This window comes from uncultured Roseobacter sp., from assembly GCF_947495275.1.
GTDB lineage: Bacteria > Pseudomonadota > Alphaproteobacteria > Rhodobacterales > Rhodobacteraceae > Roseobacter.
Genome location: NZ_CANLYL010000008.1, coordinates 56,991 through 113,538 on the forward strand (window position 1 = coordinate 56,991; position 56,548 = coordinate 113,538).

Sequence of the window (56,548 nt, forward strand, 5' to 3'; positions counted from 1 at the left end):
ACCGCGACCTGCCGCTGACCATCGACCCCTCGGGCGTGCACATGCGCACGGATGGGCGCTATTATCTTGCGGGCGGCCCTCCCGATGACGACCCGGCCGTGGCGCATGATGATTTCAACGCTGATCATTCGCTATGGGAAAACAAGTTCTGGCCGATCATCGCCACCCGCATCCCGCAGTTCGAAGAGATCAAACTCATCAACATGTGGGTGGGTCACTACGACTTTAACACGCTCGATCAGAACGCTATTGTCGGCCCGCATCCGGAGGTCGAAAACTTCATGTTCATCAACGGGTTCTCGGGTCACGGGCTGCAACAGGCCCCGGCACTGGGGCGCGGGCTGGCCGAACGCATCGCTTACGGCGCATACCGCACGCTGGACCTCACACCCTTTTACGTCGACAGAGTTCTGCGCGGTGAAAAATTCTTGGAAAAGGCCGTCATTTGACGGTCAGGAAGGACAACTATGAAACTGGTTTTGACAGGGGCCGCCGGCCGTTTGGGATCCTACTTGCGGGAACCGCTTGCGGCGATGTGCGATACGCTGGTCAGCACGGATATCGCCGATGACATCGGCAATCTCTACGCGGGCGAAACCTATGTGCAGGCCGATCTGGCTGATATGGCGCAGATTGCCCCTGTGCTGGAAGGCGCAGATATGGTGATCCACTTTGGCGCGATTGTGGATGAGAAACCCTTCGAGGAACTGCTCGGACCCAACTTCGTGGGGTCTTACAACATCTGGGAAGCGGGCTATCAGGCTGGTGTGAAACGCATCGTCTATGCCTCGTCGATCCACGCCGTGGGTATGCATCTGAAATCCGATTTCATAGGCATTGACGCCGAACACCGACCCGACACATTTTACGGTCTGGCCAAGTGTTTCACCGAAGATCTGGGGCGGATGTACTGGGACAAACGCGGGCTGGAATCGGTGCATCTGCGTATTCTTTCCTGCGCGCAGGTCACCAATTCGCGCGCCCTGGGGTCATGGCTCAGCTATGATGATCTCATCCAACTGGTGACCCGTGCAATCGACACACCGTCCGTGGGTTTCGGCATCGTTTATGGCGTTTCCAACAATGACCGGGCACCGGTTGATAATGCCAAGGCATCCTTCCTCGGCTACCGTCCAAAGGATAATGCCGAGCAATACGCAAACGAAATCCTGGCCGAAGACGGACCTGTCGATCTGACTGATCCCGGCCAGATGTGCCATGGCGGGCCGTTTGCTTCCGTCGATCTGGGGCAAAGCGGGCTTGCGCAGATGAACATCGTCAATGACAAGAAAGAGACCTGACCGATTCCGGGCCGCCCGACAAGCGCTTTCCGATATTGAGGTATTACTTTAAGTCTTAGACGTAAGCATCTGCAATAACGGGCCTTCTGAGGTGAGCCAGATCTTTGGCTTCTGCCTTGCGCCCCTGACGCATCAGGCAGGCCAGCAGGCTGTGTTCGACCAGGTCGCGTTGCGCCCGGCTGCCCCCGATCCGCGCGGTATCGGCCATGGCGCCTTTGAGATGCGTCGCCGCCCCGGCCCAGTCGGAGCGTGCCATCCTCTCGAAGCCACGGGCAATGCTTGGGGTCAGATCGGCCGCCGGACCCGCAGGCTGCGAAATGATCCGCGCGAGAGCTTCGGTCTCGCCTGCCATCGCGTGCGAAATGGCGGCATGCATGTCAACAAAGGCATTGCCGGTTTTGGGGAAAGCTTCTGCCGCGAAGGCGCTGATTGCCGCCCAGCGCTCTGCCGGAACCGTCACGCCTGCAAGCTCCGCCCGGTGCAGCAGGGAGGCGGTATCAACAAGCACGCTGAGGGGCGCGCCACCGGTTGCGGCTTCCGGCGTCACAGCGTCATCGCAAAGCGCCCACATGCCATCAATGTCGCCTGATTGCAGCGTCCAAAGCGCCTGATGCCAGCTCAAATGCCCATGCAGGATGCCTGCCTTGGAGTAGCCCGACAACCAGTTCTTGAGAAAGGCGATGCCCTGATCAACCTCACCCTCCTCATAAGACACGTGGCTGCGCACATGGGCGGCATGGGCATTGGCGGGATTGGCGGTAAGCGCGCGGTCGATCCATTCACCGGCCTGTTTGAGTTGACCGGTCTCGCAGAACATGAAGGCGTATTGACTGGCAAACCACCAGTCGTCGCCATAATGCGGGGCCAGACGCGACAGGAAGGCAAGGGTCTGGGCCTCCCTGCCCGGTTGGCCTGAAAACCCGATCAACCCGTAGATGGAGGAGCTGGTCTGTGCCACCACGGCATCCCGTGGGAACTGATCCATATGGGCATAGACCGCCTCCAACGCTTCAGCGCCTTTGCCCTCCATCATCAGCGACAACATGTTGATCTGCGATTGTTCACGTGCCGTGACGCTCCCCGCCAGATCGCGCGCCGATGCCATGGCCTCTCGGGCGCCTCTGGTATCCCCCACGGTCTGGCGCGTGCGGGCAAGCCCTGCGTAGGCGGCGGCAAAACCGGGGTCTGCCTCGATCGCCTCCACAAAAGGCACATCCATATGGGCCTCGCCCGCCAGCAGGCGATCAAGCCCGGTGTGATAAAGCGCTGCGGCGCGCTCCGACGTGGTACTCAGCGTGTTGTCGTAACGATCTTTGTGCATGCATCCCTCGATACCCACTTCAGCCGTCAGGCTAAGCCAGCACCAAGGCTAAAACAACGCACAAAACCGATGCCGCCGGTCAGGCGTGTTCGGCTTTGAGGTTGCGCAGTGCCACCCCCCAGAAGCGGACCGACAGCAGCAGACCCGCCAGCCCAAGACCCACCACAAGCCCGAGCCAGACGCCGATGCCTTCATACCCCAGCACAAAGCCGAAGAGATACGAGCAGGGAATGCCCACCACCCAATAGCTCAGAGCGGCACAGATCATCGGCACCTTGGTATCCTGCACGCCGCGCAGCAAGCCCAGAGCAATCACCTGCGCACCATCCACCAGCTGGAAAAGGGCGGCCATCGCCAGAAGCCCTGTGCCGATCAGCAGAATTTCGACGCGGAACGGCTCGTCATCCTGCATGAAGAGCGAAATCAACGGCTCCGGCATCGACACGAACACCACGATCGTCAGGGCCGCCATGCCCAGCGACATCCACGTCACAACCCAGGCGCCCTTTTCCATATGCGCCGGATCATGGCGCCCAAAAGCATTGCCCGCCCGGATGGTGGCCACATTGCTCAGCCCCATATGCACCATGAAGGTGATCGAGGCGAGCTGGACGGCGATCCCATGCGCGGCCAGCGGCACCGTGCCCAGCCAGCCCATCATCATGGCAGAGGCAGCAAAGAGGCCAACTTCACTCAGGCCGGTCAGACCAATGGGCAATCCCAGACGAAACACGCGGGTCAGCATTTGCCAGTCTGCCCGCCAGAGCCTCTGGAACAAGGCATGTTCCGGCAGGGCGGATCGGGCATAAAGTGTGACACCGATCATGGAGACCGTTTGTGTCATGACGGACGCAATCGCGGCCCCGGTGATGCCCAACTCGGGCGCGCCCCAATTGCCAAAGATCAGGGCGTAATTGATGACCGCGTTCAGCACCGCGCCGACAATGGTCATCCAGAGCACAAACTGCGTGCGCTCAAGGGCTGCGAGGTAGGATTTCAGCACCATCAACAGCAGCGCGGGCAAAATGCCCAGCCCTGCAACACGCAGATACATACTCGCATCTGCAGCCAGAGCTTCGCTTTGTCCCAGCGCCCGCAGGATCGGGTTCGACCAGATCATCACGATCAGCGAAATCAGCGCGAAGGCAAAGCTCAGCCAAAGCCCCATGCGGGTGGCGCGACGCAATCCGATCTCGTCACCTTCCGCCTCGAAAGAGGCGACCATTGGCATCACCGCCCAGGCAAAACCCGACCCGAAAATGAACAGGACAAAGAAGAACGTCGACCCCAGCGTCACCGCCGCCAGCGCCTCAACCCCGTACCAGCCCAACATCACCGTGTCGGTCACACCAATGGCCATTTGGGCAAGATGTCCGCCAATCAACGGCAGGCCCAATGTCAGAATCGCTCTGCCATGTTCTGGATATGTCATCGTTTTGCGCATGTCCGAGCCTTACGCTCAGGCGGCACCCGGTGGAAGAGGTCTCCGTGCTCAATTGCTGAAAAAAGATGCAACAGGTGTCACCGGGCCGCAGCCCTGTCGCTCGCGGAAGATGAGCGCGCGGCGGCTTCCCCCTCATCAAAGCCAGACCGCCCTCTTCTGTTAAAATCCGGCGTCTTCGGTTCGGTTTTCGAAATTTCCGAGGAAAACATCGATTTTGGCGTAAACAAAGCCGTTAATCGTCTCAGGACTGTTGACAGAAATTATGCCTCATAAGTACTTGAATGACAGGGAAAACCTGCCATTCTACCATTGCGGGAATTACATTGCCCCGCGCGGAGCCTACTGATGACTACCAAACCCGCCGTTGCGGCACTGACCGCGTTGCTGGCCGTTCCTGCCCTGGCCAATCCCATAGACAGGGTGCGCCCCGATGCGCCGGAGCTGGCAAACTTCGGGACATTGCCCATCGGTGTGCAAACGCTTGAGCTGGTCAATCCCGGGCAGATCGACATCGTCAATATCAACGGGGAGGACCAGCCTCTCTATGACCGACCGCTGACGGTGGAAATCTGGTATCCGGCCGCAGAAGGCACCCAACCGGGTGGCAGCTACCTTGCGACGTTGCGCGATGGTGCCACCAAGGTCACCCTGACCGGGCGTGCTGCACGCGATGCAGCGCCCACATCGGGGGAAACTTTCCCGTTGATTCTGATCAGCCACGGCTACCCGGGCAATCGTTTCCTGATGTCCCATCTGGGCGAAAACCTGGCCTCCAAGGGTTTCGTGACCGTCTCGATTGACCATACCGACAGCACCTATTCCGATCAGGAAGTCTTTGGCTCAACCCTTTTCAACCGCCCTCTCGATTTGCGATTTGTAATTGATGAGATGGGCGCGCTGGAAGGTGATCTGGGTGCCATCATCGACACGGATACCGTGGGCATCATCGGTTATTCCATGGGCGGCTACGGGGCCTTGATCTACGGCGGTGCCGGGGTGACACAGGCCGCTACGGAATACAGTTGGGGCACGCCGAACGGCCTGTTGGCCCGGCACCTTGCTGGATCGGAAAGCCATGAAGCGCAGATGGACCCCCGGGTTCGGGCGTTGATCACCATTGGCCCCTGGGGGCGAAACGCCGGATTCTGGGACACCAACGGCATGGCTGGATTACGGGTGCCAACGCTGTTCATGGCGGGCGGCTCCGATGACGTCGCTGTCTATGAGGCGATCCGCTCGCTCTTCACCGATGCCATCAGCACGGACCGCCACCTGCTGACTTTTGAGTGGGCCAATCACAACGCCGCGGCACCGATACCGGCCCCGATAGAAGCCTGGAAACCCGCAGAGGGGCTCGATTTCATCCCATTTGAGCATTACGCCGATCCGGTTTGGGACACCACGCGGATGAATAACATCGCGCAGCATTTTGCCACTGCTTTCATGGATCTCTATTTGAAAGGGGATGTCAGCAGGCGGCCCTATCTGGACCTGATCGAGAATGCGGATATGGGCATCCTGGCACTTGATGAAGAAGCCAATCCAACCGATGACCACACTTACTGGACAGGTTTTCCGCCACGGACCGCCAAGGGTCTTCGATTTGAGACACTTCTGGCTGGCGAATAGAACCTTCGCCGGCCAAGCAACGATGTTCCTGGCACCCAACAACAAAAAAGGCCCGCCGCAATCGACGGGCCGTTCTTAGATTTGGGCTGCGACTGGCGTCAGCTCAAGATTGTTTCTTCTTGCGCGACCGCAGCGCACCCATGCCGCCAAGACCGGCAAGCAGCATCCAGCCAGCCGCTGGCAGTGGCACCGGCGTCAGGTTGATGTTGATATCGCCATGACGCGCACGTGTCAGAGCTGAATCGATCGCTGTGGGTCCATCATAGTTGTTGCCAACTGTTGCCACCCAGGTGAACCAGCCCGCACCGCCAAGTCCGGCGTTCTTGTCATTTGCGCCGTCACCCAGCTGGAACGGAATATCTTCAACCAGCGGATCCGGGAAAGCCGTCAGCGTCAGCAGCAGACCTTCGAGATCACCGACACCTGTCAGTGTCGCGGAGCTGATATCAAAGAACGACCAAGTCAGATCGTCATTATTCCCACCGCCGGTTTTGATCCGGTCGCCCTGCTCGTTTGGCGTACGCAAGCTGTAGGAGACATCGAGATCAAATTGGTAGTTCGATGTCACATTGTTCTGGATCGTTCCGGACAGATTGGCGGTCGCATTGTTCGCGCCAACCACAAACTCGCCGGGGCCGGGCACAAACTGCCAGTAGGCATTCACACCGCTGAACAGGCCGGGCAGCCAGACCGTGTGGTCATTGCCATTGGTCGTTACGCTGGTCGCCTCATAGGTGCCTTCGTACATGGTTGCCGCTTCGACATCGGCTGCAAACAATGTGGCTGCTGACACTGCCACCGCAACGGCACCACCTTTAAAAACATTAAAACTCATTCTTAACTTCCCTCATCCCTTTAAATGAATGGCGGGGCGCCTGATCTTTTCAGATCGCCACAGACCATCGGTTACTACGTTAACGGTTTCTCGCGCGCCCAATTTATTCACATTTGCGTCAAACACCATATAATTTCCGCAATAACCTTTAAAAATCAGCCTGTTCTCCCGCTATACGAGAACAATCGCCCTCTTCGTCCGAATTCTGCGATGCCTCTACCTGCTTCAACACCCGAACTCCCGGTGCGCGGGAATTCGCCGCAATCGAGAAACAGGCTTGACGCGGGGTGATTCGCGCACGGTATGCCTGCGTGGCCGAGACTGACTGTACGGCTCCGCATGCCTTCGGAAAGACCCTGACCATCGGCCCAGCGGAGCACGGGCGCTACCACATTTCGAGTGGGTCAGAACGTCCGCTGGCCCTTCCCCCGCCCCGACCCCTCTGCCATACTTGGTGCCAATCAATAATCAGAGGTTCGAGCCCATGCCCAACGATCTGCTCAGCAAAACGGATACCCCCGACTATGACGCCTCCTCGATCGAGGTGCTTGAAGGGTTGGAGCCTGTACGCAAACGCCCCGGCATGTACATCGGCGGCACCGATGAACGCGCGCTGCACCATCTGGTGGCCGAAGTGCTCGACAACTCCATGGACGAGGCCGTCGCCGGGCACGCCACGCGCATCGAGGTCGAATTACACGACGACTACGCCGTCACCATCCGCGACAACGGGCGCGGCATCCCCATCGACCCGCACCCCAAATTCCCCGACAAATCCGCGCTGGAAGTGATCCTCTGCACCCTGCACGCAGGCGGCAAATTCTCCGGCAAGGCGTACGAGACCTCCGGCGGTCTGCACGGTGTTGGGGCCTCAGTGGTCAACGCGCTGTCGGACAGCATGGTCGTGCAAGTGGCCCGCAACCGCGAACTTTATGAACAGCGCTTTTCACGCGGCCTGCCCCTCGGCCCGGTCGAAAAGGTGGGCCAGGCCCCCAACCGCCGCGGCACCACCGTCACTTTCCACGCCGACGCGGACATCTTCGGGCACCACCGCTTCAAACCCGCGCGGCTTTTCAAATCCATCCGCTCCAAGGCCTACCTCTTCTCCGGCGTCGAAATTCGCTGGAAATCCGCCATCGACGACGGTGAAACGCCGACCGAGGCCACATTCCACTTCCCCGGCGGCCTTTCCGATTACCTTGGCGAAACGCTGGGTGCCTCCACCACCTATGCCGACAAACCCTTCGCCGGCACCGTCGATTTCAAGGAAAAATTCGGCCAGGCGGGCAAGGTCGAATGGGCCATCAATTGGACCCCCTCGCGCGATGGCTTCATCCAGTCCTACTGCAATACCGTCCCCACCCCGGAAGGCGGCACCCATGTGGCGGGCTTCTGGGCCGCCATCCTCAAGGGCATCAAGGCCTATGGCGAGCTGGCGGGCAACCGCAAAGCCGCCCAGATCACCCGCGAGGACCTGCTCTCGGGGGGCTGCGCGCTGGTCTCCTGCTTCATTGCCGAACCCGCTTTTGTCGGCCAGACCAAGGACCGCCTCTCCACCGAAGCCGCCCAGAAAATGACCGAAGGGGCCGTGCGTGATCATTTCGACAACTGGCTGGCCGCCGACACCAAATCTGCAGGCGCCATCCTCGATTTCCTCGTTCTGCGCGCCGAAGAACGCCTGCGCCGCCGTCAGGAAAAGGAAACCGCCCGCAAATCGGCCACCAAGAAACTGCGCCTGCCCGGCAAACTGACCGATTGCACCTCCAAGGACCGCAGCGGCACGGAATTGTTCATCGTCGAGGGCGATTCCGCCGGCGGCTCCGGCAAGGGCGCGCGCAACCGCGAAACCCAGGCCCTGCTGCCGCTCAAGGGCAAGATCCTCAACGTGCTGGGCGCGGCCTCGTCGAAACTGGGCAGCAACGCTGAAATCAACGATCTCTGCGAGGCGCTTGGCTGTGGCATGGGCACGCGGTTCAACCTCGACGATTTGCGCTATGACAAGATCATCATCATGACCGACGCCGATGTGGACGGCGCGCATATCGCGGCCCTGCTGATGACGTTTTTCTTCACCCAGATGCGCCCGCTAATTGACGCAGGCCACCTCTATCTCGCCTGCCCACCCCTCTTCCGCCTGACGCAAGGGCCGCGCCGTGTCTACTGTCTGGACGAGGCCGAAAAGGACCTCTGGCTGGAAAAAGGTCTGGGCGGCAAAGGCAAAATCGACGTCTCCCGCTTCAAGGGCCTGGGCGAGATGGACGCCAAGGATCTGAAAGAAACCACCATGGACCCCAAGACCCGCAAACTGATCCGCGTGTCAATTGACGAGGACATGCCGGGAGAGACGGGCGATCTGGTGGAACGTCTGATGGGGAAAAAGCCGGAACTGCGCTATCAGTACATTCAGGAGAACGCGAAATTCGTGGAGGAGTTGGATGTTTGAGTGAACCAATTAGTGCAGCTCAAAACTTAGCCGAATTCTTCAGCATGCAATGGGTCGACGTTCTTTCTGCGCTTCTCACGCCATTTATTGCCATATTGGGTTCCCTGATTGCATATCGACAATGGCGGCTTGCAAAACTCAACCTCAAAGAAAAGTTGTTTGAGCGCCGGTACCGCATAGTCGATGCAGCTAAAGAATATACGATTCAGTCGCGCTTCGGCCCTGAAGAAGACGCGCGTATCGCCCACGACGGGCTAATCCGTGTGATGGGTGAAGCTAAGTATCTTTTCTCGGAAGAAGTCCATATCACGCTGCTGGAGTTGCAGGATGCCATCAGGAAGAAGCGCCTAAACGAGATTGTCATGAACGCTCGCGGAGCAAGAATGACCGAAGAGGATTGGAATAAAGTAATTGATCAAACCAGCATTTTGGGTGGTTCCATTCAAAAGACCTTTGAGAGAATTGAGACCATAACCGCGCCTTTCATGACACTTTCCGATGACAAGTGACTGAGTTCTTGATAACTGCCCGAGGCCCCGCCTCGGGCCGCGCCCGACCTCCCCCCAGGGAGGGCGCATTTCATGCTCTCTCGATGCCATCGCATCCCTACGGGCTGAAAAGGTCCACTGGACCTTTTACAAGACGCCCTCCGGCCCGAGGTCGGACGCGGCCCTTTCCATCTGCTGCGCATAATCCCGCTTCGTCCGGTGCTCCGCCCGCTCCCGGCTGAAACGCTCCCCCGGGGGCGTTTCCGAGACGCCGCTCACCCCACACACAAAGTTCACAAAACGGTGCACAGCCTGTGCACGCATGTCATACACATATCATACCCGCATATTACCAACCCAAGGCACCTTCAGCACAGTGCTGACCCGGGGCCCCGGCGCGCTTGCCGCAACAGATCACAATTCGACCATCGGGTGAAAAAACCGGTTGATCCCGGCAGTGCTTTCGGGCCCACTCACCCCATGCGTTGCGTGGTCATTGGTCTTGTCGTTTCTCTGGGGTTTCTCGCGTCCTGCGGGCGTCCCTTGACGGAAGGTGAAGTGGCTTTTGCCCGCACAATCCATGGCGACACCCTTGATGTCGAGCGGGTCCGCATCGTGAATGGCGCGCCCACCCGCGCCGTCACCTTCCGGCGCAAACCGCGCCCGCGCACCACCTGTCGGGAACGTATTCTGCCGCCGATCACGGATGAATTTGTCACCTCCAAACCCGCCGCCGTTGCCGTCTACAACCATATCCTGTTTGACCGTGACTGGTATCTTGACGACTACCTTCCCGACTACCCCGATCAGATTAATCTTGTTGCAGCAATGCTTTACGCCCATGAAATTCTGCACGCATGGCAATGGCAAAACCGCAAAAAGACAGGCTACACGCCGCTGCGCGCGGCCTTTGAGCACGACGGGGCCAGCGATCCTTATCTTTTCGATCTGAAGGCCGAGCCGAAATTTGATGACTTCGGATATGAGCAACAAGGCGCCATCGTCGAAGAGTTCGTGTGTTGCCGCGCCCTCGATCCGGCGGCCCCGCGCACCCACCGGTTGCATGCGCTGATTTCGCAGGCCATGCCCGTGGCCCCGCTGCCGCAATCGCGCGCCTATGACGTCGCCGTGCCCTGGGACGGGGTGGAGATCGACGGGATTTGCAGCTGATCTATTGCGTTTTCGAAATAGCTTGAAACACACCTTATCACCCAACGCGTTGAAATCTGTGATTTCAGGCAGCGTTAGATGATTCAGGTTTTCCGAAAACGGCTTTAAGGCGTTTGAATCGCTTCCAGATATTTCAGGAGGTCACCTACGGGCCGCGCGGTTCGGACCCTTCCCGAAGCCAGCCGCACCCGCTTTCTGCGATCGCTTTGCAACGCGTCAAACGGGGTCATCTGACGCCCCCTCAAGCCACCTGCCGCGTAGCCTTCCAAGGCCTCAAGAACGTCATCGACAGGAAACTCTCCGCCGTTGCGGGCTGTCAGCGAGGTCAAATCTGGCGGCGTCTTACTCAACCCGGCAACACCTGCGCCCCCACCGCCACGGGCGTCCAGACCATGACAAATGGCGCAGTTGCTCAAATACAGATCGGCGCCGTCCAAATCGCGGTTCTTTGATGGAGACCCGCAGGCGGCAACGCTGCCCAGCACAAGGCAAGCGAATAATGAAATACGGATCACGCGACCTATCCCTCACGATTACTGGACCGTGTCGTGATGGATGCACGATCCGCCTTGCTCAATCAGGCCAGCGACGCCATGGTCACCATACCTTCTCGACAGCATACAGGAGACTTATGAATGGCCCATTACGCAGTGATCATGTTGCTTGCGGGAATAGGAATTCCGGTGCTTGCGGCGCTGAATGCAGCCCTTGGGGTAAAGATCGGATCTCCAGCGGTTGCCGCTACGGTTTTGTTTTCCATTGCGTTTTTCAGCTGTGTGATCGTGATGATCGTCACCGGCCCTCAAGCCCTTGCAAAAGTCACCGATGCCCCGCGTCACCTGTTTTTGGCCGGTGTGCTGATTGCATTCTACGTTTTGACAGTCACTTACATCGCGCCTCACTTCGGTGTCGGCAACGCAGTCTTCTTTGTGCTCATGGGCCAGCTGATCAGTACGGCGTTGATTGATCACTTTGGGCTTTTTGGCGCGCGCATCACGCCGATGGGAGGCACACGCGCGCTGGGGATCGCCCTGATGGCGCTAGGCGTTTTTGTCACTCAGAAGACCTAGGTCCTTCGGCCAGTTCATGCAGCCGCCTCCAAACGGATTCAACGACCTCCACTGATTCCATGGTTTGTCGATTTTGGCCCGGCATACGCGCCCCGTCATCCATGCTCGCGGTCTGCGCCAGAGCGGCAACCCGGGCCTCAAACTCTGGCGACGTGTCCGGGTCAATCACAATATAATACTGACCTAAATCATGCGGTGGGCCGTCCCGGGCTTTGAGCGGTTTCACATTGCGTGACAGAACCGACCCGGTCATCCCTGCGGCCAGAATCTCGGCCATCAGGCCAAACCCCCATCCCTTGTACCCGCCCATGGACACCAGTGACCCTTGCAAGGCAACCTCGGGATCAGTCGTGGGGTCACCGTGTTCGTCCAACGCCCAACCCAGAGGAATATCCTGCCCCATGGCTTTGGCCATGGTGATCTTGCCCAAAGCCACCGCAGTTGTCGATTGATCGAACTGCATGGCAATCCCGCCCGCGCCATCGGGCACCGAAAACGCGATCGGATTGGTGCCAATCACACGTGTCTTGCCACCCGGTGCGGCAACGATAGGCGACGCGTTGGTAAATCCAATGCCGATACATCCGGCAGACGCAATCTGTTCGGTGAAATAGCCCAAGGACGTACAGGTGTGCGCATGACCGATTGCCAGGGTCGCAGTGCCATACTGCCGCGCCGCATCCAAAGCTGGCGCGAGACCATGCGCAAAAGCCGGTTGAGCAAAGCCAAAACCGGCGTCGACATGGACAGCAGCAGGGCGCGGAGTGCTCACAACGGGCGTGACATCGCCACGGACCCGTCCTGATTCCAGCTGCAGACAATAGCTCTCAACGTAGTAGAGCCCGCAAATCTTGTTACCCAGGCTTTCTGCCACACGCACGGCCCGCGCGACTTCCGACGCGGGAAACGGAGACGCGCCATAAGCAAGGAGCGCTTTTTTGGTCAACAATTCAATTTCGTCCAGCGAACGATGGGCCATAAGACGCCTTTCCTGAGCCAAGTTTCGCCAACGTTGCTCAAAAGAAAGCGGTAGCGTCAAGCGCGGTCGTATCAGATTGATGCCAGCTGACCCGCATCAAGACGGATTTGACGGTCCATACGCGCAGCAAGATCCAGATTGTGCGTCGCGATGAGCGCGGAGAGCCCGGTAGCCCGTACCAGGGTTATAAGAGTGGCAAAGACCTGATCCGAGGTGGCCGGATCAAGATTGCCTGTCGGCTCATCAGCAAGCAGCAGTTTCGGTTCATTTGCCAGGGCCCGACAAAATGCGACGCGTTGCTGTTCGCCGCCCGACAGGGCCGCAGGCCGATGAGCGGCACGCTCAGCGACCCCGACACTGGCCAGCAGTTCCTGCGCACGGCGCTGTGCGACAGATTGTGAGGCACCATTGGCAAGCTGCGGCAGCACAATGTTTTCCTGAGCTGAAAACTCGGGCAGCAAATGATGGAACTGGTAGATAAAACCAACATCCGTGCGCCGCGCTGCGGTGCGTCTGTTGTCGGACAAAACGGTCATGTCGGCACCGGCAATTTCCACGCGGCCCTTGTCCGCGGTGTCCAATAACCCGGCGATGTGCAGCAACGTGGATTTCCCCGCACCTGAAGGGGCGACAAGGGCCACGACTTCCCCTCGCTCCACGGTCAGGTCAATCCCGCGCAAGACACGGACCTCATTTGGCAAACCAAGATTGTAGGACTTCTCAATCCCACTAAGCGTCAGCACGGGGTCACTCATAACGCAAAGCTTCTACAGGGTTCAGCCGCGCGGCCCGTCGGGCGGGAAAGATCGTGACAATGAATGACAAACCCAAAGACAGGGCGATTGCAGACAACACATCGTCAAGGTGTAACTCTGCGGGTAGCGCGTAGATACCGCGAATAGACGGATCCCATACGCCGCCACCCATCAGGACATTCACAAATGAAAATATCGGGTCGATATAGAGCGCGAAGAGTGAGCCCAGAATGACCCCGAACACGGTGCCGATAATGCCGGTGAAGGCGCCGCAAATGAAGAACACGCGCAAGATCGACCCTTGCGACAGTCCCATGGTGCGCAGGATGCCGATATCGCCTCCCTTGTTTTTGACCAGCATGATCAAACCAGAAACGATGTTCATCGCCGCGATCAATACGAGGATCGACAAGATGATGAACATCACGTTGTCCTCAACCTCAAGAGCGCGCAGAAAACTACCCGACGCATCGCGCCACGTCCAGATTTGCCCGCGTTCGCCAGCGGCCTGCAACAGGGCTGGCGCCAGTTTTTCGACCGAGTCAGGTTCCTCAACCATAACTTCAAGTTCGTCGGCTAAGCCTTCTCGGTTAAAGAATGATTGAGCGTCTGATATTGGCAGATACGCCCGTGTCCGATCAATATCGTAACGTCCGGCCGTAAAGATGTAGGTCACCTCATAGGCATTTACACGCGGCGACGTTCCGAACGCGGTTTTCACGCCGTTGGGTGAGATGATCTTGACCTTATCGCCAAGCCCCACGCCCAATTCCCGCGCTATGCCGGACCCGAGCGCGATCCCTTCTTCAAATCTGCTGAGGTCCCCGATGGAGGCGTCCGGGTTCACGATGCGTGGCAACGTCATCAGATCGGCGGGCGCGATCCCGTAGATTTCAGCACCCGCGTTGCTGCCCTGAAAGGCGGCCATCACCTGACCGCGCACCAGCGGGGCCGCGCGTGTCACACCCGGCACAGCGGCGACACGGGCGGCGATCTCTTCGTAATTCTTGATAGTGCGGTCAACGCGGCCCCGGGGGGTCACCTCGCCCAGCGAGTAAACCGTGACATGCGCATTTGCGCCCAGAATGGTGTCCACGAACTCGGCCCGGAAACCCGACCTCACAGCAAGCGTTGCGATCAGGGCAAATACTGCCAGCGTTATCCCGATCAGACTGATCCAGGTCATCACGCTGACGCCGCCCTCTGCGCGGCGCGCCCGCAGGTAACGCCAGGCAATCATCCATTCAAAATAGGCGAAAGGCGGTGGTGAACTGGCCATATGTCGTCCTGCGTAGATTTGGCTGCAACCTGAGGCTTTGACGACAGAGCGTCAAGCAAGCTTTAGCTTGCGGCGCACCGGCCATCGCAGAACCGCCAGAAGTGCGCCAAATCCAAGCGCCGATGTGATAAACCCGGCCAACGCAAAGAGCAATGTGGCCAATGTCATGGGAAAAGCCGGTTGGAAAGCCGCCCAGGTGCCCCGCGCAATCTCCGCATCTGACAGGTGGCCCACATGATATGCCCGCATGAACGGGCCTTTCCCCGTCAGCGCTGAAAAATCTGCTTGCAGAATCTCATACCGCCTGATTGCGCGCGTCATGTCTGCGCGACGCCGTTCGACGAAGGCCGTACCGCGCATTTGCGTCAAGGCCTCTTGTCGGGTCAGACCCACGGCAGCAGCGGATGCATCAAATTCAGCGACCACCTGCTCCAGAGCGTCGACAGCTCCTCCAAGACGTTGCAAATATTGTTGCGAATATGCGGGGAATTGCGCTGCCCCAAAGGCACCGGCAATTCCGGCGGCCAATGCCAAACTGCGAAGGATCATATCTGCGCTCCTGCTCACCCCCCGGCAGCACGACGCAAATCATAGCAGAGAGCGCAGAACCAGCAAAGCCTCAGATGTAGGTATGAAAGGACCTGTTGCCCATCATCGGCACATGTTCGCTGGCTGTGTGGCCGTTATAAACATCGGCGATCTTCTTGATTGCCTGCTCAGGCGGCAGTTCCTCGCTCTCGCCTGTCCGGCGACTGGTGACTTCGACGACGCCGTTCTTCAGACCACGCGGCCCGACGGTGATGCGCCAGGGCAGGCCAATCAGGTCCATTGTCGCGAATTTACCGCCCGCGCGTTCGTTGCGATCATCGTAAAGCGGCTCCAGCCCCAGCGCCTGCAGGCTGGCATAGAGGCTTTCGCAGGCGGCATCCGCTTCGGCGTCACCTTGCTTCAAGTTGACGATGCCACAGTGATAGGGTGTCACGCCTTCGGGCCAGATGATCCCTTTGTCATCATGGCTGGCCTCGATGATCGCCCCAACCAGCCGGCTTACACCGATGCCGTGGCTGCCCATATGGACCGGCGTGGCTTTGCCGTCCGGTCCCTGAACCGTTGCCCCCATCGCATCAGAATATTTGGTGCCAAAATAGAAAATCTGCCCCACTTCGATGCCACGTGCGGTGCGGCGCCGCTCTTCGGGGATGGCATTGAACAACACCTCATCATGGGTTTCATCCGTACGCGCGTATTTCGACGTGAATTCCTCAAGCACACCGGCGCATTGCTCGACACTGTCATAGTCGATGTCGCGGTCTCCGAAACTCAAATCGGTCACGGCGCTGTCGTAGAAAACTTCTGATTCTCCGGTATCGGCCAGCACAAGGAATTCATGGGTGTCATCCCCGCCAATGGGTCCGCTATCCGCGCGCATCGGAATGGCCTGAAGCCCCATGCGCTCATAGGTACGCAGGTAGCTGACCAAATGGCGATTGTAGGCGTGCAGCGCGTCTTCCTTGGTCAGATCAAAGTTGTATCCGTCTTTCATGAAAAATTCGCGCCCCCGCATCACGCCGAAACGCGGGCGCATTTCATCGCGGAATTTCCACTGAATGTGGTAGAGCGTCATCGGCAGGTCTTTGTAACTACCCACATGGCTGCGGAAAATATCCGTAATCATCTCTTCGTTGGTCGGACCGTAGAGCATGTCACGGTCCTGACGGTCCCGAATACGCAACATTTCCGGCCCGTAGGCATCATAGCGACCGCTTTCGCGCCATAAATCCGCCGATTGCAGGGTCGGCATCAGCATCGGAATGTGACCCGCGCGCACCTGTTCTTCATGTACGATGTTTTCAAGCTTGCGCAGCACCTTGAAGCCAAGCGGCAGCCACGAATAGATCCCGGCCGCATTCTGCTTGATCATGCCCGCACGCAGCATGAGGCGGTGGCTCACAATCTGCGCCTCAGCAGGGTTTTCACGCAGTACGGGCAGGAAATAGCGGCTCAGGCGCATGGATAAGTCCTTCGGTCAAAATCCTCATTGGGCCTGACTATGACAAACGACGGCGACCCGCAATCAGGCAATATTGCCGGAAAGCCGCTGAAACTTGCGATCCGCAAGAGGTCATGCACGATCCATTGGGACTGTGACAGATTTTCAGAGAGATGTTCACGGAAACGCGAGCGATGTGATCCATCGCCCGCGTCCCTCCGTACCTTTTTCACATGTCAAAAGGCATGGATGCACACAACGAAGGTATGAAACATGACAACTTTTCGCAAGATCGTCGCGATCACAGCTACGGCACTGACATTCGGAACGGCCGCCAAAGCAGCCGACATTGTCGAAATCGCTTCCGGTGATGAACGCTTCTCCACACTTGTGGCAGCCGTTTCCGCCGCTGGCCTCGTCGAGACACTGCAAGGCCCCGGACCATTCACCGTTTTCGCGCCTGTCAATGATGCTTTCGCCGCCCTGCCGGAAGGTACTGTGGAAACACTTCTGAAGCCTGAAAACAAAGGTCAGTTGACCGACGTTCTGCTCTATCATGTCGATGACCGCAAACTGACGGCGGAAATGATCCCGAACGGATCGAACTATTTCAAGCCTGTCCTCGCCTCCGAACGCCTGTGCATCAGCAAAGGCTCTGATGGCGTCTCCATTGCCGATGGGACAGGGGAGACAGCCACCGTCGTCATCGCGAATATCGAAGCCGACAATGGTGTGATCCATGTGGTCGACAAGGTGCTGCTGCCTGGGACGCGCCCAGCCTGCCACTAGATCCATCAACAATTCCATTTCAGGGCCTCGCGTTGCGGGGCCCTTTTTTTTGCATCGTCAATTGGCGCGGCACCGCCCCGGGCGCGTAATCAGGCCTCAATTCGCTTGAAACAGCAGCGCGCATGGGCGATGTCACAGGGGCATCAGATTTTCGGAGCGCTCGATGGCCCTGCCCGTACACAAACAGATGACCTATTGGGGAATCGCCACGGCGGTTTTTCTGATCGTCCTATGGTCGCTGGGTCACGTGCTTTTGCCCTTTGTGCTGGGAGGGGCCATTGCCTACTTCCTTGATCCAGTTGCCGACCGGCTGGAAAATCTTGGGCTAAGCCGCATTGCCGCAACCGGCCTGATCACCATTGCAGGCCTCCTGGTCTTTGTGCTGATGGCGCTTCTGGTCATTCCAACGCTCGCAAGTCAGGCCCTGCAACTGTTCAATGTCGCTCCCGACTATGCCAAGAGCATCTCCACCTTCCTGACGGAACGGTTCCCTTCCCTGCTCGACGAGAGCTCGACACTGCGGCAATCCATCAACACTTTGGGGGAGACGGTCCAGAATCGCGGTGCCGAAGTCCTGCAAACTGCACTGAGTTCGGTCGCATCCCTTCTGAACGTGGTGGTTTTGCTTGTCGTCGTTCCGGTCGTCTCGGTTTACCTCCTGCTTGATTGGGACCGTATGGTCGCCCGCATCGACGAGCTGTTACCCCGTGATCATCGCAATACCATCCGGATGCTGGCAAAAGACATCGATGCGACGCTTGCCTCTTTTATCCGGGGCATGGGGACGGTCTGCCTGATACTGGGCAGCTACTATGCGATTGCATTGATGCTTGTTGGTTTACAGTTCGGCCTCGTTGTTGGCTTTGTCGCCGGGCTGGTCACCTTTATTCCCTACCTTGGCGCGCTGATCGGTGGCGTTCTGGCCATTGGTCTGGCGCTCTTCCAGTTCTGGGGCGACTGGGTTTCCATTGGTCTTGTCGGAGGGGTTTTCGTGATCGGGCAGGTGGTCGAAGGCAATATCCTGACACCCAAACTTGTGGGCAGTTCTGTCGGTTTGCATCCTGTCTGGCTCATCTTCGCCCTATCGGTATTCGGCGCGCTTTTCGGATTTGTCGGCATGTTGGTGGCCGTTCCGGTTGCTGCGGCCATCGGCGTCGTCGCACGCTTCGGGATCGCGCAATACAAGCAATCCCTGCTGTATCGCGGCCTTTCGGATCGCGACGAGGGCTGACATGCCAGAACAGCTGAGCTTCGACTTGCCAAGCGTCCCGGCGCTGGGACGCGCAGATTTCATGGTTGCGCCATCCAACGCCGTTGCCGTCGCCATGATCGAAGCCGCACCTGCTGGCAAACTTGTTCTGACCGGCCCCGAAGGATCAGGCAAGACCCATCTGGCGCATGTCTGGGCCACCAAGGCGAAGGCGAAGATCATATCAAGCCTCGATCTGAATGAAGCCGATATTCCAGTGCTGGCACAGAGATCAATCGTCGTGGAAGACGTCCCCGAAATTGCAGGCGACGCGGACCAACAGAACGCCCTTTTTCACCTTCACAATCTGGTTCTGGCAGAAGACAAGGCGCTGCTATTGACCGGACGTGGTGCCGTGCGCGACTGGGGGATCACCTTGCCTGATCTGGCCAGTCGCGTTGCCGCAGCGCCAAGTGCCTCTCTTGAGTTGCCCGATGACACGCTGCTCGCGGCAATTCTGGCCAAGCTTTTTGCGGACAGGCAGCTCACCCCGAAACGCGACCTCATTCCCTATCTGATCACCCGTATGGACAGGTCATTTGCCGCGGCCCGCGACCTGGTTGATCGCCTGGACACAGCGTCATTGGCGCAAAAACGCCCGATATCACGGGTACTTGCCGCAAGCTTGCTGGACAATGAGGTAAAGAGCGCGCGATAATTGTCACACGCCATTCATACATTTCGACCACAAGGGCCGCATGACACAAGCCGACTTCCTGACGTCCAAATTTCCACCTGCAACAGAAATGTCCGATCTCGATACAGAGGGACCGGCGCGGTTTTTTAATCGCGAACTGAGCTGGCTGGGCTTCAATTGGCGGGTTGTCGAAGAAGCCGAAAATCCCCGCGTTCCTTTGCTGGAGAGATTACGTTTCCTGTCAATTTCCGCCACCAATCTCGATGAGTTTTACACCGTTCGGGTCGCGGGTCTGCGCGAGTTGGCACAGGCCGGAAACACGACACCCGCCGCCGACGGATTGAGCCCTGCGGAGCAACTGGCGCTGATTGACGAGAACGCCCGTCGACTGATGGTCACCCAACAGCGCGTGTTGGTCACTCTGCTCAAAGAAATGGAAGCGGAAAACATCTCCGTGCTGCGACGTGACGACCTGACGGATGCGGACAAAACCTATCTTGAGGATGTTTTCCTGACGCAGGTTTTCGCGGTTCTGTCCCCATTGGCGATTGATCCCGCGCACCCTTTCCCTTTCATCCCCAACACCGGCTACGCGCTGGCGCTTCAGCTGGAACGTAGCTCCGACAAGCGCCCTTTGCAGGCCTTACTGCCCATTCCGGCCCAGATCGACCGCTTCATCGCCCTGCCCGCAGAAGATGGGAACTTCCGGTTCCTGCCTCTGGAAGAGCTACTTGTGCTCAACATTGCGGGCCTTTTCCCCGGCTATAAACTGAAGGCGCATTTCGAGTTCCGGGTGTTGCGGGACAGCGATCTGGAAGTCGAGGAAGAAGCCGAAGACCTCGTGAGGGAGTTCGAGGTGGCGCTCAAACGCCGCCGCAGAGGCGAGGTGGTCAGGCTGACCCATTCGGCGGGCGCGCCGGAAAAACTCAAGGCCGTGATCATGGAAGAGCTTGATGTCGACCTCGAAGAAGTGATCGAGATCGACGGTATGATTGGCTCCGCCGACCTCAAGGAATTGGTTCTGGACAGCCGCCCCGATCTTTTGTGGCCCATGTTCACTCCGCGCGTGCCGGAACGTGTCACCGATCACGACGGCGATATGCTGGCGGCCATCCGCTCCAAGGATATGCTGCTGCACCACCCCTATGAAACCTTTGATATGGTGGTCCGTTTCCTGCAACAGGCCGCCCGGGATCCGCAGGTCGTGGCGATCAAGCAGACGCTCTATCGCACGTCCCGTGACAGCCCGATTGTCGAGGCCCTTTGTGAAGCGGCAGAGGACGGCAAATCGGTTACGGCACTGGTCGAGCTCAAGGCGCGCTTTGACGAGGCCGCCAACATCCGACAGTCACGCAGGTTGGAACGCGCAGGCGCGCATGTGGTCTATGGGTTTCTCGACCTCAAGACCCACGCCAAGATTTCCACCGTTGTGCGGCGCGAAGGCAATCAACTGGTGACCTATACACACTATGGCACGGGCAATTATCACCCGATCACAGCGCGTATTTACACCGACTTGTCGTTATTTACCTGCGATCAGCGGCTCGGGCGCGATGCCACCAAGGTGTTCAACTACCTGTCAGGTTATGCACAACCTGACAGCCTGGACAATCTTGCTATTTCGCCCACCACCCTGAAGCCGCGACTGCTCGAATTGATCGCCGCGGAGGCCGCGCATGCAAAAGCGGGCAAGCCCGCCGCGATCTGGGCCAAGATGAATTCGCTGATCGACAGCGAGGTCATCAACGCGCTTTACGCCGCAAGCCAGGCTGGCGTGAAGATCAGCCTCGTGATCCGCGGCATTTGCGGATTGCGCCCCGGTGTTGCGGGCCTCAGCGACACGATCCGCGTCAAATCCATTGTTGGCCGGTTCCTCGAACACTCCCGTATCGTCTGTTTCGGCAATGGTCATGGGTTGCCCCACAAGAAAGCGCGCGTATTTATTTCCTCTGCCGACTGGATGGGGCGTAATCTCAACCGCCGGGTCGAAACGCTGGTGGAAATAGAGAACGCCACGGTCAAGGCCCAGATCGTCAGTCAGATCATGGCAGCAAACCTCGCCGATGTGGCGCAAAGCTGGGTCATGGGGCCAGATGGCACCTTCGAACGACCGCCTTTGCCCGAAGGGGCGTTTGCGTTCAACTGCCACCGGTTTTTCATGGAAAACCCCTCGCTATCAGGGCGCGGGTCTGCTGGCGCATCAGACGTGCCCAAGCTCACGCACACCGAGGACTGACGAACGGCGGACCAGGTGTTGGAAATCTGGACCTACATGGATTGACCCGTGTCAAAATATTGCTCAGGGTGACTGCGAAATCGACTGGATGCCTGCATGAGCCTACCAAGCGAAATTTCTGCGCCGAGAGCGCCGGATGGCACGCACCCTGATGTGGGTTTTTTCGGCAGACCCCTGTTCGAGGACCCAAGCGCGCGCGCCTTGTCCAGGGTCGGCGTGGTCGATGTGGGCTCTAACTCTGTGCGTCTGGTGGTTTTTGACGGGGCCGCACGGTCACCCGCCTATTTCTATAACGAGAAAATCATGTGCGCCTTGGGTGCAGGGTTATCAGACAGCGGCGTGTTGAATCCTCAGGGACGTGTGCGCGCATTGAGTGCTTTGCGCCGGTTTCAACATCTCGCGCAGGGCATGGGGCTGCCTGAGTTGACGGTTGTGGCCACGGCGGCGGTGCGTGACGCCAGCGACGGACCGGCCTTTTGTGATGAAGTCAAACGTGAAACCGGCTTGCGCATCTGGGTCATAGATGGTGAAGAAGAGGCCCGGCTTTCGGCGCAGGGCGTTCTGCTCGGCTGGCCCGGATCCTATGGGCTGGTATGCGATATTGGGGGCTCGTCGATGGAGCTTGCCGAGATATCGGACGGGCGTGTCGGGCGCCGCGTGACCTCCTCACTCGGTCCTTTGAAGCTGCGTGAAATCAAGGGCGGCAAAAAGGGCCGACAGGTGCACATCAAGGAAACCATGAACAGGCTGCACGACGCGATGGGGCCGCAGCCTGACAGGTTGTTTCTGGTTGGCGGCTCATGGCGGGCGATCGCCCGGATCGATATGCTGCGCCGGGGCTACCCGCTGCACGTCCTGCATGAATACCGCATGACGGCGCGGTCCGTCAGCGCGACCGTCAAATACATCCAGCAGTCGGATATTGACGAATTGCGTGGCGCCTGCGGAATTTCTGCCGCCCGGATGAGCCTTGTGCCTCTCGCCGCAGAGGTGCTCAGCCGTCTGGTGAAAATCTTCAAGCCGAAAGACATTGCCATCTCAAGCTATGGCATCCGTGAAGGCATGCTCTACGAGCAGATGCCACAACGGCTGCGTGACAGGGATCCGCTGATTGAATCCTGCCGATTTGCGGAGGCCAAGGACGCGCGCATGCCCGGTTTCGGCAAATCGCTATATGCCTTCATTCACCCGATTTTCAAATCTGCCCCTCCGCCGCGACGACGCCTGATCAAGGCCGCCTGTCTATTGCATGACGTCAGTTGGCGTGCGCATCCCGATTATCGGGCAGAGACCTGTTTTGACAATGCCACACGGGCCAACCTCGGTGGACTCAAACATTCCGAACGTGTCTTTTTGGGACTCGCCCTGCTGCATCGCTATTCCAACAAACGGCAAGGGACGCGCTTTGAGGAACTTTACGATCTGATTGACGACAAGACAAAACTGGAGGCGGAAATTCTCGGCAAAGCCATGCGTTTCGGGGCCATGCTCTGGATGACGCAGGACGCCGAACGCGGCACCCTGCGCTGGTTCCCCAAGAAACGCCAGTTGCAACTGCGCCTGACACCCGACATGGTGCCACTTTTCGGAGAAGTCGCCGAAGCGCGCTTGATGTCGCTCGCCTCATCGCTGGACGCGGAAGTCGAGATTAAAAAGCTGCGCTGACGGGGCGTCTATAGCTCGATTTGCGGCGACACTTCAGCATCGGGCAGCTCGTCAGGTTTCCGGCGGATGATGATGTCACCGTTTGGCAGGATTTCAGGGGCCTCATAGACCGACCAGTCTTCGATCTCGCCCATCAGCTTGGTCAAGGCCGGTCCCATTTCGTCGATGAACCCCCGCATGCCTTCCAGCGCCGGTTCCATCTCCAGAAGCAACCCCTCAAGAAATTGCTGTGCCCCACGCTCCATCATGGATGGCGCGTCGTCCTCCTGCGCCGCAAGCATTCCGGCACCGAAGCACAAAGCGATCAAAGGCGCAAAAACATGTCTCATGTGATCAATATAGTCACAAAACCGCGATTCTTCGAGGTCAGATGTCGAGATCAAGGGTCACCGGGAAATGATCGGAGGCTGTCAGCAACGCATCACGCAATGTTGGGTTTTCCCAACACACAGGGTCATCCGTGGGATGCCAGATCCGCCATGACGCATCTCGCCCCTTCAATTCCGGCGTCACCATGATGTAATCCAACAACGCCTGCAGATACCGTTTCTCGTGCTTGATCCAGAAGCGCGCCGAGGTCGGTGCGGCCCCCATTCGATGGGTCAAAGCTTGCCGCGCATGTGGATCATAAAGATCACCTGCCGCACCATTCATCACAATCTCAACCGACGACCGGCCAAAGAGCCCCTCAAAGGCATCGAGACCAGGACCGTCGTTCAAATCGCCCATGACCATCAGCGCGGTGCCGCGCCCCAGGTGCTGATCAATTCTGGCCCGCAACCAGATGGATTGTGCGAGTTGCTTCCGCCGGTTCGCGATGGCAAGTTTCATGGCGTGGGCGTCATCGCGCGCACCATGCGGAGCTTTTGATTTCAGGTGCGCACCGATGATGTGAAAAAGAAATCCGCTTTTGGTTTCCACATCCAGTTCCAGCGGCGGTTTGGAAAAACTGACGCGGTCTTTTGTTGCATCCACGTCCAGATCGATCTCGAAAACACCATCGAAACGCGGCACATCAACGGTGCCCGATTGCGGCGCGTGGCGCGCGGAAAGGGCGTCCGGATCATAGAGCAGAGCAATTTCCTGCTGCGTATCATTCATGAAACCCATCACGGCGGACCGGGCGCGCAATCCAAAATGCGCCGCAAAATTCTCCAGCGCCGTAACGGTGCTACGACGACCATTTGCATCCGGCGCTTCGATGATCATGACCGCATCGGCATCCATCGCACGGAAGACCACGCCCAGAGCCTCTGCCTGCTGTGCACGGGTCACCTTGTAACGCGCGGAACATCCGCCATCAGGCAACAAGCGATCTTCCCGGTCAAACAGGTTTGTGAACCATTCGACGTTGTACGTCGCCAGGCGCATCAACTCTGCGCGCTTTCAATCTCGTCCCAGGCGCGGTTGATATCGGCCATGCGTTTTTGCGCTAGTTGCATAGCTTCTTCGGGCACGCCACGCGCCATCATCGCGTCGGGATGGTTTTCGCGCACCAATCTGCGCCAGGTCTTGCGAATCTTGGCGACGGGTGTTTGCGGCGTGACACCCAGAACGGTGTAGGGATCCTGTTGCACATCCGGTGCAAAACGCATGCGCAACGCGTTGAAATCCGATTGCGGCAATTCGAAAATTTCAGTCACCCGCTCCAGAAAGACATCTTCATTCGGGTGATAAACGCCATCGGCCACGGCAATGTGAAACAACCCTTCCAGCAGGTCGCGCAGGGTTTCAGGCTGGGAGGAAAACATCGTTTTAATACGCTTGGCGTAATCCTCGTAACCCGCCACATCCTGACGGGCGAGATTAAAGACCTTTGCGGCCCCTGCTTCATCTTTCGCAGCAATATGAAAGACTTCGCGGAAAGCAGTTACCTCGTCACGCGTGACTTGTCCGTCCGCCTTCGCCATTTTCGCACCCAAAGCTACCACGGCAATGGCAAAGGCGACCGACCGCTCGGGCGGAGAGCGCAGGCGGTCGAAAACCTGCGACAGGCCTTCACCGGCAGTCAGCGCAGAGAGCGCTTCGGAAATACGTGACCAGATTGACATGGCGCAGACCTTATCTGTTGCGTGCGGGCATGTCAGCGGATGAAGCGTCGCATCACAGCACTTTCTGCATCAAGACCAGATCAAGCCACCGCCCCGCCTTGCGCCCAACCTCAGGCAAGCGTCCGACCTCCGAATACCCCAATCGGCGGTGAAATGTCTGGGCGGAGACGTTGGTGTGGCTGATACCGGCAATCATCACATGCGTGCCACTTGCCCGCGCAGCCGTTTCGGCAGCCTTCATCAAGGCGCGCCCCACACCCTGGCCTTGTGTTTGTGGTGTCACCAGAATGGTGTGCTCCGCAGTCGCTGCATATCCGGGTCCGGACCGAAACCCGCCGAAGGTTACAAACCCGGCAAATTGATCTGCCACTTCCGCGACCAGAAACGCGCCCCTCCTTTTCTCGATCAGGTCCAGAATGTCATCCGGCGTCTTTTCGAGCGTCGTAAAAGTGGACAGGCTGTCCCGAATCATAGTGTTCCAAAGGGCCGTTATGTTTTGGGCGTCACTGTCCAATGCAGCTCTGATCATCCGCCCAAAACCCGAGGTCCGTGGGGGGTGTCGAAATCGGCCAGAAGACCAACGGGGCCGACCTCATAGCTGATACGGTCGTCGGAAAGGAAAGGTTCAAAGCTTGCCTTGATTGCCTCCGCCTCGGGGTGTCGGATCGTCAGCCGCATCAAGCGCACCTCCGATGGCACTAGTAAAGTCGCGGGATGTGTTGGCGTTTCCCATTGGATGAGCGCCGGGGCACAATTGTCGTAAGGCAACAAACCCGATCCCGGAACGGCCATGCGCCAACGCAAATCCCCCCGACTGAGGGCCACCGGTGCGCCCAGACCCTTGGGAAGATCGGCAAGCGTGCGTTCCATGTCTTCCGACCGGCAGATCCAGTTCGTCAGACGCGCGGGACCTTCGAACCGATCAAGGTCAAACCACCGGGGTCGCTGCGGTTGGGGTGCCGACGGGTCAATGGCAATAGCTTCCAGATAGAGGCCCCCCTCCAGACCCAGAAGCGCATTATGCGTATGGAAAACCGCATGTCGCCCACCCGGTTGCATCTTCACCCCCAAAGACTGCTCTACGTGCTTGCAAGCCTCTGCCAAGGTCTCGCCCGCGACGGCCAGATGGTCGAGTTGCATCATTTACGGTCGTCCTCGCTGTTCAACCTGCGCGACCCGATAGAATACTTGTTCCAGACCAATTGATAGCCCGAAATCGCCCCCGCGGACCCGTTCACAAAACCACCAATAATTCCGTCAATCGCATTGGCGCACGACAGGTAGACAGGCAAACAGCAGATTTGGTTGTCAGCTCCGCGCATCTTGAATGAGCTTCAGGATGTCTTGCGCCGCATTCGGGATATTCGTGCCGGGGCCAAAAATGGCCTTCACACCTGCATCGTAGAGGAATTGATAGTCCTGCTGAGGGATCACACCGCCGCAGATGACCAGAATGTCCTCCGCGCCCGCGTCTTTCAATGCGGCCACCAACTGTGGCGCGAGAGTCTTGTGGCCAGCAGCTTGCGAACTGATCCCGATCACGTGCACATCGTTGTCCACCGCGTCCTGAGCTGCTTCCGCCGGGGTCTGAAAGAGCGGCCCGACGTCCACGTCAAAGCCAATATCAGCAAAAGCCGTCGCGATGACCTTGGCGCCGCGGTCATGCCCGTCCTGCCCCATTTTGACAACCAGCATGCGGGGTCTGCGCCCTTCGGCCTCGGCAAATTCCTCGACGGATTTCTGGATCGCGGCGAATCCTTCGTCGCCCTCATACGCCGCGCCGTAGACACCGGCCAGCGTTTTGACCTCCGCACGGTGGCGGCCAAAGGTTTTTTCCATTGCCATGCTGATCTCTCCCACTGTGGCGCGCGCGCGTGCAGCTTCGACTGCTGCCTCCAAAAGATTGCCGCCTTCGGACGCGCGACGTGTCAGTTCCGTCAAAGCCTGCGCGCAGGCCGCCTCGTCGCGACTGGCACGAATCTTTTCAAGCCGGGCAATTTGGCTGTCACGAACGGCCGCATTGTCGATATCGAGAATATCAATCAGGTCTTCGCGGTCCCGGCGGTACTTGTTGACGCCAACGATCACTTCCGACCCTCTGTCGATACCAGCCTGACGCCGGGCCGCCGCTTCCTCGATGCGTAGCTTGGGCATACCGGAGGCCACCGCTTTGGTCATACCGCCGATCTCTTCAACCTCTTCGATCAACTTCCAGGCGGCATCAGCCAGATCAGCGGTCAGCTTTTCGACGTAATAGGAACCCGCCAGAGGATCGACAACATTGGTCACACCGGTTTCTTCCTGCAAAATCAACTGGGTATTGCGCGCTATTCGGCTGGAATTTTCCGTGGGCAGCGCGATGGCTTCATCAAGCGCATTTGTGTGCAGGGATTGCGTCCCCCCCAGTACAGCGCTCATCGCCTCATACGCCGTGCGGATCACGTTGTTATAAGGATCCTGCTCTTGCAAACTGACACCCGATGTCTGGCAATGCGTGCGCAACATCGAAGATTTAGGGTTTTTAGGCTCAAACTCCGCCATGATGCGCGACCAAAGCAGACGTGCTGCGCGCAGCTTTGCCGCTTCCATGAAAAAATTCATCCCGATGGCAAAGAAAAACGACAATCGCCCGGCGAATTTATCCACATCCATGCCCCGCGCAATCGCTGTGCGCACATATTCCCGGCCGTCCGCCAGTGTGAATGCCAGTTCTTGCACGAGGTTCGCGCCAGCTTCCTGCATGTGATAGCCCGAAATCGAAATTGAATTGAATTTTGGCATGGTGTCAGAGGTATATTCGATGATGTCCGCCACGATGCGCATCGAAGGTTCCGGCGGATACACATAGGTGTTGCGCACCATGAATTCCTTGAGAATGTCGTTCTGAATGGTGCCTGACAAAACGGATTTGTCGTGTCCCTGCTCTTCACCTGCGACGATGAAACTGGCGAGGATCGGAATGACTGCGCCATTCATCGTCATGGAAACGGAAACCTTGTCGAGCGGGATGCCGTCGAAGAGGATTTTCATATCCTCTACGCTGTCGATGGCGACACCGGCTTTGCCCACGTCGCCCTCGACTCGCGGATGATCGCTGTCATAGCCGCGGTGCGTTGCCAAATCGAAGGCGACTGATACGCCCTGCTGACCCGCGGCCAACGCACGGCGGTAGAATGCGTTGCTTTCCTCGGCGGTGGAAAACCCTGCATATTGGCGAATGGTCCAGGGACGGCCGGCATACATGGTGGCCTTGACCCCGCGCGTATAAGGCGCCTCGCCCGGAATGCCGCCCAAATGGTCAAGTTCAGCGGTATCTTCCGCCGTATAGACCGGTTGAACAGCAATACCCTCCAAGGTCTGCCACGTCAGGTCATCCAGTGATCTGCCCCGCAGTTCCGCCTTAGCCAGGTCGCGCCATTTGTCTTTCTTCGAGCTCATGCCCATGTCCTTTTATCTGTGCACCGGATGGCAAGGTTTTCCCTGCTCTTTTCCGGTCGTGATCCTCTGTCAGCGTGGCCAGCCCGTCAGCACCGGAAATCAGCCACATCATATCGTCTGCAAAGACCTCGCGCAGCGCGCCATGATCTTCGGGTGTAAAGGGGTTCCACCGCCCCATGCCAAAGGGCAGAATGTTGCCGCCGTCGCCGCGTTCATCCAGAACGCGGCGCAGTTCGGCCAAAGTCGGACTGCGGTTCAACCAATGTCGATCCGTGTCAAAGGGTGCCAATACGCCTGTCCCTCTGCTCAATTGCACTTCAGGCCGACCGCAGAACTTTTCGAAGGGCATTACCCTGATATCGGCCTCGGGCACGGCACTGGCCAGGTCTGTCACCACATCCCGCCAGCCGCGCCGCGATTGCGCGATCTTCCGAAGTTTTTCACGGTCCGGGACGGGGTAACCCCGTGCAACGCCAAAAGACAGCGCAGAGCTCCAATAGAGTTCGAGACTGCGCACGGAAATCATGATTGTCGAAACCTGCCCCTCAAACGCGCGGGCGAAGCGCGTCATTCGCTCGCCGATACCGGGGTAAAGCGATCCGCTGCGCAGGTTTTCACGTACCGAGCCCATCATGTTTTCGTCGCTGACAACGAGAGTGCTCAACCCCCTTGCGCGTGCCCCGGCCAATTGCAGCTGAACCCGCCCTTCAGCCTGCCTGCGCAGGTCCCTGCCCGTGCAAACCTCGTCTTTCGGAACCAAACCCGAAAACAACCCGCGACGGGTGCGCCCCGGTCCCCAGAACCCGACACCCATCGCCGCAAGCGGCTCAGTATGACGGCGCATGTAATCTTGAAAACTCGTTGTTCCGGTGCGGTGAGCACCAATGTGCAGAATAACGTCCATGACGCAATTGACCCAATGTGCAGCGACCGCCCCGACCGGCCTGAAAGAGGGGATAGCCAGCGTCATAGCACCCAACCCCTTGATGCAATTTTAATGGTAAATATGCGCGCATTCCCCATCGCATATCCTGAACAGCGCCTTATATTGGACAGAGCAGGAGATGTGATGAAAAAGATATTACCCCTTGTTCTGGCGTGCTTTTTCGCGAACGCGACGATGGCCCAAACGGCCGAACCTGATCTGGCAGAAACGCTGTTTGTGACGATGGAAGACGTCGATTTAAAGCAATTTAAGTGGAAAAAACGCCCCGTTGTTGTCTTTGCCGACAGCGAGGACAACCCAGCATACATCGAACAAACCAGATTGCTGCGCGAGCGCGCAGAAGAACTGGACGCGCGCGACGTTGTTGTGATCACTGATACCAGCCCCGATGTGATGTCGGATTTACGGCGCAAGTTGCGGCCGCGCGGGTTTATGCTGGTCATTATCGGCAAAGACGGCGGTGTGAAGTTGCGCAAACCCTTTCCGTGGGATGTGCGCGAAATCTCCCGCAGCATCGACAAGATGCCGATGCGGCAGCGTGAAATCCGCGAGCAGAAAGAGCGCGCAATCGGGCGATAGCGCCCAAGCGATATGTCTGCGGGGCGACGCATTTAGGCTTATTCAAACTCCAGAATAACGTCATCCACGGCGAGGCTGTCACCCGCCGAAGCGTTGATTTTCGAGACAACACCTTTGCGTTCTGCGCGCAGAATATTCTCCATCTTCATGGCTTCGATCGTGCAGAGCGCCTGACCGTCCTGCACTTCATCCCCAACGGCCACATCCAATTTCACGATCAAGCCCGGCATTGGGCACAACAGCATCTTGGACGTGTCGGGGGGCAGTTTTTCGGGCATCTTGCGCGCCAGTTCAGCCTGTCGCGGCGTGCGCACATGCACTTTCATATCAGCCCCGCGTGTCCTGATCCGAAAACCACCGCTGATCTTGCCGACTTTCAATACCAGCGGCGCGTCTGCCACGGTCATTTCCGCCAGTTGGTCGCCAGGGGTCCAGGCACCGCTGACACGCAATACGGTCCCGTCTGCAAATGTCACGGTTGAGCCTTCCTGGTCAGCCGCAATGGTCATGTCATATGATTGCTGCTGGAGTGCGACGTTCCACTCTGTACCCACTTTGCGTTCGTGATTGTCCATCCGCCCCGAAACCCGCGCGCGGCGTATCTCGGCAACCCGGTGCATGGCCGCACAGGCCGCTGCAATCCGACGCAATTCCACATCATCCAAACTCACACCGTTGAACCCATCAGGGTATTCTTCGGTGATGAAAGCCGTTGTTATATCGCCTGAGACGAATTTCGGGTGATCCATGACCGCAGAGAGGAAGGGCAGATTGTGGCCGATCCCTTCCACTTCAAAACTGTCCAGCGCCACCCGCATGCGTTCAATCGCTTCACCGCGCGTCGGCGCCCAGGTACAAAGCTTGGCGATCATCGGATCGTAATACATGCTGATCTCGCCGCCCTCATAAACACCGGTGTCATTGCGCACCACATGCGTCGTTTCGGTGACTTCCGCAGGCGGGCGGTAGCGTGTCAGACGTCCGATGGAGGGCAGAAACCCGCGGTAAGGGTCTTCCGCATAAAGCCGGTTTTCAATCGCCCAGCCGTTCAGTTTCACATCCGCCTGTGTGATCGACAGCTCTTCTCCATTTGCCACGCGGATCATCTGTTCCACCAGATCAACGCCCGTGATCAGCTCGGTGACCGGATGCTCCACCTGAAGGCGTGTGTTCATCTCCAGGAAATAGAAATTCTTGTCGCCATCCACGATAAACTCCACCGTCCCAGCAGAGGTGTAGCCCACGGCCTGCGCAAGGGCGACGGCCTGCTCTCCCATCGCCTTGCGGGTCGCCTCGTCAAGAAACGGGCTCGGCGCTTCTTCGACAACCTTTTGATTGCGCCGCTGGATCGAACACTCCCGTTCACCCAGATAGATGCCATTGCCATGCGCATCACAGAGCACCTGAATTTCGATGTGCCGGGGCTGGGTGACAAATTTCTCGATGAAAATCCGGTCATCGCCGAAAGAACTCGCCGCCTCATTCTTGGAGGACTGGAAGCCCTCGCGCGCCTCTGCGTCATTCCAGGCAATCCGCATGCCCTTGCCGCCACCGCCTGCGGAGGCTTTAAGCATCACCGGATAGCCGATCTCATTGGAAATCTTTACCGCCTCATCTGCGTCCTCGATCAGCCCCATGTAGCCGGGGACGGTGCTAACGCCGGCCTCTTGGGCGATTTTCTTGGAGGTGATCTTGTCCCCCATCTTTTCAATCGCGCCTTTGGGGGGGCCGACGAAGGCGACGCCAGCTTCTGCAAGAGCCTCTGCAAATTTCGCGTTCTCTGACAGAAAACCATACCCGGGATGGACGGCCTCAGCCCCTGAGGATTTGATCGCCGCCATCACATTGTCGATCACAATGTAGGATTGGTTCGCAGGAGGCGGCCCAATATGCACTGCCTCATCCGCCATCTGCACATGCAGCGCCTGTTTATCTGCATCCGAATAAATCGCCACCGTTTGAATGCCCATCTTGCGGGCAGTCTTGATGACGCGGCAGGCAATTTCGCCCCGATTGGCGATCAGGATCTTATTGAACATGATGGGACCTTCTGGAAATGCATTGAGAACTTTGAGCAGCGCAAAACAACCGCCGCGCATGACAAGCAGACGCGGCGGAGATTTTGCGCAATTTAGTCGGCGAAGTGAGTTTAGTTACATTTGCCGGGGTAAAGCTGACAGTAGGCAACATTGCCCGCAGCACCGAGCGCTGCCCCCTGCAGCGCGCTGCTGCCGGTGACAATTGCAGTGCCGGCGCCAATGGCCGCCCCACCAACAGCTTGTTCGCCAAGTGTATCACCACAGGCTGCGAGGCTCGCACAGGCGGTTGCAGCGAATAAGAGACCTTTGATCGACATCTACGATTTCCTCTGCTTCTGAGCACATCTGCGAAGGGAACGCGCCGCTGAAACCCTGGTTCCGTCACCATGTCGTGACCCAAGAAAAAGGCGGGCAGTGATGACGCCAACGCGTCGCACTGCCCGCCAGGGGAAGGGGTACGAATAGTGTACACAGACACGGTGCGGGGATATTCGCGTGTGACTGCAGAATTAACAATACCCGCATGGGTTGAATAATCCAGCCCTTTTCCTGCAAGCGCCCCTTTATGGGCCATCGACCGCCGGTAGCGGCCTATTTCGGGCGAAAACATGCCGATCACCCCTCAAAAGCCTCTGGAAAGGACTGTCGGGCAACCCTTTCGTCAATCACCAGGAGCGCCGCGTAATCCGCGGGATCAAAAGGGTCTTCCGCCGGAATCACTTCGCGACCAAAGAGCCAGGACAGCCGTCCGGCATCCAGATTGCCCCGCTCAAAGGGCTCTGATCCGAAGTGCTCCCAAAGCGCCTGAAAGAACGCCGCATCTGCCCGACGATCCGCCGGTTTGCGGTCTTTGAACCGGGCACGTTCGGTCAGCGGGGTAACACCGCGTGGGTTGAACCTGCGAAGTGTGAACTGAAAATCTGTTCCCGCCAATCGGCCGGGAAATCCGCGGTGCTTTAGCATCCTACCCCCCGTTGCAAGGGGGTTTGTAAGGTCAGGATGGGCCCAAAGACCCATCCCGCCTCAGCATTACTTGTATTTGCCGGTGTAAGTCGGCTCTGTCGAGATCGGCTCCGGATCGACCACGACGAATTCTTCCTCATCATGCGAGCAAGCAGCCACGAGGGCAAAAAGGCCCAAAGTCGCCAACAGTTTGATGCTCTTGGACATCTGTATCTCCTGTCACTTTCAGTGCTGGTCCGCCGTGATAAAATCCGACTTTGGACCGGTTCTTTTCTGAGGTTGCCCCACGGCACCTCCAACATCATCATAGGCAGGTTGCGCGCCAATGGAAATGTTAACGTCTGCGGCGCGATGCATTGTGGGTGCCGGGTCGCGAACTTTCGCCGACCTTCACGTCGCCCTGCAGCATATTGAGACTGCGTCATAATCCCTCCCAAACACAACTTCCGGAAGAAACCCGAAACACATCGATGAACTGCGTCGCCTTCGGATCAGACTGTCCAAATTCAACGGGGCGGTCCAATAAAGTGACGGCAACAATTTGCGGCCTCAGATCAAATTCGGTGAGGTATGGCAGAGCAACCTCGACGCACAAATGCTCAAGATCCGACTCGGCCTGCGCAAAACTGATGCTGCCGGTGTCGCGGGCGATTTCCGGAGCCAGAAACCGAAATCGCAGCCAGGTTTCTGTTCCAACCTCGTCAATCAGCACTTCGTAGAGTTCTACCGGCTGACCCGAAGGCACATCGGTCACCGGCAGGACAGCAGCGTGGGCAACAAAGGCAAGCGTGGCCGCAAAGCTCATGGGGCATTTTCCTCCCGAGTCTCGAACTCAGCGGGTGAAATCACCTCAAGCAGCTCAAGATCATCTGAGTGACGCAACTCCCGATGCTTGATCCCGGGCGGCTGCAAGACACAAGACCCTGCCTTGAGGGTATGTTCGCCGCTCCCCTCATATTCGAACACAACCCAGCCTCGGGTAACGTAGACCATCTGAAAATCAAGAGCATGGCTGTGCCACTGGGCAGGGCTTTCCATGCCCGGCACGGCACGGATCACATGCGCACCAAATGCGCCTTTTGTGGCAGCAGATATCCCCAGATCGCGATACTCGAAAAACGAGCGCAATCCTTTGCCTTCAAAGCTGTCACGATCTGCATGTGCGATCGTGAACGCCTGATTTTCCCAGAGGCGTGTCATTCGACCTCCCGCCTGCGGGCAAGGCAATCAATCTCAACCAAGGCACCCACCGCCAACGCCGTCACCCCGATGGTCGTACGCGCGGGCAACCGGTCGGCCGGGAAGTAGCTCTTGTAGATGACATTGAAGGCGTCGTAATCTCGTTCGAAGGCGGTGAGATAGCATCGGCATTGCATCACATCGCTGAGGTCCAGATCGAGCCCGGCCAAAACGATCTTCAGGTTTTCCATGACTTGTCGTGTCTGCCCTTCAATGCCGTTGGCCAATGGTGCATCCGGCGCGCCCGGCACCGTCGGCATCTGCCCTGTCAACATGACCCATCCACCTACCTCAACGGCATGGGAGAAAGGGGCGACATGGGACGGCGCGTCCTTAAAGTTGTGAAAAAGTGGCATTCAACGCACCCGCTGACAGTTCATGGTCATGTGATGTGCCCACGTCATGTCGCGCTACCATCCTGCATGGGCACGCATGCGCCGGAGGAGACAATAAATCCAAGCCGGTTTGACCGATGCGTCGCAAAACCAAACCATTTGCTTCCCACCTGTTTCGACACGCGGGCCGTAACAAACAGCGGGCCCGTTCCTTTTTCCGGCACCTTGGACCGTAGCCTTTTCGGGAGTGCGGCTGCGGTGACCAAAGGATCTTCCAGAACCGCCTGACAAGCCTTCTGATACGAGAACTCCGCCAACTCGGGTTCAAACGATTCAACGGGTTCGAAGACAATGTTCAGGTGCGCCTTGCCTTCGATCTCAACAACGCTCGCCTCAGTTGGCTCCCATCCGGCCAAAGCACCGGGATAGGTCGGGTGGTAAATCACAGTTTCCGCATTGGAGATGCAGGTGCCCTCCCGAACCGGAACGGGAATCAGGCTCGGGAACAGAGCTTCGGCATCGGGGTCATCGCGCTCCTCCAAATACACATTGAGGTCCGTTCTATAGATTTCATGCCGCGAGATCGTGGTTGGCTTACCCGGCAGCGCCGTCACCAACGCACCACAAAAACTGCGCAACAAGGCCGTGGCAGTGGCCCCTTCAAAGCTGACCCGCTTGGGGTATAAAACAGCTCTGACACGCCACGCCCCGTCAGTCTCGTGCCAGTCGAGATCATGCACGGCCCATTTCCCACCGATTGCGTTGATGAGCGGTGGTTGAGCCTCGGCCTTTTTTTGCAGCCACAGAACTGGACCCCCAATAGCGCAACAAACCGCCAAAATCGCTATGATATCCCGAGGTTTCACAGCGGAATGTTGTCGTGCTTTTTCCAGGGCATCTGCGCCTGTTTGTTGCGCAATGACGCAAAGGCCCGGGCAACGCGCTTACGGGTGTTGCGCGGCATGATCACCTCATCCACAAATCCGCGCTCGGCGGCGACGAAGGGGTTTGCAAACCGGGATTCGTAATCGGCCGTATGTTGGGCGATCTTCTCTGCGTCCCCGAGATCGGCGCGGTGAATGATCTCTGTCGCGCCTTTTGCGCCCATAACGGCGATTTCCGCTGTGGGCCAGGCATAGTTGAAATCTGATCGCAGATGTTTGGAAGCCATCACGTCATAAGCGCCGCCATAAGCCTTGCGCGTAATCACCGTGACCATCGGTACAGTGGCCTGCCCATAGGCAAAAAGCAGCTTTGCCCCATGTTTGATCACGCCGCCATATTCCTGGCTTGTTCCCGGCAAGAATCCGGGCACATCCACCAGTGTCAGCAGCGGGATTTCGAACGCATCACAAAATCTGACGAAACGCGCGGCCTTACGCGAGCTGTCTATATCCAGACACCCGGCCAGAACCATCGGCTGGTTTGCCACCACCCCGACAGTGCGACCTTCAAGCCGGATAAAGCCGGTGATGATGTTCTTGGCAAAATCCTCCTGAATCTCGTAGAAATCGGCTTCATCGCCGAGTTTCAGGATCAGTTCCTTCATATCATAAGGCGTGTTCGGATTCTCTGGCACAAGTGTATCGAGAGAGGCCTCTGCACGGTCAGGGTCGTCAAAGAACGGCCTGACAGGTGGCTTTTCGCGATTGCTGGAGGGCAGAAAGTCGACAAGACGGCGCACTTCCGCCAGTGCCTCCACATCGTTTTCGAAAGCCGCGTCCGCGACCGAGGATTTCTTTGTATGGGTGCCTGCGCCGCCCAGTTCTTCGGCAGTGACCTGTTCGTTCGTGACGGTTTTGACCACATCCGGACCGGTCACAAACATGTAGGAACTGTCCTTGACCATGAAAATGAAATCCGTCATCGCCGGGGAGTAAACCGCCCCGCCCGCACAGGGCCCCATGATCACGCTGATCTGCGGAATGACCCCGGAGGCCATGATATTGCGCTGGAACACCTCGGCGTAGCCCGCCAGGCTTGCGACGCCCTCCTGAATCCGAGCGCCACCTGAATCATTGATCCCGATAACAGGCGCACCGTTTTGCACCGCCATATCCATGATCTTGCAGATTTTTTGAGCATGTGTTTCGGAAAGCGATCCCCCGAAAACCGTGAAATCCTGACTGAAGACATAAACAAGGCGCCCGTTGATGGTGCCCCAGCCCGTCACCACACCGTCGCCCGCAGGCTTCTGGCTCTCCATCCCGAAATCCGTGCAGCGATGGGTGACAAACATGTCAAACTCTTCGAAGCTGCCCTCATCAAGCAAGAGATCCACCCGTTCACGCGCTGTCAGCTTCCCACGACCGTGTTGCGCGTCGATTCGTCGTTGACCGCCGCCCATACGGGCAGTTTCGCGACGCTCTTCTAGTTGATGGAGAATGTCTTTCATGGAACCCTCGCTGCTTGATCTGAGAGACCATACCCAACCCGGGTTGAGGATCGAAGCGGAAATTGGAATATTTGCAAATCTTATGCAATCTTTGATTTGCTAATCGCAAATTTGCAAATTTTGACACATGCAAATTTAGCATACCCGCTATGCGTGGACAACAAATCGCGCCTGTCTTACCTATTCTGAATGAACGATACCCCAGTCATCCGATTTCTTGATCGGACAACACCACCTCACATTGCAACACTCATCTTATTGGCTGGCATGTCTGCAATGGTGATGAACATGTTCCTGCCAAGCCTTCCAAACATGACTGCGCATTACCAGACAGACTATCGCTTGATGCAGCTATCAGTCGGCCTTTACCTCGGAATCAGCGCCGTCCTGCAAGTGTTTATCGGCCCTATATCCGACAAATTCGGCCGCAGACCGGTGATCCTATGGGGTATCGGAATTTACCTTGTCGCCACGATTGGCTGCATATTGGCACCCACCGCTGAAGTTTTTCTGGTTTTCCGCATGTGCCAGGCCGTTGTCGCCGTGGCTATGGTTCTGAGCCGCGCTGCCGTGCGTGACATGTTCGATCAGGACCAGGCTGCGTCGATGATCGGATATGTAACCATGGGCATGGCGATCGTTCCCATGATCAGCCCGATGTTCGGCGGAATTCTGGATGAGCTATACGGTTGGAAATCGAACTTCTGGGCGCTTTTGATGCTTGGCGCACTTGTTTGGTGGCTGACCTGGGCCGACATGGGCGAAACAGCCGTAAAAAGCGACAAGAGCCTCACACAACAGTTCGGCGAATATCCCGAATTGCTGGTATCACCACGGTTCTGGGGATACTCTCTTGCCGCCAGCTTCTGCTCGGGTTCCTTTTTTGCCTATTTGGGCGGCGGACCTTTTGTAGGGTCGGTTGTCTTTGGCATGTCACCTTTCTGGGTCGGTATTTTCTTCGGCGCGCCTGCTGTCGGTTATTTTTTTGGAAACATGTTCACCGGGATGCTGGCCCGGCGTATCGGGATCAACAAGCTCGTGCTGACCGGTTGCCTGATCAACTTCGCAGGTGTCTCGATATCTTTGACCGTATTCCTAATTGGACAAGGTAGCCCCTTGAGCTTCTTCGGGCTGATGACACTCGTCGGCCTTGGCAATGGATTGGTTATTCCAAACGCAACGGCAGGGATGCTGTCTGTGCGCCCCCATCTGGCGGGAACCGCATCAGGTCTAGGCGGCGCGATCATGATCGGCGGCGGCGCCGCCTTAAGCGTTCTGGCTGGCGCGTTATTGGGCCCCGAAACCGGCGCATTCCCCCTGCTTTACATCATGGTTGCGACATCCTTGGCGGCGGTTATCTCGATTCTGATGGTTTATCGCCGCGAACGGCGGCTTGCCTTGCACTTGTGACAGCTTCCAGGACGCGTTTAACCCAGGCGAAGGCCCAAAATTGAACGGCCACAGGGCGATCATTGCTCTGACACGCGCGCGCGGCGGATTTGTGTATTTCGCGATCTTCTTTACGAGCGGAACATAGTAAACCGATTGTTAACCACGGCGCGGCACCTTGCTCCATGGAATTTGCAAATATAGATTTGCCGAATCTGCAAAGTTGCAAAATGCACGTAAGGAGGGCATGCGGCATGGCCACCCAGAAGCTCTATGCTGGCGCTAAGTTACGCGAACTGCGTACCCGGCTTGGTCATACTCAAAAAGACTTCGCGGCCAAGTTGGGTGTTTCCCTGCCCTATCTCAATCAAATGGAGAATAACAACCGACCGGTCTCCACCACCGTGGTGCTCGCATTGGCTCAGGAGTTCGGTCTGGATGTGACTGAGCTAAGTGCTGGTGACAGCGAAAGGCTGGTCAGTGACATGCGCGAGGCAATTGCCGATCCGCTTTTTGCAGATGCGCTGCCACCGCTTGCGGATTTGCGACTGGCCGCGTCCAATGCCCCGGCCTTCGCGCATGCCTTTCTGGAATTGCACCGCAGCTACCGGCAAATGCAGGAACGTCTGGCGTCCCTTGATGAGGCACTGGGCCGGGAAGATGCGCGTGCCACCCCGAGCCCCTGGGAAGAGGTACGCGATTTTTTCCACTACTGTGACAACTACATCGACGCAGTAGACCGCGCAGCGGAGCATTTTGCAAATAAAGAGGGCGGGCACCGCAACATCCGGGTGGCAGCGGTTTCAGCGCTGGGAAACAGTGGCGTGGAAGTCGTTTTTTCCGATACTGACAATTTGCGGCATTACGATCCGGCAACCAAACAGCTTTCTCTCGCGCGTCGCGCGCCCCCTGAGAGCCAGACGTTTCAGTTGTTGTTGCAAGTTGCATTGGTCAAACAGGATGCATTGCTGGAGGCGACGCTTGATCTGGCACGTTTTCATTCCGCCGAAGCGCGCGCAATCGCAAAAATTGGGCTGGCCAATTATTTTGCCGGCGCAGCCTTGATGCCCTACACGGTCTTTCATCAAAAAGCACACGCATGCCGTCACGATGTCGAAGCCTTGGCTGGCGATTTCGGCGCGTCCATCGAACAAGTGGCGCACAGGTTGTCCACGCTGCAACGCCCCGGCGCTAAGGGCATTCCATTCTTTTTCGTCCGTGTGGATCAGGCCGGAACCATTACAAAGCGTCATTCGGCAACCAGATTGCAGTTTGCCCGTTTTGGTGGCGCTTGTCCGTTGTGGAACGTGCATCGCGCCTTCGAACAGCCCGGCAGTTTCCTAAGGCAACTGGCTGAGACACCGGACGGTGTGCGCTACATCAACCTCGCCCGTGATGTCTCAAAGCCTGCGGGACGTTTCGGCGCACCGGTTCGCCGCTACGCCATCGCCCTTGGATGTGAGGTGCGCCACGCGCGCGATCTTGTTTATGCCGATGGCATGGATTTGAACCGCGACGGCGCATTTGAACCCATCGGAATTTCCTGTCGCATCTGTGAAAGAGCGCATTGCCATCAACGCGCCGTTCCACCTCTTGAGCGCAAACTGCGCGTGGATCCCAACCTCAGAAGCATCTTGCCTTACCAAGTTGGCTAATGAGGTTCGCAAACGAACGCTGAATATCGCTTACTCACCAACCGGAAACGCGAGACCGCCCCGTGATCACCGGATCGGTCTCCGTCGATTTAGCCGGGGGTGGCCGGGAAGGCGGCTTTTAATCCGCGAAATTCAGATGGGGTCTGCATCTGGCTCGCATGCAGTCCCACATCTCTGACGGCGGCACCCTTTTCGGCTAATACGTAGTCTTGTGAATACTGCCGATAAGCAAAGGCAAGACCTTCTGACACCAGCGTAGCGCCAATATCCTCACCGTTGACATGGCATCGCGCGACCGTCCGGCCATAGCGGTCCACCGCCATTGGCTCACATGTCGCCTGTCGGCCACCGAACCGCTTTTCTACTTCGGCAGAAACCCAAGCTCCGCATTTCCACTTTGCACCTTGCATTGTGGTGCAGGTCTGATCCGCCTCAGGGGCATCGATACCAAAAATCCTGACTCGTGTGGTACCGATAGCAAGGGTGTCACCATCGATCACCCGAACGGACCCAGAAAGGGTATCCGCCGCGTAAGACCCAAAAGGAACTGCGAGAGTGCCCACCAACAAAACCAGAAACAATTTACCCATGTCGCTCCTATGACGCGCAAATTTACTCGAAACAAGTCGAAGTTTTAACGTCGGTTACCGAGCGGTTAACGCTGACTTGTGTCCCAATGGGGATGAAGCCAGGGTGCATCGTTTAACGGGGCCAAAGCAGGTCGCCCCAGAAGGTGATCAGAGGCTTTTTCCCCCACCATGATCGACGGTGCATTGAGATTGCCATTGGTGATCCGGGGAAAGATGCTGCTGTCGGCAACGCGCAAACCATCGACACCGATCACCCGGGCTTCCGGGTCGACCACCGCCAAAGGATCATCCGCGCGCCCCATGCGGCAAGTTCCGCAAGGATGATAGGCGCTTTCGGCATGCTCGGCGATAAATGTATCAAGCTCCTCATCGGTCTGAACGGCCGCTCCGGGCTGAATTTCGTGTTTGACGAACGGCTTGAAGGCCTCTTGGGCGAATATCTCCCGCGTCAGGCGCAAACACTGCCGGAAATCCTGCCAGTCTTTGTCGGTCGACATGTAGTTGAAGAAAATCCGCGGTGCATCTGCCGGGTTGGAAGATGCAAGGGTGACAGCGCCACGCGAGGGCGATCGCATGGGCCCGACATGTGCCTGAAAACCATGACCTTCAGCTGCAATCTTACCATCGTATCGCACCGCCAGAGGGAGGAAATGATACTGAATATCCGGGTAGTCGACACCGGCCTGCGAGCGAATGAAGGCCGCACTTTCAAACTGGTTGGACGCGCCGAACCCTTTCTTGGTCAAAAGCCATTGGGCCCCGATCAGCCCTTTCGAAATCAGGTTCCAATATTTGTAGAGCGTCACGGGCTGACTGGCGGCCATCTGGAAGTAGACCTCCAGATGGTCCTGTAAATTCTGGCCCACGCCCGCACGGTCAGCGATAACGTCAATACCATGCTCGGACAGATGTGCCGCCGGACCGATACCGGACAACATGAGCAGCTTCGGCGAATTGATGGATGAGGCCGCCAGGACGACCTCGCGCGCTGCATGTATCACTTCGCGGGTGCCGCCACGAAGGACCTCAACACCCGTCGCCTTTCCATCCATGATGACGACACGCTGCGCCAGCGCATTGACCAAAGTACAATTGTCGCGCTTCAGGGCAGGCCGCAGATACGCATTTGCTGTCGACCACCGACGGCCCTGCCAGACCGTCTGCTCCATCGGGCCGAAACCTTCCTGTTTCTGGCCGTTGTAGTCGTCGGTTGCCTCATAGCCTGCCTGCCGCCCGCTTTCGACAAATGCCTGATACAACGGATTTTTTCGGGGACCACGGCTCACATGCAAAGGACCATCACTGCCGCGCCAGGACGGATCACCGCCGTGACCGCCGTCGTGCCACGTCTCCATCCGCTTATAGTAGGGCAACACATCCGCATAGGACCAGCCATCCGCCCCCTGTTCTGCCCAGTGATCGAAGTCCCTGGCGTGTCCGCGGACATAGACCATACCGTTGATACTGGACGACCCGCCAATAACCTTTCCGCGCGGACACACCAGCCTTCGGTTGTTCAAATGCGGTTCAGGCTCCGAGCTGTATCCCCAGTCATAGCGCTTCATGTTCATCGGATAAGACAATGCGCCAGGCATCTGGATGAAGGGCCCGATATCCGTGCCCCCATGTTCGATGACAATGACTGACGCGCCCGCCTCGCTTAAACGATACGCCATTGCACAACCGGCACTTCCAGCACCTACAATCACAAAATCCGCTTGCATTTTCTCGTCTCACTTCGCCTCAAAGCGGCGCGGCACGCGCATGAAATATCGCGTGCGCGTCAGCGCACCTTTGGATCACATTTGCCTAAAAGGGCGCTTCCAGATCGCCCATGCGCACATAGACAGATTTCAACTGGCTGTAGTGCTCAATGGCGGCCTTGGAATTTTCGCGCCCGACACCCGATGCCTTCGAGCCGCCAAAAGGCGCCTCCACCGGTGCGTCGTTATATGTGTTGATATAGCAGGTGCCTGCCTCAAATCCCGAGGCAACACGGTGTGCGCGCGCCAGATCACGGGTAAACACGCCAGCTGCCAGACCGAATTCAGTATCATTGGCACGCGCCAACACATCATCCTCATCGGTGAAATCGAGCACCGCCATGACAGGGCCAAAAATCTCCTCACGGGCGATGGTCATATCGTCCGTCACATCCGCAAAGACGGTCGGTTGCAGATAAAACCCATCGCGATCAAGTCGGGTGCCACCGGTTACAAGACGCGCACCTTCCGCCTGACCCTTGGCGATATAATCCAGAACGATGTTCATCTGCCGCTCTGATACCATGGGGCCAAAACTGGTCTCCACTTGCATCGGATCCCCAATCACGGCCCCTGCAAGCCGCGCACTCAGACGCGCCAAAAAGGCCTCCTTGATGTCCTCATGCACAAACACGCGTGTGCCGTTCGAACAGACCTGCCCGGAGGAATAGAAATTCCCAAGGATCGCCCCGCTGACAGCGTTTTCGATGTCCGCATCCTCGAAAACAATCATCGGAGACTTGCCACCCAGTTCCATCGTCACATGCTTGATCCCGGCGGCGGCAGCAGCATAGACCTTGCGCCCGGTGGGCACTGAGCCTGTCAAAGACACCTTGTCGACGCGGGGATCACTGACCAATGCGCCCCCAACCTCACCCATGCCCTGAACGACGTTGTAGAGGCCTGCGGGAAGCCCTGCCTCATGCAGGATCTCGGCGACTTTCAACGCACAAAGCGGCGTCGTTTCAGAAGGCTTGAAGACTATCGCATTGCCGCAGGCCAGCGCAGGCGCGCCTTTCCAGCAGGCGATCTGGGTGGGATAGTTCCACGCGCCAATGCCCACGCAAAGACCAAGAGGTTCTCGCCGGGTGTACACCCAATCCTCCCCCAGCTGGATATGTTCTCCAGTAAGTGTCGCCGCCATGCCGCCGAAATATTCCAGCGCATCCGCCCCGCTGGTGGCATCCACAACACTGGTTTCCTGATAGGGCTTACCAGTGTCAAACGTCTCCAGAACGGAGAGGTCATGATTGCGCTCCCGCATGATGTCGGCTGCGCGCCGCAGGATGCGGCCCCGCTCGGTGCCGGTCATTTTTGCCCAAGCTACTTGCGCGGTTTTCGCGCTGGCAATGGCTTGATCCACAATCGCCGGGGTCGCCGCATATACGGTTGCGATGACCTCGCCGGTCGCTGGATAGACCACGTCAATCGGCGTGCCGGATGTGTCTTCCACATAGGCGCCATTGATGAAGTGGCTGGCGGTCGGTTGGGTTGGATAAGTCATTTGAAGTCTTGCCTCCGGCAGGGTTACTTGGTCGAGGACAGGTTATTCGCCCCTCGGGAAACGTTTGCTGTCTTCGAGAATGTTCAGGTCCATGTGATTGCGCATGTATTGCTCGGACGCATCACGCAGCGGCTGGTAGTCCCACGGGTAATACCCCCCCTGTCGCAACGCATCATAGACAACCCAGCGACGCGCCTGGCTCTTGCGCACATCGGCATCAAAAGCGGCGAGATCCCAGCGGTCTTCCGATTTGGCGCGCAAGGTTTGCAACGTCCCCTGATGCTCGGCAACTTCCGCAAGGTTGGTCAACTCATGCGGGTCGGCCTCCAGATCAAAAAGCTGATCCGCATCCAGAACACAGCGGTTGTACTTCCACTTGTCATAGCGCAGCGAAACCATCGGCGCGTAAGAGGCTTCGGCGGCGTATTCCATCGCCACCGGTTCGCTGCGCTCCTGCCCCTGCCCCATGGGCACCAGCGACACGCCTGTCGTCCAGTCCATGATGTCGTCCATCGACACGCCGGCAAGGTCACAAAGCGTCGGGCAGACATCGATGTTGGACACCGGCGTGACCTGCAGGCCCGGGGCCATCTGTGGGGCCGAGATCATCAGCGGCACACGCGATGATCCCTCGTAAAAGGACATTTTGAACCAAAGCCCGCGTTCTCCCAGCATGTCACCGTGGTCAGAGACAAAAAGGATAATCGCTTCCTGCCGGGTATCCTCCAGCGTTTGCAGGACCTCGCCAATCTTATCGTCAAGGTAGCTGATATTGGCAAAATAGGCCCGCCTCGACCGGCGAATGTCTTCTTCGGTGATGTCAAAACTGCGCCAGTCATTGGCGTCGAAAATGCGCTTGCTGTGCGTGTCCTGATCTTCATAGGGGATCGCCGGCACCTCGGGGAGCAGATGCGCACAGTCCTCGTAGAGGTCCCAGTATTTCTTGCGCGCAACATAGGGGTCATGCGGATGCGTGAAACTGACCGTCAGGCACCAGGGACGTGCGTCAGCACCACGCGACAAATCGTAGAGCTTGCGCGTGGCGTTAAAAGCCACCTCGTCGTCATATTCCATCTGGTTGGAGATTTCAGCGACCCCTGCGCCGGTCACCGAACCCATGTTGTGATACCACCAGTCGATCCGCTCACCGGGTTTGCGATAGTCAGGCGTCCAGCCGAAATCAGCCGGATAAATATCCGTGGTCAGGCGCTCTTCGAAGCCGTGTAATTGCTCGGGCCCAACAAAATGCATCTTGCCGGACAGGCAGGTCTGATAGCCCGCACGCCGCAAATGATGCGCATAGGTCGGAACGGCCGACGGAAATTCGGCAGCATTGTCATACACACCTGTGGCCGATGGCAACTGGCCCGACATGAAAGCCGCGCGCCCCGGCGCGCAAAGCGGTGACGCCGTATAGGCATTGCGAAACCGTGTCGACCTTGCAGCGAGCTTCTTGAGGTTTGGCGCATGCAACCATTCCGCCGGGCCATCGGGAAAAAGCGTACCGTTGAGCTGGTCCACCATCAGGATCAGGATGTTCGGCTTGGTCATGGGTGATCCTCCAGCAGGATATTGAGCATATTCAACGCCCGTTCCCGCGCCGCATCCGGGCTGGGCGAGCGCGACAGGGCCGCACGCAGATAAAGCCCGTCGATCAGCGCGGCCAGGGTTTCTGCGTGGTCATTTGGGTGATCCGACAGCGGACGCAGCGCATGACAAAGGTTCGATTGCAAGCGGCGCTGGTAAAGCTGCAAGAGCCGCTGCATGTTGGGGTTTGTGGGCGCCTGGGCATAAAGCGTCATCCATGCGCTCACCGTGTCGGGTGCAAAACAGGTGGGCGAAAAGCTTGCCTCAATCAGAGCGATGGCCCGGGCCTTTGGCGATTGTGCTGCAGCCAGTTCCCGACGCACTTCACCACCAAAATCGCGGAGAATCTGGCGCATCGCAGCCAGGAATATCTGGTCCTTACCGCCGAAGTAGTGATGCGCAAGGGCTGTGGACATGCCCGCCCGCTTGGCAATCTGCCCGACGGTGATGTCCATCGACCCCTTTGAGGCCAATTCCGCGATTGTTGCCTCAACAAGCGCCGTCCGGCGGATCGGCTCCATTCCTAATTTTGGCACGGGAATCCCCTCCGGCTACAACGATGCATCAGATAGCGGGTTTTTTATTGATCAGTCAATCAATAAAAAAGGGATATCAGACTTTGGTGGCGTGCACGGTCGGTGTCGTCTCCCCACGCTTCAGCACCGCTTCGCGCCAGGTAATGAAAACAACCGAAGCAAGGATGACAACGCCGCCAAAAATCACCCAGATATCAACGGCTTCGTCAAAGACCAGATATCCAAGTAAGACGGCCCAGACAAGCTGGGTGAAGGTCACGGGCTGGGTCACGGTCAGGGGGGCCGCCGCAAAGGCCAGCGTCATTGTATAATGTCCAGCCACCGCAAAACAGGCCACACAGAAGAGCAACACAAGATCTGAAATCGTTGGCGTCACCCATTGCAAGATCGCGAATGGGGCCAGCACAATGGTCACAAAAATGGAGAGCATGGCCACAACGACGGCAGGTTTCACCTCATCCGCCATGACCTTGGCGGTCAGATAAGAGCCGCCAAAGACAACCGCCGCAAACAGCATCGCCAGATGACCGCTGCTGATCTCGCGAAAACCCGGGCGCAGGATGATGAACGCGCCGATCAGCGCCACGCAGACAGCGGCGATCCGGCGAAAAGCCAGTTTCTCCCCCAGAAAAAGGGCGGCACCGATGGTCACGTAAACCGGGGCCAGATAATTCATCGCGGTGACATCCGCGATCGGAATGCGCACCATTGCAAAAAACCACAGCATCACGCCGCAGCCGTGCACGAGACCGCGCACCCCAAACAATCCCCACTGCCGTTTTGTCAAATGCGCCGCGCGTAGCGATCCGATGGCCGGGATCAGGAACACCAGCCCGAGCAGGTAGCGCAGGAAAGCCATTTCCACCGGTGGCAGGCGAGGGCCCATATATTTGACCAATGCCGTGACAGCGACGAAGCAAAACCCTGTCACGAGCATCCAGAAGATACCTGTCAGTGGGCGGGAGGGCGTGCGTGTAGCCATGCGCCATAGACATACTTTTTCGCTACAGACTGCAAGGGGTTATGCGAACAACAAACCGGCGGCAATTGCCCACATGGTCAGGGCTATCAGCCCGTCAAGAACGCGCCAGCTTGAGGCACGTGCAAAGAGCGGCGCAAGCAACCGCGCGCCGTATCCCAGCGCAAAGAAAAAGCTGATGCTGGCGAGAACCGCGCCTGCCCCAAACACCAACCGATTGTCGTATTGAGCCGAGATCGACCCGATCAGAACAACCGTGTCGAGGTAGACATGCGGGTTCAGCCAGGTGAGCGCCAGAAGCGTCAGCACCGTCGGAACAAGCGGGGCCCCTGCGCCATTTTCGGCCTGCAGGACGTGGCCGCCTTCCCAGGCGGATCGCGCGTTTCGCCAGCCATACCACAGCAGAAAAACTGCCCCGCCATAGCGCATCGCGGTCTCAAACCAGGGCGCTTTCTCCGCCAGCGCGCCAAACCCCGCGACACCGGCGACAATGAGGATGGCATCGGAAAGACCACAGGTCAGGCACACCCAGAAAACATGTTGCCTGCGCAACCCCTGGCGCAAAACAAAGGCGTTTTGCGCACCAATCGCCACGATCAGCGACAGGCTGAGCAGATAACCGGGAAGGAAAGTATCAATCACAAAATGGCTCCTGAGATGTCACTGCATTGACTAGATTGCTAAGCGAGATTACTCAAATTAAATATCTGAACGCATATTAAGGTTTGCTAATGATACTGGACCCCGCTCAGCTCGCAGCACTTTCCGCCATTGTGCGGCACGGCAGCTTTGAAGGTGCTGCCGCACAGTTGAATGTAACGCCTTCGGCAATTTCTCAGCGCATCAAGGCTTTGGAAGAACGTATGGGCGCAATCCTGATCTATCGTGGAACACCCTGCACACCCACGGACGCCGGAACAAGGCTTGCCCGGCACGCCGACGACGTGACATTGCTGGAAACCCAGGTTCTTCAGGACATTGCACCAGACACAAACCGGTCTGCGGCGCGCATCCGGATCGCGGTCAATGCGGACAGTCTGGCGACCTGGTTTGTCTCAGGCTTATCGCGAAACGCTGGTACGTTCTTTGAGCTGCTGATTGACGATCAGGATTATTCCACCGACTGGTTGCTGCGTGGCGCGGTCAGCGCAGCGATCACGGGTCAGGCGCAGGCGGCAGCAGGGTGCAGCAGCACCGCTTTGGGGGCGTTGCGTTACGTGGCCACGGCGAGCCCGGCCTTTGTGGCCCGTTGGTTTGACGATGGCGTCACCCCTCGATCGCTCGTGCAGACACCGATGATGAATTTCGATGCCAAGGACAATCTGCAACACCGATGGATCAGGAATGCTACGGGGGAAAAACTGACGCCGCCGGCGCATCACCTTCCCTCCACCCATGCCTTTGTGGATGCCTGCCTGCTGGGGTTGGGGTGGGGCCTGAACCCCCTCAGCATCGTGCAGCGCCACCTGGACGACGGAACGCTTGTGACATTGATGCCGGATTGCCCTCTGGATGTGCCGCTTTACTGGCAAACCAGTCGCCTGATGGCAAAGGCCCTGGAGCCCCTCAGCAAGTCGATTTTTTCCGCTGCGCGGGAACAACTTGTTAATATCCCTCACGAAAGAGTGAAGCAGAAATATTAATTCACAGAAATCTCATCCAAGATGATTGGCGTATCCCTTTATGTTCCCCATATAGTGGGAAGGTAACAAGGATAGGCTCATGCTGGATAATTCTCAAAATCTCGACCTGACGGCGAAAGATATCGAAATGATTGAATCCGCCCTTCAGACACAGAAGAAAATTTTGTCTGTGCAGAGCCAGGCCGGCGGCAGCGGCGCGCGCCGCAAACTCACCGACCTCAAGCATCTGATCAAGCGCATCAATCGCAGTGCACGAACCACACCGACAGAGCCCGTTCAAAGCTGGAGTTGGTTTGTGCGGTCGCTTTTCTGCACGGACTGCAACCAACCCCGCTAAAACCGTTCCTACGTTTTCGTAAAAAACGCCGCCCCTGTTACCGGGCGGCGTTATGTCGTTATCGAGGCTGTCTGGCGATCAAAGCTGCGCCATGACCTCATCGGATGCTTCAAAATTGGTTGTGACGCGTTGCACGTCGTCATCGTCTTCGAGAGCATCAATCAGCCGCATCAGCTTTTGCATACCGTCAAGATCCATGTCCGTCGTGGTTGTCGGCCGCCAGACCAGCTTGGTGCTTTCGCTTTCACCCAATTCTTCTTCGAGCGCTGTTGCCACGTCATTCAGATCGGTATCCGCACACCAGATCACATGGCCATCTTCCGAGCTTTCAACATCCTCCGCACCGGCTTCGATCGCGGCCATCATCACGGTATCCGCGTCCCCTGCTTCTGCGGGATAGGTCACTTCGCCCTTGCGGTCGAACATGAAACCGACGCTGCCAGTCTCGCCCAGGTTGCCGCCATTCTTCGTGAAAGTTGAGCGCACGGTCGAGGCTGTGCGGTTGCGGTTGTCGGTCATCGCTTCGACAATGACCGCGACCCCGTTGGGGCCGTATCCCTCGTAGCGGATTTCCTCGTAGTCATCGCCTTCACCGGCCTGCGATTTCTTGATGGCCCGTTCGATCACGTCCTTGGGCACAGATTGCGATTTGGCCTCCTTCACCGCCAGTCGCAGACGTGGGTTCTTGTCCGGGTCCGGGTCGCCCATCTTGGCGGCCACCGTGATCTCCTTGCTCAACTTGGAGAACAACTTGGCGCGCACGGCGTCCTGGCGCCCCTTGCGATGTTGAATATTTGCCCATTTTGAGTGTCCGGCCATAGGAGGGTTCCATTCTTTGATTTTGCCGTTGTTTATCGCCGCCAAGCGGCGCGCTCAACCCCTTGGCCTAAACCACCCAGAATGCTTTGAGGATCAGATAGAGACGCAACGCCAAACCGATCGTGAGGGCCGCCAACATCCAGTTGGGCATCACTCTGGCGAAATCCTGATAGTACCGGGCCTCTTCGCGTTTCAGTTGAACGAGTTCCGGTGCCGCACCCTCGTCTGCCATACGTTCAGCAGTGATCTCATGCCACCGGGAACGGACCAATCGCGAACATGCCCAGATCGCGGGTCCAAGGATCAGAATATCCGAAATCAGACTGGTCAGGTTCACTTTTTGACGGCGTTCAGCTCAATCCGGTAGCCGAGCGCTTCGGCAAGCGCGAAAACCTTCCACAAGGTTGGCCCGGTTTTGGAGTCACCGCGCGCGATCCGCGACAGCGCACTATGATCAAACCCGAGCCTGGCGCCAATCTCGCGCCCGCTCAGTGGCGTTTCATTGAGCATCTGCGCGATCACCTGCGCCCCCAAAACCCGCGCAAGCTCTTCACCCACGTCCCGAAATACTGCGTATTTCTCTGACGGATCGAGCGCCTCGAAAGCCTCAGAATGGGTATCCTCATCCATCACCGCAAGCGGCTTATCTGCGGTTTTCACTGTACGTGCCGGTTTGCGGGTCGCCGCGCGTTTAGCGGATTTAGCACCGATGCCAGCATTGATTTGTACGTCGGTCATGGGTCACCATATCTGAATAGCGTCAAAATGCATGTTGCCTTGCAAGACAACACGTAGCCTTCGGAACCTCTTTTGTCAAGGTTTCAGCGCACGCATCCCTAAGGCTTCGGCAAAGCCCGCACCTGCGAAATCAACAGCTTTGCATGTTTGGCATCAGACAATGCCTTCAGCCTGCGATTGCTATCTGCCAAGCTGCCCACTGACACAAAAGCCAATCTCCGATCCGGCATCTCCGTGTAAAGAACCAGGCAAGCCAATTCAAAACGCCGGGACCGGAACCGCGCAAAATAGCCTTCTGCGTCGGAATCTTTCAGGCCCTTGATGTCGTCAAATCGAACCGGTTTCTCCAAATCACTCAGAAAGGCGCCGAACTCCGCAGGCGGGTAATCTTTCCGGATGTGGCGCGCTTCCTGAACGTGATTCCAGCGCAAATGATCTGGGTTTCGCCAACTGCCTTCGATCCCGCGCAGATACCGGATCAGCCCAAAAATGCGCAGTTTGGCTTTCGAAGCCGCCCTTGGCCCCAGCTTTCCGGCCTCTTCCAAGGCTGTCGAAAATCCGTTGGTGATTAAAAAGTTCAAATCAGACATAACCACAGTTGAGGCAAAAAGAGACCCCGGATCAAGAGCATGGAGCCACCCAATTGACAACTGATCAGATTATCCTCTTCAGTCTTTTCGGCGCGGTTTTCGGCCTGCTGCTCTGGGGGCGTTTTCGCTATGACATCGTGGCCTTTACCGCCCTGATGATCGGCGTTGTACTTGGTGTTGTGCCCACCAAGGATGCTTTTTCGGGGTTTGGCCATCCGGCCACGCTTGTGGTTGCTCTGGTTCTGATCGTATCCGCCGGTCTGGTGCGGTCAGGTGCCGTATTCCTGATCACCCGGACCTTGGTGGATGCGTCACGTTCCTTGGGCGCGCATATCGCGCTGATGGGGGCGATTGGCGGCGTTTTGTCGGCCTTCATGAACAACGTGGCAGCCCTGGCACTCCTGATGCCGGTCGATATCCAGACCGCCCGCAAGGCCGGGCGACCTGCGGGCCTGAGCCTGATGCCCCTGAGCTTTGCCACCATTCTGGGCGGGATGGCCACCCTGATCGGCACACCGCCCAACATCATCATCGCATCAATCCGCGAAGATGCCCTGGGAACACCTTTTGCGATGTTCGACTTTGCACCCGTCGGGGGGGCCGCTGCCATCGCCGGTCTGATCTTCGTCGCGCTGATCGGCTGGCGCCTGATCCCACAGGGTAATGATGCGGAGGGGAGCGCCACTGAAATTTCGCAATACATCGCCGAACTCACCGTGCCCGAGGGTAACAAGCAAATCGGCAATCGCGTCGCGGAACTCACAGAGGCGGCTGACAAAGCTGACGTCGCCATTCTGGGCCTGATCCGCGACGGAAAACGCCGGTACGGTCAGGCACGGAACACGGTCCTTCGAGCCGGTGATGCGCTTGTACTGGAGGCCACGCCCGAAGCGCTCGATGAATTCCGCACCAGCCTCGATCTGACCGTGGCCGACGCCAAACGCGAAGAGGCTCTGCGCGCCGATGGCGAAGGCGTTGAAATCATCGAAGTTGTCGTTCCGGAAAGTGCGCGGATCAATGGCAAGACGGCGCAATCCATCGGGCTGGCCTGGCGGCAACGCACGGTGCTTCTGGGCATTTCCCGGCAAGGCAGGAGGATCGTCAAACACCTGCGCAAGACCGACATCAAAACGGGCGATATACTGTTACTGCTGGTGCCTCGGGATACCGGTGCCGATGTTACCGACTGGCTGGGCTGTCTGCCCTTGGCGGATCGTGGTCTGGCGGTGACCGAGAACCGCAAAGTCTGGCTCGCTATTGGCCTCTTTGGCGGCGCTGTCGCGGCGGCAAGCTTTGGTCTGCTGTATCTGCCAATCGCGCTCGGGCTGGTTGTCGTGGCTTATGTTTTAGCCCGCATTGTGCCGCTGGCGGAGCTTTATGATCATATCAACTGGCCCGTCGTGGTCCTCTTGGGGTCGATGATCCCACTGGGGGCCGCGCTGGAAAGCTCAGGCGGCACAGAATTGATCGCCGGCGCACTTGTATCTTGGACGGAAGGATTGCCCGCATGGGCGGTTCTGACTGTCCTGATGATCGTCACCATGAGCTTGTCGGATGTGCTCAACAATACCGCCACAACCATTGTCGCCGCACCGGTGGGCATCCAGATGGCGCAGTCACTGGGGGTCTCGCCCGATCCTTTCCTGATGGCCGTGGCGGTCGCTGCTTCCAGCGCGTTTCTCACCCCGATCGGCCACAAGAACAATACGCTCATTCTGGGCCCGGGTGGCTACAAATTCGGGGATTACTGGCGCATGGGCTTGCCGTTGGAAGTCATCGTCGTTGCCGTTTCCATTCCCGTAATCTTGGTCGTCTGGCCGCTTTGAGCAGGGGGATTTGCGGAAACCAAATGAAACGCCCGCGCTCTGCATGAAGCAAAACGCGGGCGGAATGAATTTCGGTTGAGCGCCCTTCTGACGCTCATTCTGGGGCTTCTAGCGCCCGTAGACGTGGCGGTAAGCCACCTCATAGGCATCTTCGGGAAACATCCCCAAATCCCAAGCGACCGCGCGCGACATCGAGCGCAGCTCGTTGTAGGTACGGGTGAACTGCGCGCGCTTCTCGGCGGCAGCTTTCAGTTTTGTCATCATACGTGTCATCTGACTTTCCTTTCATCAAAACCGGATGTTCTGATAGCGGAAACATGATGACCAAACCCTCAATCTTCAACGCACAAAAACGAAAAGCAGGCCTGCAATTGCTGCATAGCAGCATTTGTGTTCACAATGGCCAGATCAGCGGGATGATCATCGATACAATAAGCGCAGTGCTCAGGTTCAGCGGGATGCCCAGCCGCATAAAATCGGTAAACTTGTAGCCACCGGGACCATAGACGAGCGTGTTGGTCTGATAGCCAATCGGAGTGGCAAAGGCACAGGAGGCCGCAATCATCACCGCGACAACCAGTGGCCGGGGGTCCAACCCAAGCGCAGTTGCCAACCCGATGGCCAGCGGCGTCATGATCACCGCAACAGCATTGTTCGACACGATTTCGGTGAAAGTCGAGGTCATTAAAAACACAACCAGCACAACCAGACTGGGCGGCAAAGACATCAAAGCAGGGGAGACCGCATCCACGATCATCGCGACGGCGCCGGAATGCTGCAGCGCTGCCCCCACCGACAGCATCGCAAAGATCAACGCCAGCAGCCGACCGTCTACAAACGAAAACGCCTCGTCCGCATCAATGCAGCCGGTCACCAGCACCAGCGCAACGGCAAGGACGGCCAACAGGAGAATGGGGGCTACATTGAAAGCGGCGAGCAGGACGATCCCGACCAGAGCCGCAATTGCGATGGGCGCGTGACTGCGCCGGAAAGCCCGAACGGAGGGTTGTGAGACATCGACCATGTCCATGTCCGCCGCCAATCGCTGAATGTCTGCGGGCGCACCTTCCAGCAGCAGCGTGTCCCCTACCCGCACGATCAGATCGTCAAGCTGTCGACCGATATTCTGATTCCGCCTGTGGACCGCCAGCGGATACACACCATAGCGCCGGCGCAGACGCATGGACCCCAGCAACCGGCCAACCATACGGCACCCCGGCGTGATCAAAACCTCAACGGTGGTTGTTTCCACCGCAGACACCTGATCGACCGGTCTCAGCTCCTTATTCGCCTGCAGGCCAAGCAGTTCGGTCATCTGGGTGCGCAAAACCACCCGGTCACCTACCTGCAATTCAACGCCTTGCAGATTGCGCCGCAAGGAGGCATCGCCGCGCACCACGTCGATCAAGCGAACGCCTTCCCGCTTGAAAAGCTGCACGCTCAGGACTTCGCGACCGATCAGATTGCTGTCCGGCGGGATGACCGCTTCGGTGAAAAATTTCATCTTGGAGCGGTCAGAGAGCATATTCGCCATGCTGTCACGGTCTGGCAGCAATTTGGGCGCAAGGATGGACATGTAGAGAAGGCCCCAAACACAGACCACCAGACCAATGGGCAGGATCTCAAAAATTGTGAAGGGTTCCAGCCCCTGCCCGCGTGCAACCCCGTCAACCAGCAGGTTCGTGGAGGTGCCGATCAACGTCAGAGAGCCGCCCATGATCGCGGCATAGCTGAGCGGGATCAGGAATTTGGACGCCTTCGCCCCAAGGGTCTGGCTGAGCTGCACCACGACCGGGATCATCACCACGACAACAGGTGTGTTGTTCATGATTGCAGAGGCCCCCATGACCGACAGGATCACCCCCGCCACGGCCATGCGCGGATTGGTTTTGGCATAGCGCTCAGCCATCTGTGTCAACACTTCCAGCGCCCCTGTCCGCACCAATGCCCCCATCACGATAAACATGGCAGCAATGGTCCAGGGGGCCGGGTTCGACAGCACGGTCAGCGCGTTTTCGTAAGGTAGAACACCCAGAAGCAACATCAGCGCAGCCCCGGTGATCGCAATCACCTCCGTCGGGTAAGTCTCCCGGACAAAAAGGATAAACATGATCACAACAACTGTGAGGGTCAGCACGGCGCTTACGTTGGGCGTAAGTTCGATAAAGGGTATCACCAGGGATCCTGCCTCTGCGCTTTACTACCGTAGGTGAGTTTGGCCGATTGCTCAGGCAGGAGCAAGCGCCGCTTTCGCACGCGGCTGGACCAGATACATTCCTGCAAACATGAGCAGCAAAGCGCCCCAAATGCCCGCAGAATAAGCTTCATCCAGGATGAGTTTGGCCCAGATCACGCCGAAGCCGGTCACCAGATAGCTGACCTGGACCGCAAAGACCGATCCTGCCCGTCCGACCAGCCAGACGTAACCTGCGTAAACCACGACGTGAATGACCGACGCGAGCACCAATGCGCTGCCTTCACGTGTCAGACCTTCGACAGGTGCGATCCACTGACCTGACGCAATGGCAACGGGGAGCATGATCGCAGCCCCCATCAGCGAAGCGCCGTAAAGCACCTGAAACGGGTCCATGCCGGCGGTGCCAAACTTTGCGACGAGGTTGCCTTCCAATCCGTAACAAATACCGCTGACCAAACCGATCAGGACCCAGAAAACCGACAGGTTCAGCGCCGAAGCGCCCGGTGCCGCGATCAGCAGAACACCACAAAGCCCAAGAAGAAGACCAAAGAACCGCCGCACAGAAAACTGATCGAGCTTCATCGCCAGCGCAATCGGGAATGCCCACATCGGCACCATCGACAACAGGATCGACAAAATGCCGGATGGCAGATGCACAGCAGCCTGATAGGAGGTCGTATTCGGGATCATAGTGCCCACCGTCGCCACCATCAGACAAACGCCGATCTGGCGACGGCCCCGCGGCAAGCGCGTTCCACGCAAGGCGCAGATCACCGCCATCAACAAAGCACCAACGAAGAGTTGCCAGAAGATCAGGCCAAAATGCTTGTAGCCGGTGGAAACAGCGATCTTGGCCAGGGGTTGCGTCGCACCCCACCCCGCGCCCATGATGATCAGCACCGCGCTGAAAACTATGATCTCCCGGCGGCTGTGTTGGCTCACGGTGCGGCAGCTTCCAAAAGCCCACCATTGCGCACCATGGCAATCCGTTGAGCGGCGCCTGTGCGGTCATCAGTCTCAACATAAACGCCGGACAGCGTGGCAACGCCATTGGCGGGCGTAAAACGCTCCTTGGGCATGCCAGTGATGAAACGCCGGAGCGGTTCGCTTTTCTCCATCCCGATAACCGA

58 protein-coding genes (2 of these 58 only partly in view) are annotated in these 56,548 nt (G+C 57.9%); 18 read left to right on the forward strand and 40 right to left on the reverse strand.

Annotated elements, in window-relative coordinates; translation table 11 throughout:
• Positions 1-449, forward strand: partial view of an FAD-binding oxidoreductase gene (locus Q0802_RS15200; RefSeq protein WP_298919768.1) — the final stretch only. It extends 745 nt beyond the left edge of the window; the window shows 449 of its 1,194 coding nt (coding positions 746-1,194); its start codon lies beyond the left edge, outside the window; its stop codon occupies positions 447-449.
• A gap of 18 nt (positions 450-467) precedes the next feature.
• Complete coding sequence (locus tag Q0802_RS15205; RefSeq protein ID WP_298919770.1) at positions 468-1,301, forward strand: NAD(P)-dependent oxidoreductase; 834 nt, start codon at positions 468-470, stop codon at positions 1,299-1,301.
• A gap of 55 nt (positions 1,302-1,356) precedes the next feature.
• On the opposite strand, the gene Q0802_RS15210 is transcribed toward Q0802_RS15205, so the two are convergent.
• Together Q0802_RS15210 and Q0802_RS15215 are read right to left on the reverse strand one after the other, a co-directional pair.
• Positions 1,357-2,622 (reverse strand): tetratricopeptide repeat protein, encoded by a 1,266-nt coding sequence (locus tag Q0802_RS15210; protein WP_298919772.1) that lies wholly within the window; start codon positions 2,620-2,622, stop codon positions 1,357-1,359.
• A 79-nt stretch (positions 2,623-2,701) separates the two neighbouring features.
• The gene (locus Q0802_RS15215) at positions 2,702-4,066 is read right to left on the reverse strand and encodes an MATE family efflux transporter (protein WP_366523332.1); all 1,365 of its coding nucleotides are present in this window, start codon (positions 4,064-4,066) and stop codon (positions 2,702-2,704) included.
• A 345-nt stretch (positions 4,067-4,411) separates the two neighbouring features.
• Between Q0802_RS15215 and Q0802_RS15220 the strand changes: the two genes are divergently transcribed.
• A complete protein-coding gene (locus tag Q0802_RS15220) occupies positions 4,412-5,695 on the forward strand; it encodes a dienelactone hydrolase (RefSeq protein WP_298919776.1) in 1,284 nt (427 codons plus the stop codon).
• 103 nt (positions 5,696-5,798) lie between these two features.
• On the opposite strand, the gene Q0802_RS15225 is transcribed toward Q0802_RS15220, so the two are convergent.
• Positions 5,799-6,530: a VPLPA-CTERM sorting domain-containing protein gene (locus Q0802_RS15225; RefSeq protein ID WP_298919778.1), complete on the reverse strand. Its 732-nt coding sequence runs from the start codon at positions 6,528-6,530 to the stop codon at positions 5,799-5,801.
• A 484-nt stretch (positions 6,531-7,014) separates the two neighbouring features.
• Between Q0802_RS15225 and parE the strand changes: the two genes are divergently transcribed.
• The 3 genes from parE (at position 7,015) to Q0802_RS15240 (ending at position 10,631) form a co-directional block, all read left to right on the forward strand.
• Positions 7,015-8,973, forward strand: coding sequence for a DNA topoisomerase IV subunit B (gene parE / locus Q0802_RS15230; protein WP_298919780.1), 1,959 nt, complete (start codon positions 7,015-7,017; stop codon positions 8,971-8,973).
• A complete protein-coding gene (locus tag Q0802_RS15235) occupies positions 8,970-9,482 on the forward strand; it encodes a hypothetical protein (RefSeq protein ID WP_298919782.1) in 513 nt (170 codons plus the stop codon). Before parE ends, Q0802_RS15235 begins: the two co-directional genes overlap by 4 nt.
• A gap of 459 nt (positions 9,483-9,941) precedes the next feature.
• Entirely contained in the window at positions 9,942-10,631 is a 690-nt protein-coding gene (locus tag Q0802_RS15240; protein WP_298920148.1) for a hypothetical protein, read from the forward strand.
• Between the two features lie 104 nt (positions 10,632-10,735).
• Here the strand turns inward: Q0802_RS15240 and Q0802_RS15245 are convergent, their stop codons facing one another.
• Positions 10,736-11,146, reverse strand: coding sequence for a c-type cytochrome (locus Q0802_RS15245; RefSeq protein WP_298919783.1), 411 nt, complete (start codon positions 11,144-11,146; stop codon positions 10,736-10,738).
• Between the two features lie 120 nt (positions 11,147-11,266).
• Between Q0802_RS15245 and Q0802_RS15250 the strand changes: the two genes are divergently transcribed.
• Complete coding sequence (locus tag Q0802_RS15250; protein WP_298919785.1) at positions 11,267-11,701, forward strand: DMT family transporter; 435 nt, start codon at positions 11,267-11,269, stop codon at positions 11,699-11,701.
• On the opposite strand, the gene Q0802_RS15255 is transcribed toward Q0802_RS15250, so the two are convergent.
• From Q0802_RS15255 to proS, 5 genes are all read right to left on the reverse strand, one after another.
• A complete protein-coding gene (locus Q0802_RS15255; RefSeq protein WP_298919787.1) occupies positions 11,685-12,680 on the reverse strand; it encodes an Ldh family oxidoreductase in 996 nt (331 codons plus the stop codon). The two genes, Q0802_RS15250 and Q0802_RS15255, sit on opposite strands and share 17 nt — an antisense overlap.
• A 71-nt stretch (positions 12,681-12,751) precedes the next feature.
• Positions 12,752-13,435, reverse strand: a complete 684-nt coding sequence (locus Q0802_RS15260; RefSeq protein WP_298919789.1) for an ABC transporter ATP-binding protein — start codon at positions 13,433-13,435, stop codon at positions 12,752-12,754.
• The gene (locus Q0802_RS15265) at positions 13,428-14,714 is read right to left on the reverse strand and encodes a lipoprotein-releasing ABC transporter permease subunit (RefSeq protein ID WP_298919791.1); all 1,287 of its coding nucleotides are present in this window, start codon (positions 14,712-14,714) and stop codon (positions 13,428-13,430) included. The genes Q0802_RS15260 and Q0802_RS15265 overlap by 8 nt, the downstream gene beginning before the upstream one ends.
• 51 nt (positions 14,715-14,765) lie before the next feature.
• On the reverse strand, positions 14,766-15,263 hold the full coding sequence (locus Q0802_RS15270; protein WP_298919793.1) for a DUF2937 family protein: 498 nt from the start codon (positions 15,261-15,263) through the stop codon (positions 14,766-14,768).
• Positions 15,264-15,333: 70 nt separating this feature from the next.
• Entirely contained in the window at positions 15,334-16,725 is a 1,392-nt protein-coding gene (proS, locus tag Q0802_RS15275) for a proline--tRNA ligase (protein ID WP_298919795.1), read from the reverse strand.
• A 252-nt stretch (positions 16,726-16,977) separates the two neighbouring features.
• Here proS and Q0802_RS15280 point away from each other — a divergent pair, with 252 nt between their 5' ends.
• The 5 genes from Q0802_RS15280 to Q0802_RS15300 all read left to right on the forward strand — a co-directional run bounded on the left by Q0802_RS15280 (position 16,978) and on the right by Q0802_RS15300 (position 23,280).
• Positions 16,978-17,493, forward strand: a complete 516-nt coding sequence (locus tag Q0802_RS15280; RefSeq protein WP_298919796.1) for a fasciclin domain-containing protein — start codon at positions 16,978-16,980, stop codon at positions 17,491-17,493.
• Positions 17,494-17,656: 163 nt separating this feature from the next.
• Positions 17,657-18,724, forward strand: a complete 1,068-nt coding sequence (locus Q0802_RS15285; protein ID WP_298919798.1) for an AI-2E family transporter — start codon at positions 17,657-17,659, stop codon at positions 18,722-18,724.
• Position 18,725: 1 nt separating this feature from the next.
• Entirely contained in the window at positions 18,726-19,400 is a 675-nt protein-coding gene (locus Q0802_RS15290; RefSeq protein ID WP_298919800.1) for a chromosomal replication initiator DnaA, read from the forward strand.
• Positions 19,401-19,440: 40 nt separating this feature from the next.
• A complete protein-coding gene (locus Q0802_RS15295) occupies positions 19,441-21,615 on the forward strand; it encodes an RNA degradosome polyphosphate kinase (RefSeq protein ID WP_298919802.1) in 2,175 nt (724 codons plus the stop codon).
• A 96-nt stretch (positions 21,616-21,711) separates the two neighbouring features.
• Positions 21,712-23,280 carry a Ppx/GppA family phosphatase gene (locus tag Q0802_RS15300; protein ID WP_298919804.1) on the forward strand — a complete coding sequence of 523 codons (1,569 nt, stop codon included), beginning with the start codon at positions 21,712-21,714 and terminating at the stop codon, positions 23,278-23,280.
• Between the two features lie 8 nt (positions 23,281-23,288).
• On the opposite strand, the gene Q0802_RS15305 is transcribed toward Q0802_RS15300, so the two are convergent.
• From Q0802_RS15305 to Q0802_RS15335, 7 genes are all read right to left on the reverse strand, one after another.
• The gene (locus tag Q0802_RS15305) at positions 23,289-23,609 is read right to left on the reverse strand and encodes a hypothetical protein (protein WP_298919805.1); all 321 of its coding nucleotides are present in this window, start codon (positions 23,607-23,609) and stop codon (positions 23,289-23,291) included.
• 37 nt (positions 23,610-23,646) lie between these two features.
• The gene (locus Q0802_RS15310) at positions 23,647-24,651 is read right to left on the reverse strand and encodes an endonuclease/exonuclease/phosphatase family protein (RefSeq protein WP_298919807.1); all 1,005 of its coding nucleotides are present in this window, start codon (positions 24,649-24,651) and stop codon (positions 23,647-23,649) included.
• On the reverse strand, positions 24,651-25,331 hold the full coding sequence (locus Q0802_RS15315; protein ID WP_298919809.1) for a molecular chaperone DjiA: 681 nt from the start codon (positions 25,329-25,331) through the stop codon (positions 24,651-24,653). Before Q0802_RS15315 ends, Q0802_RS15310 begins: the two co-directional genes overlap by 1 nt.
• A 52-nt stretch (positions 25,332-25,383) precedes the next feature.
• Positions 25,384-25,860, reverse strand: a complete 477-nt coding sequence (locus Q0802_RS15320) for a GNAT family N-acetyltransferase (RefSeq protein WP_298919811.1) — start codon at positions 25,858-25,860, stop codon at positions 25,384-25,386.
• Complete coding sequence (locus tag Q0802_RS15325; protein ID WP_298919813.1) at positions 25,857-26,474, reverse strand: VOC family protein; 618 nt, start codon at positions 26,472-26,474, stop codon at positions 25,857-25,859. The genes Q0802_RS15320 and Q0802_RS15325 overlap by 4 nt, the downstream gene beginning before the upstream one ends.
• A gap of 165 nt (positions 26,475-26,639) precedes the next feature.
• A complete protein-coding gene (gene scpA, locus Q0802_RS15330; protein WP_298919815.1) occupies positions 26,640-28,769 on the reverse strand; it encodes a methylmalonyl-CoA mutase in 2,130 nt (709 codons plus the stop codon).
• Entirely contained in the window at positions 28,732-29,739 is a 1,008-nt protein-coding gene (locus Q0802_RS15335) for a hypothetical protein (protein ID WP_298919817.1), read from the reverse strand. The genes scpA and Q0802_RS15335 overlap by 38 nt, the downstream gene beginning before the upstream one ends.
• A gap of 99 nt (positions 29,740-29,838) precedes the next feature.
• Here Q0802_RS15335 and Q0802_RS15340 point away from each other — a divergent pair, with 99 nt between their 5' ends.
• A complete protein-coding gene (locus tag Q0802_RS15340) occupies positions 29,839-30,294 on the forward strand; it encodes a DUF4174 domain-containing protein (protein ID WP_298919819.1) in 456 nt (151 codons plus the stop codon).
• 38 nt (positions 30,295-30,332) lie between these two features.
• Here Q0802_RS15340 and Q0802_RS15345 read toward each other — a convergent pair whose 3' ends face one another.
• The 9 genes from Q0802_RS15345 to Q0802_RS15385 form a co-directional block, all read right to left on the reverse strand.
• The gene (locus Q0802_RS15345; RefSeq protein ID WP_298919821.1) at positions 30,333-32,333 is read right to left on the reverse strand and encodes an acetyl/propionyl/methylcrotonyl-CoA carboxylase subunit alpha; all 2,001 of its coding nucleotides are present in this window, start codon (positions 32,331-32,333) and stop codon (positions 30,333-30,335) included.
• 110 nt (positions 32,334-32,443) lie between these two features.
• On the reverse strand, positions 32,444-32,650 hold the full coding sequence (locus Q0802_RS15350; protein ID WP_298919823.1) for a hypothetical protein: 207 nt from the start codon (positions 32,648-32,650) through the stop codon (positions 32,444-32,446).
• A gap of 298 nt (positions 32,651-32,948) precedes the next feature.
• The gene (locus Q0802_RS15355; protein WP_298919824.1) at positions 32,949-33,296 is read right to left on the reverse strand and encodes a hypothetical protein; all 348 of its coding nucleotides are present in this window, start codon (positions 33,294-33,296) and stop codon (positions 32,949-32,951) included.
• 66 nt (positions 33,297-33,362) lie between these two features.
• Complete coding sequence (locus Q0802_RS15360) at positions 33,363-33,503, reverse strand: hypothetical protein (RefSeq protein ID WP_298919826.1); 141 nt, start codon at positions 33,501-33,503, stop codon at positions 33,363-33,365.
• Between the two features lie 214 nt (positions 33,504-33,717).
• Positions 33,718-34,101, reverse strand: a complete 384-nt coding sequence (locus tag Q0802_RS15365) for a DUF6497 family protein (protein ID WP_298919828.1) — start codon at positions 34,099-34,101, stop codon at positions 33,718-33,720.
• The gene (locus tag Q0802_RS15370) at positions 34,098-34,496 is read right to left on the reverse strand and encodes a cupin domain-containing protein (RefSeq protein WP_298919830.1); all 399 of its coding nucleotides are present in this window, start codon (positions 34,494-34,496) and stop codon (positions 34,098-34,100) included. The genes Q0802_RS15365 and Q0802_RS15370 overlap by 4 nt, the downstream gene beginning before the upstream one ends.
• Positions 34,493-34,891, reverse strand: a complete 399-nt coding sequence (locus Q0802_RS15375; RefSeq protein WP_298919832.1) for a RidA family protein — start codon at positions 34,889-34,891, stop codon at positions 34,493-34,495. The genes Q0802_RS15370 and Q0802_RS15375 overlap by 4 nt, the downstream gene beginning before the upstream one ends.
• Positions 34,892-34,935: 44 nt before the next feature.
• A complete protein-coding gene (locus tag Q0802_RS15380; RefSeq protein ID WP_298919834.1) occupies positions 34,936-35,610 on the reverse strand; it encodes a hypothetical protein in 675 nt (224 codons plus the stop codon).
• Positions 35,611-35,732: 122 nt separating this feature from the next.
• Positions 35,733-37,265, reverse strand: coding sequence for an acyl-CoA carboxylase subunit beta (locus Q0802_RS15385; protein WP_298919836.1), 1,533 nt, complete (start codon positions 37,263-37,265; stop codon positions 35,733-35,735).
• A gap of 189 nt (positions 37,266-37,454) precedes the next feature.
• Here Q0802_RS15385 and Q0802_RS15390 point away from each other — a divergent pair, with 189 nt between their 5' ends.
• Together Q0802_RS15390 and Q0802_RS15395 are read left to right on the forward strand one after the other, a co-directional pair.
• Positions 37,455-38,675 carry a multidrug effflux MFS transporter gene (locus tag Q0802_RS15390; RefSeq protein ID WP_298919838.1) on the forward strand — a complete coding sequence of 407 codons (1,221 nt, stop codon included), beginning with the start codon at positions 37,455-37,457 and terminating at the stop codon, positions 38,673-38,675.
• A gap of 233 nt (positions 38,676-38,908) precedes the next feature.
• Positions 38,909-40,309 carry a helix-turn-helix transcriptional regulator gene (locus tag Q0802_RS15395; protein WP_298919840.1) on the forward strand — a complete coding sequence of 467 codons (1,401 nt, stop codon included), beginning with the start codon at positions 38,909-38,911 and terminating at the stop codon, positions 40,307-40,309.
• An 89-nt stretch (positions 40,310-40,398) separates the two neighbouring features.
• On the opposite strand, the gene Q0802_RS15400 is transcribed toward Q0802_RS15395, so the two are convergent.
• The 7 genes from Q0802_RS15400 to Q0802_RS15430 all read right to left on the reverse strand — a co-directional run bounded on the left by Q0802_RS15400 (position 40,399) and on the right by Q0802_RS15430 (position 47,910).
• A complete protein-coding gene (locus Q0802_RS15400; RefSeq protein WP_298919841.1) occupies positions 40,399-40,899 on the reverse strand; it encodes a thermonuclease family protein in 501 nt (166 codons plus the stop codon).
• A 65-nt stretch (positions 40,900-40,964) separates the two neighbouring features.
• On the reverse strand, positions 40,965-42,623 hold the full coding sequence (betA, locus tag Q0802_RS15405) for a choline dehydrogenase (protein WP_298919842.1): 1,659 nt from the start codon (positions 42,621-42,623) through the stop codon (positions 40,965-40,967).
• Between the two features lie 85 nt (positions 42,624-42,708).
• On the reverse strand, positions 42,709-44,166 hold the full coding sequence (gene betB, locus Q0802_RS15410) for a betaine-aldehyde dehydrogenase (protein ID WP_298919844.1): 1,458 nt from the start codon (positions 44,164-44,166) through the stop codon (positions 42,709-42,711).
• 42 nt (positions 44,167-44,208) lie between these two features.
• On the reverse strand, positions 44,209-45,717 hold the full coding sequence (betC, locus tag Q0802_RS15415; RefSeq protein ID WP_298919846.1) for a choline-sulfatase: 1,509 nt from the start codon (positions 45,715-45,717) through the stop codon (positions 44,209-44,211).
• Positions 45,714-46,289, reverse strand: a complete 576-nt coding sequence (gene betI / locus Q0802_RS15420) for a transcriptional regulator BetI (RefSeq protein WP_298919849.1) — start codon at positions 46,287-46,289, stop codon at positions 45,714-45,716. Before betI ends, betC begins: the two co-directional genes overlap by 4 nt.
• 76 nt (positions 46,290-46,365) lie before the next feature.
• On the reverse strand, positions 46,366-47,271 hold the full coding sequence (locus tag Q0802_RS15425; protein WP_298919851.1) for a DMT family transporter: 906 nt from the start codon (positions 47,269-47,271) through the stop codon (positions 46,366-46,368).
• Between the two features lie 39 nt (positions 47,272-47,310).
• Entirely contained in the window at positions 47,311-47,910 is a 600-nt protein-coding gene (locus Q0802_RS15430) for a LysE/ArgO family amino acid transporter (protein ID WP_298919853.1), read from the reverse strand.
• 89 nt (positions 47,911-47,999) lie between these two features.
• Here Q0802_RS15430 and Q0802_RS15435 point away from each other — a divergent pair, with 89 nt between their 5' ends.
• Positions 48,000-48,911 carry a LysR family transcriptional regulator ArgP gene (locus tag Q0802_RS15435; protein WP_298919855.1) on the forward strand — a complete coding sequence of 304 codons (912 nt, stop codon included), beginning with the start codon at positions 48,000-48,002 and terminating at the stop codon, positions 48,909-48,911.
• A gap of 79 nt (positions 48,912-48,990) precedes the next feature.
• On the forward strand, positions 48,991-49,248 hold the full coding sequence (locus Q0802_RS15440) for a hypothetical protein (RefSeq protein ID WP_298919857.1): 258 nt from the start codon (positions 48,991-48,993) through the stop codon (positions 49,246-49,248).
• A 78-nt stretch (positions 49,249-49,326) separates the two neighbouring features.
• On the opposite strand, the gene Q0802_RS15445 is transcribed toward Q0802_RS15440, so the two are convergent.
• The 4 genes from Q0802_RS15445 to Q0802_RS15460 form a co-directional block, all read right to left on the reverse strand.
• On the reverse strand, positions 49,327-50,067 hold the full coding sequence (locus Q0802_RS15445) for a YebC/PmpR family DNA-binding transcriptional regulator (RefSeq protein WP_298919859.1): 741 nt from the start codon (positions 50,065-50,067) through the stop codon (positions 49,327-49,329).
• 67 nt (positions 50,068-50,134) lie between these two features.
• Positions 50,135-50,404, reverse strand: coding sequence for a hypothetical protein (locus tag Q0802_RS15450; RefSeq protein ID WP_298919860.1), 270 nt, complete (start codon positions 50,402-50,404; stop codon positions 50,135-50,137).
• The gene (locus Q0802_RS15455) at positions 50,401-50,805 is read right to left on the reverse strand and encodes a hypothetical protein (protein WP_298919862.1); all 405 of its coding nucleotides are present in this window, start codon (positions 50,803-50,805) and stop codon (positions 50,401-50,403) included. Before Q0802_RS15455 ends, Q0802_RS15450 begins: the two co-directional genes overlap by 4 nt.
• A gap of 98 nt (positions 50,806-50,903) precedes the next feature.
• A complete protein-coding gene (locus tag Q0802_RS15460) occupies positions 50,904-51,386 on the reverse strand; it encodes a hypothetical protein (protein ID WP_298919868.1) in 483 nt (160 codons plus the stop codon).
• Positions 51,387-51,448: 62 nt separating this feature from the next.
• On the opposite strand from Q0802_RS15460, the gene Q0802_RS15465 reads away from it, so the two are divergent.
• The gene (locus Q0802_RS15465; RefSeq protein ID WP_298919870.1) at positions 51,449-53,221 is read left to right on the forward strand and encodes an SLC13 family permease; all 1,773 of its coding nucleotides are present in this window, start codon (positions 51,449-51,451) and stop codon (positions 53,219-53,221) included.
• A gap of 108 nt (positions 53,222-53,329) precedes the next feature.
• Here Q0802_RS15465 and Q0802_RS15470 read toward each other — a convergent pair whose 3' ends face one another.
• The 4 genes from Q0802_RS15470 to Q0802_RS15485 form a co-directional block, all read right to left on the reverse strand.
• Complete coding sequence (locus tag Q0802_RS15470; RefSeq protein ID WP_298919872.1) at positions 53,330-53,494, reverse strand: hypothetical protein; 165 nt, start codon at positions 53,492-53,494, stop codon at positions 53,330-53,332.
• A gap of 121 nt (positions 53,495-53,615) precedes the next feature.
• Positions 53,616-55,394: an SLC13 family permease gene (locus Q0802_RS15475; protein WP_298920150.1), complete on the reverse strand. Its 1,779-nt coding sequence runs from the start codon at positions 55,392-55,394 to the stop codon at positions 53,616-53,618.
• A 54-nt stretch (positions 55,395-55,448) separates the two neighbouring features.
• Positions 55,449-56,360 (reverse strand): DMT family transporter, encoded by a 912-nt coding sequence (locus Q0802_RS15480; protein WP_298919874.1) that lies wholly within the window; start codon positions 56,358-56,360, stop codon positions 55,449-55,451.
• On the reverse strand, positions 56,357-56,548 hold the 3' portion of the coding sequence (locus tag Q0802_RS15485) for a TIGR00282 family metallophosphoesterase (RefSeq protein ID WP_298919876.1). Its footprint extends 621 nt past the window's final position; 192 of the gene's 813 nt are visible here — the last part of the coding sequence; its start codon lies beyond the right edge, outside the window; its stop codon occupies positions 56,357-56,359. The genes Q0802_RS15480 and Q0802_RS15485 overlap by 4 nt, the downstream gene beginning before the upstream one ends.

Bases quoted from the DNA above. Each gene is read 5' to 3' on its own strand.
- Q0802_RS15325 (WP_298919813.1), bottom strand. From the start codon at position 26,474: ATGATGCAACTCGACCATCTGGCCGTCGCGGGCGAGACCTTGGCAGAG.
- scpA (WP_298919815.1), bottom strand. From the start codon at position 28,769: ATGAGCTCGAAGAAAGACAAATGGCGCGACCTGGCTAAGGCGGAACTG.
- Q0802_RS15290 (WP_298919800.1), top strand. From the start codon at position 18,726: ATGCCAGAACAGCTGAGCTTCGACTTGCCAAGCGTCCCGGCGCTGGGA.
- Q0802_RS15445 (WP_298919859.1), bottom strand. From the start codon at position 50,067: ATGGCCGGACACTCAAAATGGGCAAATATTCAACATCGCAAGGGGCGC.
- Q0802_RS15320 (WP_298919811.1), bottom strand. From the start codon at position 25,860: ATGATCAGAGCTGCATTGGACAGTGACGCCCAAAACATAACGGCCCTT.
- Q0802_RS15250 (WP_298919785.1), top strand. From the start codon at position 11,267: ATGGCCCATTACGCAGTGATCATGTTGCTTGCGGGAATAGGAATTCCG.
- Q0802_RS15395 (WP_298919840.1), top strand. From the start codon at position 38,909: ATGGCCACCCAGAAGCTCTATGCTGGCGCTAAGTTACGCGAACTGCGT.
- Q0802_RS15215 (WP_366523332.1), bottom strand. From the start codon at position 4,066: ATGCGCAAAACGATGACATATCCAGAACATGGCAGAGCGATTCTGACA.
- Q0802_RS15205 (WP_298919770.1), top strand. From the start codon at position 468: ATGAAACTGGTTTTGACAGGGGCCGCCGGCCGTTTGGGATCCTACTTG.
- Q0802_RS15220 (WP_298919776.1), top strand. From the start codon at position 4,412: ATGACTACCAAACCCGCCGTTGCGGCACTGACCGCGTTGCTGGCCGTT.
- betA (WP_298919842.1), bottom strand. From the start codon at position 42,623: ATGCAAGCGGATTTTGTGATTGTAGGTGCTGGAAGTGCCGGTTGTGCA.
- Q0802_RS15360 (WP_298919826.1), bottom strand. From the start codon at position 33,503: ATGTCCAAGAGCATCAAACTGTTGGCGACTTTGGGCCTTTTTGCCCTC.
- Q0802_RS15365 (WP_298919828.1), bottom strand. From the start codon at position 34,101: ATGAGCTTTGCGGCCACGCTTGCCTTTGTTGCCCACGCTGCTGTCCTG.
- betB (WP_298919844.1), bottom strand. From the start codon at position 44,166: ATGACTTATCCAACCCAACCGACCGCCAGCCACTTCATCAATGGCGCC.
- betC (WP_298919846.1), bottom strand. From the start codon at position 45,717: ATGACCAAGCCGAACATCCTGATCCTGATGGTGGACCAGCTCAACGGT.
- Q0802_RS15400 (WP_298919841.1), bottom strand. From the start codon at position 40,899: ATGGGTAAATTGTTTCTGGTTTTGTTGGTGGGCACTCTCGCAGTTCCT.
- Q0802_RS15210 (WP_298919772.1), bottom strand. From the start codon at position 2,622: ATGCACAAAGATCGTTACGACAACACGCTGAGTACCACGTCGGAGCGC.
- Q0802_RS15280 (WP_298919796.1), top strand. From the start codon at position 16,978: ATGACAACTTTTCGCAAGATCGTCGCGATCACAGCTACGGCACTGACA.
- Q0802_RS15385 (WP_298919836.1), bottom strand. From the start codon at position 37,265: ATGAAAGACATTCTCCATCAACTAGAAGAGCGTCGCGAAACTGCCCGT.
- Q0802_RS15470 (WP_298919872.1), bottom strand. From the start codon at position 53,494: ATGACACGTATGATGACAAAACTGAAAGCTGCCGCCGAGAAGCGCGCG.
- Q0802_RS15310 (WP_298919807.1), bottom strand. From the start codon at position 24,651: ATGCGCCTGGCGACGTACAACGTCGAATGGTTCACAAACCTGTTTGAC.
- parE (WP_298919780.1), top strand. From the start codon at position 7,015: ATGCCCAACGATCTGCTCAGCAAAACGGATACCCCCGACTATGACGCC.
- Q0802_RS15335 (WP_298919817.1), bottom strand. From the start codon at position 29,739: ATGACGCTGGCTATCCCCTCTTTCAGGCCGGTCGGGGCGGTCGCTGCA.
- Q0802_RS15255 (WP_298919787.1), bottom strand. From the start codon at position 12,680: ATGGCCCATCGTTCGCTGGACGAAATTGAATTGTTGACCAAAAAAGCG.
- Q0802_RS15355 (WP_298919824.1), bottom strand. From the start codon at position 33,296: ATGCTAAAGCACCGCGGATTTCCCGGCCGATTGGCGGGAACAGATTTT.
- Q0802_RS15315 (WP_298919809.1), bottom strand. From the start codon at position 25,331: ATGTCAATCTGGTCACGTATTTCCGAAGCGCTCTCTGCGCTGACTGCC.
- Q0802_RS15265 (WP_298919791.1), bottom strand. From the start codon at position 14,714: ATGGCCAGTTCACCACCGCCTTTCGCCTATTTTGAATGGATGATTGCC.
- Q0802_RS15240 (WP_298920148.1), top strand. From the start codon at position 9,942: ATGCGTTGCGTGGTCATTGGTCTTGTCGTTTCTCTGGGGTTTCTCGCG.
- Q0802_RS15455 (WP_298919862.1), bottom strand. From the start codon at position 50,805: ATGACCGACGTACAAATCAATGCTGGCATCGGTGCTAAATCCGCTAAA.
- Q0802_RS15370 (WP_298919830.1), bottom strand. From the start codon at position 34,496: ATGACACGCCTCTGGGAAAATCAGGCGTTCACGATCGCACATGCAGAT.
- Q0802_RS15225 (WP_298919778.1), bottom strand. From the start codon at position 6,530: ATGAGTTTTAATGTTTTTAAAGGTGGTGCCGTTGCGGTGGCAGTGTCA.
- Q0802_RS15375 (WP_298919832.1), bottom strand. From the start codon at position 34,891: ATGCCACTTTTTCACAACTTTAAGGACGCGCCGTCCCATGTCGCCCCT.
- Q0802_RS15295 (WP_298919802.1), top strand. From the start codon at position 19,441: ATGACACAAGCCGACTTCCTGACGTCCAAATTTCCACCTGCAACAGAA.
- Q0802_RS15300 (WP_298919804.1), top strand. From the start codon at position 21,712: ATGAGCCTACCAAGCGAAATTTCTGCGCCGAGAGCGCCGGATGGCACG.
- Q0802_RS15425 (WP_298919851.1), bottom strand. From the start codon at position 47,271: ATGGCTACACGCACGCCCTCCCGCCCACTGACAGGTATCTTCTGGATG.
- Q0802_RS15345 (WP_298919821.1), bottom strand. From the start codon at position 32,333: ATGTTCAATAAGATCCTGATCGCCAATCGGGGCGAAATTGCCTGCCGC.
- Q0802_RS15435 (WP_298919855.1), top strand. From the start codon at position 48,000: ATGATACTGGACCCCGCTCAGCTCGCAGCACTTTCCGCCATTGTGCGG.
- Q0802_RS15350 (WP_298919823.1), bottom strand. From the start codon at position 32,650: ATGTCGATCAAAGGTCTCTTATTCGCTGCAACCGCCTGTGCGAGCCTC.
- Q0802_RS15285 (WP_298919798.1), top strand. From the start codon at position 17,657: ATGGCCCTGCCCGTACACAAACAGATGACCTATTGGGGAATCGCCACG.
- Q0802_RS15390 (WP_298919838.1), top strand. From the start codon at position 37,455: ATGAACGATACCCCAGTCATCCGATTTCTTGATCGGACAACACCACCT.
- Q0802_RS15270 (WP_298919793.1), bottom strand. From the start codon at position 15,263: ATGATCCTTCGCAGTTTGGCATTGGCCGCCGGAATTGCCGGTGCCTTT.
- Q0802_RS15340 (WP_298919819.1), top strand. From the start codon at position 29,839: ATGAAAAAGATATTACCCCTTGTTCTGGCGTGCTTTTTCGCGAACGCG.
- Q0802_RS15305 (WP_298919805.1), bottom strand. From the start codon at position 23,609: ATGAGACATGTTTTTGCGCCTTTGATCGCTTTGTGCTTCGGTGCCGGA.
- Q0802_RS15440 (WP_298919857.1), top strand. From the start codon at position 48,991: ATGCTGGATAATTCTCAAAATCTCGACCTGACGGCGAAAGATATCGAA.
- Q0802_RS15260 (WP_298919789.1), bottom strand. From the start codon at position 13,435: ATGAGTGACCCCGTGCTGACGCTTAGTGGGATTGAGAAGTCCTACAAT.
- proS (WP_298919795.1), bottom strand. From the start codon at position 16,725: ATGCGCCTGAGCCGCTATTTCCTGCCCGTACTGCGTGAAAACCCTGCT.